Source organism: Alsobacter sp. R-9 (genome assembly GCF_054612375.1).
Window position 1 is genome coordinate 224,202 of record NZ_JBTSWJ010000002.1, and the last position, 54,582, is coordinate 278,783.

The 54,582-nt window shown below is 65.4% G+C and carries 59 protein-coding genes and 3 tRNA genes (1 of these 62 cut by a window edge); 33 read left to right on the plus strand and 29 right to left on the minus strand.

What is annotated here, in order from left to right; translation table 11 throughout:
- Together ACX9GQ_RS03735 and glpX are read left to right on the plus strand one after the other, a co-directional pair.
- Positions 1–421, plus strand: the 3' portion of a protein-coding gene (locus ACX9GQ_RS03735; protein WP_459628198.1) for a homoserine dehydrogenase. 905 nt of this gene lie to the left of the window's left edge; 421 of the gene's 1,326 nt are visible here — the last part of the coding sequence; its start codon lies beyond the left edge, outside the window; it ends in the stop codon at positions 419–421.
- Positions 422–438: 17 nt separating this feature from the next.
- Positions 439–1,446 carry a class II fructose-bisphosphatase gene (glpX, locus tag ACX9GQ_RS03740; RefSeq protein WP_459628199.1) on the plus strand — a complete coding sequence of 336 codons (1,008 nt, stop codon included), beginning with the start codon at positions 439–441 and terminating at the stop codon, positions 1,444–1,446.
- Between the two features lie 77 nt (positions 1,447–1,523).
- Here glpX and ACX9GQ_RS03745 read toward each other — a convergent pair whose 3' ends face one another.
- A complete protein-coding gene (locus tag ACX9GQ_RS03745; protein ID WP_459628200.1) occupies positions 1,524–2,045 on the minus strand; it encodes a hypothetical protein in 522 nt (173 codons plus the stop codon).
- A 250-nt stretch (positions 2,046–2,295) separates the two neighbouring features.
- Here ACX9GQ_RS03745 and recJ point away from each other — a divergent pair, with 250 nt between their 5' ends.
- Positions 2,296–4,098 (plus strand): single-stranded-DNA-specific exonuclease RecJ, encoded by a 1,803-nt coding sequence (recJ, locus tag ACX9GQ_RS03750; protein WP_459628201.1) that lies wholly within the window; start codon positions 2,296–2,298, stop codon positions 4,096–4,098.
- Here recJ and ACX9GQ_RS03755 read toward each other — a convergent pair.
- Positions 4,055–5,029 (minus strand): DMT family transporter, encoded by a 975-nt coding sequence (locus tag ACX9GQ_RS03755; RefSeq protein WP_459628202.1) that lies wholly within the window; start codon positions 5,027–5,029, stop codon positions 4,055–4,057. The two genes, recJ and ACX9GQ_RS03755, sit on opposite strands and share 44 nt — an antisense overlap.
- 196 nt (positions 5,030–5,225) lie before the next feature.
- On the opposite strand from ACX9GQ_RS03755, the gene ACX9GQ_RS03760 reads away from it, so the two are divergent.
- Positions 5,226–5,301 (plus strand) — tRNA-Glu (locus ACX9GQ_RS03760).
- 318 nt (positions 5,302–5,619) lie between these two features.
- Here ACX9GQ_RS03760 and ACX9GQ_RS03765 read toward each other — a convergent pair.
- From ACX9GQ_RS03765 to ACX9GQ_RS03775, 3 genes are all read right to left on the minus strand, one after another.
- Complete coding sequence (locus ACX9GQ_RS03765; RefSeq protein ID WP_459628203.1) at positions 5,620–5,886, minus strand: hypothetical protein; 267 nt, start codon at positions 5,884–5,886, stop codon at positions 5,620–5,622.
- A gap of 886 nt (positions 5,887–6,772) precedes the next feature.
- Positions 6,773–7,120 (minus strand): nucleotidyltransferase domain-containing protein, encoded by a 348-nt coding sequence (locus ACX9GQ_RS03770; RefSeq protein ID WP_459628204.1) that lies wholly within the window; start codon positions 7,118–7,120, stop codon positions 6,773–6,775.
- Complete coding sequence (locus tag ACX9GQ_RS03775; RefSeq protein WP_459628205.1) at positions 7,117–7,284, minus strand: hypothetical protein; 168 nt, start codon at positions 7,282–7,284, stop codon at positions 7,117–7,119. The genes ACX9GQ_RS03770 and ACX9GQ_RS03775 overlap by 4 nt, the downstream gene beginning before the upstream one ends.
- 215 nt (positions 7,285–7,499) lie before the next feature.
- On the opposite strand from ACX9GQ_RS03775, the gene ACX9GQ_RS03780 reads away from it, so the two are divergent.
- A complete protein-coding gene (locus tag ACX9GQ_RS03780) occupies positions 7,500–7,847 on the plus strand; it encodes a hypothetical protein (protein ID WP_459628206.1) in 348 nt (115 codons plus the stop codon).
- 267 nt (positions 7,848–8,114) lie between these two features.
- Here the strand turns inward: ACX9GQ_RS03780 and ACX9GQ_RS03785 are convergent, their stop codons facing one another.
- The 17 genes from ACX9GQ_RS03785 to ACX9GQ_RS03865 form a co-directional block, all read right to left on the minus strand.
- A complete protein-coding gene (locus ACX9GQ_RS03785; RefSeq protein ID WP_459628207.1) occupies positions 8,115–8,408 on the minus strand; it encodes a hypothetical protein in 294 nt (97 codons plus the stop codon).
- Positions 8,398–8,610, minus strand: coding sequence for a hypothetical protein (locus ACX9GQ_RS03790; RefSeq protein WP_459628208.1), 213 nt, complete (start codon positions 8,608–8,610; stop codon positions 8,398–8,400). The genes ACX9GQ_RS03785 and ACX9GQ_RS03790 overlap by 11 nt, the downstream gene beginning before the upstream one ends.
- Positions 8,607–8,828, minus strand: a complete 222-nt coding sequence (locus ACX9GQ_RS03795; RefSeq protein ID WP_459628209.1) for a hypothetical protein — start codon at positions 8,826–8,828, stop codon at positions 8,607–8,609. Before ACX9GQ_RS03795 ends, ACX9GQ_RS03790 begins: the two co-directional genes overlap by 4 nt.
- On the minus strand, positions 8,825–9,055 hold the full coding sequence (locus ACX9GQ_RS03800) for a cold-shock protein (protein ID WP_459628210.1): 231 nt from the start codon (positions 9,053–9,055) through the stop codon (positions 8,825–8,827). Before ACX9GQ_RS03800 ends, ACX9GQ_RS03795 begins: the two co-directional genes overlap by 4 nt.
- Complete coding sequence (locus tag ACX9GQ_RS03805) at positions 9,046–9,351, minus strand: hypothetical protein (protein WP_459628211.1); 306 nt, start codon at positions 9,349–9,351, stop codon at positions 9,046–9,048. The genes ACX9GQ_RS03800 and ACX9GQ_RS03805 overlap by 10 nt, the downstream gene beginning before the upstream one ends.
- Before the next feature lie 4 nt (positions 9,352–9,355).
- Positions 9,356–10,417 carry a hypothetical protein gene (locus tag ACX9GQ_RS03810; RefSeq protein ID WP_459628212.1) on the minus strand — a complete coding sequence of 354 codons (1,062 nt, stop codon included), beginning with the start codon at positions 10,415–10,417 and terminating at the stop codon, positions 9,356–9,358.
- 40 nt (positions 10,418–10,457) lie between these two features.
- Positions 10,458–10,982, minus strand: coding sequence for a hypothetical protein (locus ACX9GQ_RS03815; protein WP_459628213.1), 525 nt, complete (start codon positions 10,980–10,982; stop codon positions 10,458–10,460).
- The gene (locus ACX9GQ_RS03820) at positions 10,979–11,479 is read right to left on the minus strand and encodes a hypothetical protein (RefSeq protein ID WP_459628214.1); all 501 of its coding nucleotides are present in this window, start codon (positions 11,477–11,479) and stop codon (positions 10,979–10,981) included. The genes ACX9GQ_RS03815 and ACX9GQ_RS03820 overlap by 4 nt, the downstream gene beginning before the upstream one ends.
- A gap of 198 nt (positions 11,480–11,677) precedes the next feature.
- Positions 11,678–11,971, minus strand: a complete 294-nt coding sequence (locus ACX9GQ_RS03825) for a hypothetical protein (protein WP_459628215.1) — start codon at positions 11,969–11,971, stop codon at positions 11,678–11,680.
- Positions 11,972–12,324: 353 nt separating this feature from the next.
- The gene (locus tag ACX9GQ_RS03830; protein ID WP_459628216.1) at positions 12,325–13,623 is read right to left on the minus strand and encodes an AAA family ATPase; all 1,299 of its coding nucleotides are present in this window, start codon (positions 13,621–13,623) and stop codon (positions 12,325–12,327) included.
- Positions 13,620–14,570, minus strand: coding sequence for a DUF7146 domain-containing protein (locus ACX9GQ_RS03835; RefSeq protein WP_459628217.1), 951 nt, complete (start codon positions 14,568–14,570; stop codon positions 13,620–13,622). Before ACX9GQ_RS03835 ends, ACX9GQ_RS03830 begins: the two co-directional genes overlap by 4 nt.
- Positions 14,567–15,013 carry a hypothetical protein gene (locus tag ACX9GQ_RS03840; RefSeq protein ID WP_459628218.1) on the minus strand — a complete coding sequence of 149 codons (447 nt, stop codon included), beginning with the start codon at positions 15,011–15,013 and terminating at the stop codon, positions 14,567–14,569. The genes ACX9GQ_RS03835 and ACX9GQ_RS03840 overlap by 4 nt, the downstream gene beginning before the upstream one ends.
- Before the next feature lie 158 nt (positions 15,014–15,171).
- A complete protein-coding gene (locus tag ACX9GQ_RS03845; RefSeq protein ID WP_459628219.1) occupies positions 15,172–15,438 on the minus strand; it encodes a hypothetical protein in 267 nt (88 codons plus the stop codon).
- Complete coding sequence (locus ACX9GQ_RS03850) at positions 15,435–16,025, minus strand: hypothetical protein (RefSeq protein WP_459628220.1); 591 nt, start codon at positions 16,023–16,025, stop codon at positions 15,435–15,437. Before ACX9GQ_RS03850 ends, ACX9GQ_RS03845 begins: the two co-directional genes overlap by 4 nt.
- Positions 15,997–16,200, minus strand: a complete 204-nt coding sequence (locus ACX9GQ_RS03855; protein ID WP_459628221.1) for a helix-turn-helix domain-containing protein — start codon at positions 16,198–16,200, stop codon at positions 15,997–15,999. Before ACX9GQ_RS03855 ends, ACX9GQ_RS03850 begins: the two co-directional genes overlap by 29 nt.
- Positions 16,201–16,343: 143 nt before the next feature.
- A complete protein-coding gene (locus tag ACX9GQ_RS03860; RefSeq protein WP_459628222.1) occupies positions 16,344–16,892 on the minus strand; it encodes a hypothetical protein in 549 nt (182 codons plus the stop codon).
- Positions 16,889–18,217: a tyrosine-type recombinase/integrase gene (locus ACX9GQ_RS03865; RefSeq protein ID WP_459628223.1), complete on the minus strand. Its 1,329-nt coding sequence runs from the start codon at positions 18,215–18,217 to the stop codon at positions 16,889–16,891. The genes ACX9GQ_RS03860 and ACX9GQ_RS03865 overlap by 4 nt, the downstream gene beginning before the upstream one ends.
- A 294-nt stretch (positions 18,218–18,511) precedes the next feature.
- Here ACX9GQ_RS03865 and ACX9GQ_RS03870 point away from each other — a divergent pair, with 294 nt between their 5' ends.
- The 6 genes from ACX9GQ_RS03870 to ACX9GQ_RS03895 all read left to right on the plus strand — a co-directional run bounded on the left by ACX9GQ_RS03870 (position 18,512) and on the right by ACX9GQ_RS03895 (position 24,028).
- Positions 18,512–18,679 (plus strand): hypothetical protein, encoded by a 168-nt coding sequence (locus ACX9GQ_RS03870; RefSeq protein ID WP_459628224.1) that lies wholly within the window; start codon positions 18,512–18,514, stop codon positions 18,677–18,679.
- 160 nt (positions 18,680–18,839) lie between these two features.
- Positions 18,840–20,291: a vWA domain-containing protein gene (locus tag ACX9GQ_RS03875; RefSeq protein ID WP_459628225.1), complete on the plus strand. Its 1,452-nt coding sequence runs from the start codon at positions 18,840–18,842 to the stop codon at positions 20,289–20,291.
- 89 nt (positions 20,292–20,380) lie between these two features.
- A complete protein-coding gene (locus tag ACX9GQ_RS03880) occupies positions 20,381–21,397 on the plus strand; it encodes a glycosyltransferase family 2 protein (RefSeq protein WP_459628530.1) in 1,017 nt (338 codons plus the stop codon).
- Complete coding sequence (locus ACX9GQ_RS03885) at positions 21,394–21,801, plus strand: GtrA family protein (RefSeq protein ID WP_459628226.1); 408 nt, start codon at positions 21,394–21,396, stop codon at positions 21,799–21,801. Before ACX9GQ_RS03880 ends, ACX9GQ_RS03885 begins: the two co-directional genes overlap by 4 nt.
- Positions 21,798–23,033, plus strand: coding sequence for a hypothetical protein (locus ACX9GQ_RS03890; protein ID WP_459628227.1), 1,236 nt, complete (start codon positions 21,798–21,800; stop codon positions 23,031–23,033). The genes ACX9GQ_RS03885 and ACX9GQ_RS03890 overlap by 4 nt, the downstream gene beginning before the upstream one ends.
- 221 nt (positions 23,034–23,254) lie before the next feature.
- Positions 23,255–24,028, plus strand: coding sequence for an IclR family transcriptional regulator domain-containing protein (locus ACX9GQ_RS03895; RefSeq protein ID WP_459628228.1), 774 nt, complete (start codon positions 23,255–23,257; stop codon positions 24,026–24,028).
- Positions 24,029–24,031: 3 nt separating this feature from the next.
- On the opposite strand, the gene ACX9GQ_RS03900 is transcribed toward ACX9GQ_RS03895, so the two are convergent.
- Both ACX9GQ_RS03900 and ACX9GQ_RS03905 read right to left on the minus strand, forming a co-directional pair.
- On the minus strand, positions 24,032–25,057 hold the full coding sequence (locus tag ACX9GQ_RS03900; protein WP_459628229.1) for an acyltransferase family protein: 1,026 nt from the start codon (positions 25,055–25,057) through the stop codon (positions 24,032–24,034).
- Positions 25,058–25,318: 261 nt separating this feature from the next.
- Entirely contained in the window at positions 25,319–25,642 is a 324-nt protein-coding gene (locus ACX9GQ_RS03905) for a hypothetical protein (protein WP_459628230.1), read from the minus strand.
- A gap of 264 nt (positions 25,643–25,906) precedes the next feature.
- Between ACX9GQ_RS03905 and ACX9GQ_RS03910 the strand changes: the two genes are divergently transcribed.
- The 3 genes from ACX9GQ_RS03910 (at position 25,907) to ACX9GQ_RS03920 (ending at position 29,414) form a co-directional block, all read left to right on the plus strand.
- A complete protein-coding gene (locus tag ACX9GQ_RS03910; RefSeq protein ID WP_459628231.1) occupies positions 25,907–27,376 on the plus strand; it encodes an MDR family MFS transporter in 1,470 nt (489 codons plus the stop codon).
- A gap of 171 nt (positions 27,377–27,547) precedes the next feature.
- Positions 27,548–28,648 (plus strand): glycosyltransferase, encoded by a 1,101-nt coding sequence (locus tag ACX9GQ_RS03915; protein ID WP_459628232.1) that lies wholly within the window; start codon positions 27,548–27,550, stop codon positions 28,646–28,648.
- Between the two features lie 25 nt (positions 28,649–28,673).
- A complete protein-coding gene (locus ACX9GQ_RS03920; protein ID WP_459628233.1) occupies positions 28,674–29,414 on the plus strand; it encodes a 4'-phosphopantetheinyl transferase family protein in 741 nt (246 codons plus the stop codon).
- On the opposite strand, the gene ACX9GQ_RS03925 is transcribed toward ACX9GQ_RS03920, so the two are convergent.
- The gene (locus ACX9GQ_RS03925; protein ID WP_459628234.1) at positions 29,395–30,480 is read right to left on the minus strand and encodes a hypothetical protein; all 1,086 of its coding nucleotides are present in this window, start codon (positions 30,478–30,480) and stop codon (positions 29,395–29,397) included. The two genes, ACX9GQ_RS03920 and ACX9GQ_RS03925, sit on opposite strands and share 20 nt — an antisense overlap.
- Before the next feature lie 166 nt (positions 30,481–30,646).
- Between ACX9GQ_RS03925 and ACX9GQ_RS03930 the strand changes: the two genes are divergently transcribed.
- Positions 30,647–31,699, plus strand: coding sequence for a glycosyltransferase (locus ACX9GQ_RS03930; protein WP_459628531.1), 1,053 nt, complete (start codon positions 30,647–30,649; stop codon positions 31,697–31,699).
- 15 nt (positions 31,700–31,714) lie between these two features.
- Here the strand turns inward: ACX9GQ_RS03930 and ACX9GQ_RS03935 are convergent, their stop codons facing one another.
- From ACX9GQ_RS03935 to ACX9GQ_RS03945, 3 genes are read right to left on the minus strand one after another with little or no spacing between them, the layout of a single operon-like run.
- Positions 31,715–33,289, minus strand: coding sequence for a DHA2 family efflux MFS transporter permease subunit (locus ACX9GQ_RS03935; protein WP_459628235.1), 1,575 nt, complete (start codon positions 33,287–33,289; stop codon positions 31,715–31,717).
- Positions 33,290–33,315: 26 nt separating this feature from the next.
- Complete coding sequence (locus ACX9GQ_RS03940; protein ID WP_459628236.1) at positions 33,316–34,488, minus strand: HlyD family secretion protein; 1,173 nt, start codon at positions 34,486–34,488, stop codon at positions 33,316–33,318.
- Positions 34,485–34,967, minus strand: coding sequence for a MarR family winged helix-turn-helix transcriptional regulator (locus ACX9GQ_RS03945; protein WP_459628237.1), 483 nt, complete (start codon positions 34,965–34,967; stop codon positions 34,485–34,487). The genes ACX9GQ_RS03940 and ACX9GQ_RS03945 overlap by 4 nt, the downstream gene beginning before the upstream one ends.
- Before the next feature lie 283 nt (positions 34,968–35,250).
- On the opposite strand from ACX9GQ_RS03945, the gene ACX9GQ_RS03950 reads away from it, so the two are divergent.
- The 7 genes from ACX9GQ_RS03950 to ACX9GQ_RS03980 all read left to right on the plus strand — a co-directional run bounded on the left by ACX9GQ_RS03950 (position 35,251) and on the right by ACX9GQ_RS03980 (position 39,447).
- Positions 35,251–35,979 (plus strand): SIR2 family NAD-dependent protein deacylase, encoded by a 729-nt coding sequence (locus ACX9GQ_RS03950; RefSeq protein ID WP_459628532.1) that lies wholly within the window; start codon positions 35,251–35,253, stop codon positions 35,977–35,979.
- A gap of 95 nt (positions 35,980–36,074) precedes the next feature.
- The gene (locus ACX9GQ_RS03955; protein WP_459628238.1) at positions 36,075–36,716 is read left to right on the plus strand and encodes a cold-shock protein; all 642 of its coding nucleotides are present in this window, start codon (positions 36,075–36,077) and stop codon (positions 36,714–36,716) included.
- A 118-nt stretch (positions 36,717–36,834) separates the two neighbouring features.
- Complete coding sequence (locus ACX9GQ_RS03960; protein ID WP_459628239.1) at positions 36,835–37,311, plus strand: DUF192 domain-containing protein; 477 nt, start codon at positions 36,835–36,837, stop codon at positions 37,309–37,311.
- A gap of 77 nt (positions 37,312–37,388) precedes the next feature.
- Positions 37,389–37,465: transfer RNA gene (locus ACX9GQ_RS03965), tRNA-Pro, on the plus strand.
- Between the two features lie 67 nt (positions 37,466–37,532).
- Positions 37,533–37,835 (plus strand): ETC complex I subunit, encoded by a 303-nt coding sequence (locus ACX9GQ_RS03970; protein ID WP_459628240.1) that lies wholly within the window; start codon positions 37,533–37,535, stop codon positions 37,833–37,835.
- Between the two features lie 100 nt (positions 37,836–37,935).
- Complete coding sequence (locus tag ACX9GQ_RS03975) at positions 37,936–39,333, plus strand: hypothetical protein (protein WP_459628241.1); 1,398 nt, start codon at positions 37,936–37,938, stop codon at positions 39,331–39,333.
- A 37-nt stretch (positions 39,334–39,370) separates the two neighbouring features.
- Positions 39,371–39,447, plus strand: a tRNA-Arg gene (locus tag ACX9GQ_RS03980).
- A 4-nt stretch (positions 39,448–39,451) separates the two neighbouring features.
- Here ACX9GQ_RS03980 and ACX9GQ_RS03985 read toward each other — a convergent pair.
- Positions 39,452–40,210 carry a polysaccharide deacetylase family protein gene (locus ACX9GQ_RS03985; RefSeq protein ID WP_459628242.1) on the minus strand — a complete coding sequence of 253 codons (759 nt, stop codon included), beginning with the start codon at positions 40,208–40,210 and terminating at the stop codon, positions 39,452–39,454.
- A gap of 179 nt (positions 40,211–40,389) precedes the next feature.
- On the opposite strand from ACX9GQ_RS03985, the gene ACX9GQ_RS03990 reads away from it, so the two are divergent.
- The 11 genes from ACX9GQ_RS03990 (at position 40,390) to ACX9GQ_RS04040 (ending at position 54,476) form a co-directional block, all read left to right on the plus strand.
- A complete protein-coding gene (locus ACX9GQ_RS03990; RefSeq protein WP_459628243.1) occupies positions 40,390–41,331 on the plus strand; it encodes a DUF6492 family protein in 942 nt (313 codons plus the stop codon).
- A gap of 23 nt (positions 41,332–41,354) precedes the next feature.
- Positions 41,355–42,500 (plus strand): PQQ-dependent sugar dehydrogenase, encoded by a 1,146-nt coding sequence (locus ACX9GQ_RS03995; RefSeq protein WP_459628244.1) that lies wholly within the window; start codon positions 41,355–41,357, stop codon positions 42,498–42,500.
- A gap of 250 nt (positions 42,501–42,750) precedes the next feature.
- On the plus strand, positions 42,751–44,028 hold the full coding sequence (locus ACX9GQ_RS04000) for a polysaccharide biosynthesis/export family protein (RefSeq protein WP_459628245.1): 1,278 nt from the start codon (positions 42,751–42,753) through the stop codon (positions 44,026–44,028).
- A 118-nt stretch (positions 44,029–44,146) separates the two neighbouring features.
- Positions 44,147–46,405: a polysaccharide biosynthesis tyrosine autokinase gene (locus ACX9GQ_RS04005; RefSeq protein WP_459628246.1), complete on the plus strand. Its 2,259-nt coding sequence runs from the start codon at positions 44,147–44,149 to the stop codon at positions 46,403–46,405.
- 2 nt (positions 46,406–46,407) lie between these two features.
- Positions 46,408–47,073: a N5-glutamine methyltransferase family protein gene (locus ACX9GQ_RS04010; protein ID WP_459628247.1), complete on the plus strand. Its 666-nt coding sequence runs from the start codon at positions 46,408–46,410 to the stop codon at positions 47,071–47,073.
- A gap of 96 nt (positions 47,074–47,169) precedes the next feature.
- Positions 47,170–49,134 carry an asparagine synthase (glutamine-hydrolyzing) gene (gene asnB, locus ACX9GQ_RS04015; protein ID WP_459628248.1) on the plus strand — a complete coding sequence of 655 codons (1,965 nt, stop codon included), beginning with the start codon at positions 47,170–47,172 and terminating at the stop codon, positions 49,132–49,134.
- 10 nt (positions 49,135–49,144) lie between these two features.
- Positions 49,145–49,408, plus strand: coding sequence for an acyl carrier protein (locus tag ACX9GQ_RS04020; RefSeq protein ID WP_459628249.1), 264 nt, complete (start codon positions 49,145–49,147; stop codon positions 49,406–49,408).
- 13 nt (positions 49,409–49,421) lie between these two features.
- A complete protein-coding gene (locus tag ACX9GQ_RS04025; protein WP_459628250.1) occupies positions 49,422–50,963 on the plus strand; it encodes a class I adenylate-forming enzyme family protein in 1,542 nt (513 codons plus the stop codon).
- Positions 50,960–51,961, plus strand: coding sequence for an NAD(+) synthase (gene nadE, locus ACX9GQ_RS04030; RefSeq protein ID WP_459628251.1), 1,002 nt, complete (start codon positions 50,960–50,962; stop codon positions 51,959–51,961). Before ACX9GQ_RS04025 ends, nadE begins: the two co-directional genes overlap by 4 nt.
- A gap of 36 nt (positions 51,962–51,997) precedes the next feature.
- Positions 51,998–53,467 (plus strand): lipopolysaccharide biosynthesis protein, encoded by a 1,470-nt coding sequence (locus ACX9GQ_RS04035; RefSeq protein WP_459628252.1) that lies wholly within the window; start codon positions 51,998–52,000, stop codon positions 53,465–53,467.
- A 100-nt stretch (positions 53,468–53,567) separates the two neighbouring features.
- Positions 53,568–54,476 (plus strand): glycosyltransferase family 2 protein, encoded by a 909-nt coding sequence (locus ACX9GQ_RS04040; RefSeq protein WP_459628253.1) that lies wholly within the window; start codon positions 53,568–53,570, stop codon positions 54,474–54,476.
- Positions 54,477–54,582 lie beyond the last annotated feature (106 nt).

The following is a 54,582-nucleotide window of genomic DNA, read 5'->3' on the forward strand; positions in this document are numbered from 1 at the left end:
CGCCGGCGGTGCCGCGACCGCCTCCTCCGTGATCTCCGACATCGCCGACGTGGCGCGCGGCGTGCGGATCGCGCCGTTCGGGCGTCCCGCTGCGTCGCTCGAGGCGGCGCCCCGCCTGCCGATGCAGCACCACGAGGGCGGCTACTACATCCGCCTCTCCGTGCTCGACCGGCCGGGTTCCGCGGCGGCCATCGCGACGCGGATGGCGGAACGGCAGATTTCGCTGGAAAGCATCGTGCAGCGGCGCGTTCCCGGTGTGGCAGGCGACCGGTCGGGACGCTCGGGCGCTCCGGTACCGGTCGTGCTGATCACCTACGCGACGAGCGAGGACGCCGTGCGCGGCGCGCTCGCCGCGGTCCTGGCGGACGGACACGTCGCCGAGCCCCCGCAGGTGATCCGGATCGAGCGCGGAACAGAGTAAGGACAGGGAGACGGCTTATGAGCGGCAGCAGCAACGAGATCCACGTCAAGCCGAAGGACGTCATCGAGCGCATCCTCTCGATGGAGCTCGTGCGCGTCACCGAGCGCGCCGCCGTCTCCGCCGCCCGCCTTCGCGGCCACGGCAACGAGAAGGCGGCCGACCAGGCAGCGGTGGACGCGATGCGCCGCGAGCTCAACAAGCTGCCGATCGACGGGACCATCGTGATCGGCGAGGGCGAGCGCGACGAGGCGCCCATGCTGTTCATCGGCGAGAAGGTCGGCAACGGCGGCGGCCCGAAGGTCGACATCGCCGTCGATCCGCTGGAGGGCACCACGCTGTGCGCCAAGGACATGCCCGGCGCGATCGCCGTCATGGCCATGGCCCAGGCCGGCTCGCTGCTCTACGCGCCCGACGTCTACATGGACAAGATCGCCATCGGCCCTGGCTACCCCGAGGGCGTGGTCGACCTCGACGCGGCGCCGGTGGACAACATCAATGCCCTCGCGAAGGCCAAGGGCGTGAAGCCGCACGAGCTCAACGTGCTGATCATGGACCGGCCGCGCCACGCCGACCTGATCGCCGCCGTGCGCAAGACGGGTGCCTCCATCCGCCTCATCACCGACGGCGACGTCGCCGGCGTGATCTTCACCACCATGCACGAGAAGACGGGCATCGACCTCTATCTCGGGATCGGCGGTGCCCCCGAGGGCGTGCTGGCGGCTGCGGCGCTGCGCTGCGTCGGCGGGCAGATGCAGGGCCGGCTCATCCTCGACACGCCCGAGAAGGTCGAGCGCGCCCGCGGCATGGGCGTGAAGGACCCGAAGAAGAAGTACGGCATGTCCGAGCTCGCCTCGGGCGACGTGATCGTCTCGGCGACCGGCGTGACCGACGGGGCGCTGCTGTCGGGCGTGCGCTTCGGGAAGGACGTGATCGAGACGGAGACGATCGTCTATCGCTCCATCACCGGCACGGTCCGCAAGATCCACGGCGAGCACCGCGAGTTCGAGAAGTTCCGCCTCGACTGACGGCCTTCGGCGCTCGTCAACGCAAACGGCCTCCGTTCCGCCGGGACGGAGGCCGATTTCGTTTCAGGCGCAGCCGCTCAGCCGTGGTTCGGGGCGTCGTCCCTGCCGTGGCCACCGCGACCGCGGTCGTCGGCCTTGGCGCCGTCATCGGCGCCGTTCTTGGCGACGACGGTCTTGCCGGAGAGCGAGGTGTGGTTGGCCCCGTCGTCCTTGCCGTGGCCGCCGCGACCGCGGTCGTCGGCCTTGGCGCCGTCATCGGCGCCGTTCTTGGCGACGACGGTCTTGCCGGAGAGCGAGGTGTGGTTGGCCCCGTCGTCCTTGCCGTGGCCGCCGCGGCCGCGATCGTCGGCCTTGGCGCCGTCGTCGGCGCCGTTCTTGGCGACGACGGTCTTGCCGGAGAGCGAGGTGTGGTTGGCCCCGTCGTCCTTGCCATGGCCGCCGCGACCGCGATCGTCGGCCTTGGCCCCGTCGTCCGCGCCGTTCTTGCTGAGGACCATGACCGGGCCCTCGGCGGCCGAGCGATCGTTGATGAGGGCGGCTGCGCCGAGCGCGGTGGTGCCGGCCACGAGCGCGGCGATGGCGATCATCTTGTCGAACATTGGGTCACATCCCTTGAGCTGGCCGTCTCTTGGTCGCGGCCGTGCAAGACCGAAGATGGCAAATCGCGCCCGGCGCGCGGCTGACGCGCCTCGTCAGGCGAGCGTCAGCGGAGCGTCAGCCATCCGTCACCGGGGCGTCAGCGCTGCGTCAGGGAAGCGTCAGCGTCCCGTCAGCGGGGACGCACGGAAAGGCGTGCACAGCCCGTGCCCCGGGCATGGCCGCGAACGGGAATCACGCGTAATCAGGGGCATGGCCCGTCCATTCCTCGGCGTCGAACGCTCCCTGACCGGTCGCCTCTGGCGCGACCGGCTGGACGACGCCGCGCGCGCACAGGCACTGGCCATGGTCCAGGCGCACGGCCTCGACGACGTCGTGGCCCGTGTCCTGGCGGCCCGGGGCGTCCCCGCCGACGCGGCGGAAGCCTTCCTCGACCCGCGCCTGCGCTCCCTGCTGCCCGAACCCTTCTCGCTCGTCACGATGGAGGCCGCCGTCGCCCGTCTGGCCGACGCAGTGGAGCGGCGGGAGACGGTCGCCGTGTTCGGCGACTACGACGTCGACGGGGCCTGTTCCGCCGCGCTGCTCGCCGGCTACCTCGACCGCTGCGGCGTGCCGCGCCTTCTTCACATCCCGGATCGTCTCGTCGAGGGCTACGGCCCCACCGTCGATGCCGTGCGGGCACTCGCCGTGCGAGGCGCGACCCTGCTCGTGACCGTGGACTGCGGCACCAGCAGCCACGAGCCCTTCGCCGAGGCGGCGCGGCTCGGCCTCGACGTCGTCGTGCTCGATCACCACCAGGCGCCGGAGCACCTGCCTGCGCACGTCGTCGCGCTGGTGAACCCCAACCGGCAGGACGACCTGTCCGGCCTCACCGCGCTGTGCGCGGCGGGCGTCGTCTTCGTGACGCTGGTTGCGCTCAATCGCGAGTTGCGGAAGCGCGGCTTCTGGAGCGGCCGGGAGGAGCCGGACCTCCTCGGCGAGCTGGACCTCGTGGCGCTGGCGACCGTTGCCGACGTGGTGCCTCTGGTCGGCCTGAACCGCGCCTTCGTGCGGCAGGGCCTCGCCGTCATGCGACGGCGGGGGAGGGTGGGACTGCGTGCCCTCGCCGACGTCGCCCGCCTCGACGGACCGCCGCGCCCCTACGACCTCGGCTTTCTTCTCGGCCCGCGCATCAACGCGGGCGGTCGGATCGGCGACGCGGCCCTCGGGGCCCGGTTGCTGCTGACGCAGGACGAGGTGGAGGCCGGCCGCATCGCGGTGGAGCTCGACCGGCTCAATGGCGAGCGGCAGGCGGCCGAGCAGGCCATGGTCGCTGAGGGCGAGGCGCTGGCGCTCGCCCAGCTCGGCCTCGACGAGGAGGGCGGGGCGGTCGCCGTGGTCGGATCGCGGGACTGGCATCCGGGCATCGTCGGCCTCGTCGCCTCGCGCCTCAAGGAGCGGTTCCAGCGACCTGTGTTCGCCCTCGCCCTGGGAGCGGACGGCCTCGCCACCGGCTCGGCGCGCTCGGTGCCCGGAGCCGACGTGGGCCGTGCCGTGGCGGCGGCTGTGGCGGGCGGGCTGGCGGTGAAGGGTGGCGGTCACGCGATGGCGGCCGGCGTCACGCTGGAAGCCCTCGGCATCGACCGCTTCCGTGCATTCATGGAGGACCGACTTTCGCAGGCCGTCACGGCCTATCGCGCCGACCGCGGCCTTGCGATCGACGCCGCCGTCACCGCCGCGGGCGCCAGGCGGGAGCTTCTCGAACGCATCGAGCAGGCGGGACCCTATGGCTCCGGGCACCCCGAACCGGTCTTCGTGATGGCCGCACACCGCCTTGTCGACGCCACCGAGGTCGGGCGGGGCCATGTGCGCGCCCGCCTGAAGGCCGGCGACGGGCAGGTGGTCGAGGGCATCGCCTTCCGCTGCGCCGACCAGCCGCTCGGCCGGGCCCTGCTCGAGTCGCGCGGCGAAACCATCCATGCCGCCGGCTCGCTCGCCATCAACCGTTGGAACGGCGGCGAGCGGGTGCAGCTCAGGATTCTGGACGTGGCGCGCCCGGACGCGTCCGGGCGCTGAGACGCTGGGCCTTCTGTTCCATCATGAAGATGGAGAAGCCGGCGCCGATGATGACCGCGGAACCGATGATGAGCCCCGGGCCCGGCACGTCGCGGAAGAAGAGCCAGCCGAGCAGCACGGCCCAGGCGATCTGCGTGTACTGGTAGGGCACGACGACCGCGGCGGGCGCAAGCTTCAGCGAACGGTTCACGCACATGTGGCCCAGCGCGGCGACGACGCCCAGCATGCCGAGCAGGACGAAGTCCATCGGTGTCGGCGTGATCCAGCCGAACGGCGCCACGACGGCGCCTGCGAGCAGGGCTGCCACCGTCTGCCACGTCACGAGCGTGGTGTCCGGGGTGCCGCGGAGCTTGCGGGTCGTGATCATCAGCAGGGCAAAGAAGAAGCTGCCCGCGACCGCCACCAGCGAGGGCAGCCCGAGCGTGGCCCCGGTAGGTCGCATGGCGATGATCACCCCCGCGAAGCCGAACAGGACGGCCGCCCACCGGCGCGCGTCGACCTTCTCGCCCAGCAGAGGGCCCGAAAGCGCGGTCACCCAGATCGGCCCCGCCAGATAGAACGTGACGACGTCCGCCAGCGGTAGGTACGCGACGGCCCAGTAGAAGGCGGCCACCTCCACGGTGGAGAACACGACACGCAGGAGTTGCAATCCCGGCCGCGGCGGCCGCGCCACCGTGGTGACACCCTGCCGCCAGATCATCGGCGCCAGCATCACCATGGCGAACAGCGAGCGGATGAGCAGCACCTGGCCGACGGTGTAGGTGGCGACCAGCCACTTCCCCATGACGTCGTTGACGACGAACAGGAAGATGCCCAGCAGCATCATGCCGATGCCCGCGAGCGCACCGCCCGTGAGCCCCCCCGTCGACACGGACGCCGGCGAGGCGTCCGTCGCGGAGGCAGGGCGGGCACTGTCGTCGGCGGCGCTCATGAGGGATCTTCGGCGTCGGAACTCGCGCCCACTCGCGGGCGCCATGCGGCGCCGGTCTCATAGACGGATTCCGGACCCGGCGCGAGTGGCGAAGGGGGCCTTCGCGCCTGGGAAGCCGCCCCGGGAAGGTTCGTACCGTTCCGCCACGATCGGCCCTTGTCGCCCCCGTTGAAGCCTCGTATAAGCCGCTCGCGCTGCGCCCTTCGTCTAGCGGTCCAGGACGTCGCCCTTTCACGGCGAAAACACGGGTTCGAGTCCCGTAGGGCGCGCCAGCAACTCACTGAAATTTCTGCGCTTTTCAGAAACACCCCGAAAACTCGTCCACTATTCGTCTATTATCCGCTGTTCCGGAAACGGCCGGGCGAGAGGGCGCGATTCCTTTCTCCGCATCGTCATGGGTGGCGGTGCCAGCGGGGAAATCCCCACCGGTAAAGCGGACCTACGTCGCCGAGCGTTCCGAAATTCCTTTTCGGAACGCGGTCCGCCGATGCCCGTTAGGGGGCCGGCTTCCGGAGCCTGACTCCCGCTCCGCGCCATTCTCGGGGAGGAACTCGATCCGGCAGCCTGGAGCCGGCGGCGACACGGGCGCCTCAGTTCTTCGCTGCCTGTTGGGCTTCGCGTTCGATCGCAGCGATGAGTTCGGCAATAAGAGTTTCTTCAAAGCTCCGGAGAAATCGCTTTGTGAGGTCTGGCCGTGCCTCCGGAGGCAGCGCAGCGATGAACCGAGCCGCGACGACCGCCAAAGCGTCGACCGTCTCGCCCACATCAACCTGCAGAGTGCTCGAGCTCTGAGCGTCGTTCCGAGTGACGAAATGGGTGACCACTGCGTCAACAAGATCGTCGGGAAGCGTCTGCATCGCACCGTCCCACCGAAAGGCCGCCGCTTGGTAGCACCCTGCGACAAGTTGGCATAGTTCAGACACAACCCGGCCGTTGTGCGAAGGGTGCAGCGGGACGGTGCTGGCCGTATTCACGCAAGCCTGTAGAGATCGGCCGGCCTTAGGGCGTGTGGTCGAGTATCCCCCCAGCCGCGCCATTGAAATTAATCGGGGGAACGGAACTCCGCACGCGGGAGACGCGTTTTTTCGGTGCTCTTGCGAACGTATGCCTCCTCTGCCCGGCCATGCTGTGTGCCATCAGCGGCCGGGTTTTTTTTGCCCGACGCGGCCAGGTGATCCGATGCAAGGCGGCTCTGGGGCCGTTTTTAGATTAGATCGTCAGAACGAACCGGCCTAGAGTCGCAAGCGCTAGAGCTCCGACCATAAGCCTCAGACTCCAGGCAAGAACGCTCGGTTCCTCGAGCACGACCATGCCCTCCGACGGATGCAACGAGGCCACCTTAGGCGGCCAACGTTGCGAAAGAGTCAGCAAGCCAAAGCTAGGCCATTCGGGAGAGCGGTGGCCGGTGGCGCGCCATAACCGGCCGGGTGCTCGACGTTCCTAGGACGATGGGCCGCGTAATCGACGCCGAACATGCTCAAGGATTGGGCATTCCGGTTTATGAATTATGAATAAGAGCGACATTGGTATTTGTGCGTACGCCACGCGCCTCGGTCGTCCACTAGGTCAAGCCTTAAACGCCAGCAAAAAAGAAGGCTAACGCCGCAATCCAGACGGCGACGGTCACCAACCTGATAGCCCACGTAAGCGCGTCCGCTTCTTGCCTCACCGTAAGTTCTCTGTCTTGTGGCCGCGATGTTTGCTCTTACGCCTGACCGCGTTTCAATTGCGTTAGACCCGAGGCTATGAAGTCGGCTTGCGCGGCGTCCGCACGCACACGCACCGGCCGACCCTCAAGACCTCGTCGCCGGCGGCGATCAAAGGGTCGACGACGTTGTCGGGGTCGCGGATTAGGTGGAGAGGTCCCGGCAACCTCGCCTCAAGGTCGGCATACCGGATCTCGTTCACGCGCTCCCACCAATCGGCCGTCGCGTCGTCGCCGCCCCATCGTTCGACGAAAAGCCGAATGTCGACGTCGCTATCGGGACGGTGATCCCCGCGGACCCGGCTCCCGAACAGATAGACCCCATCTACGCCGGGCGCCGGCGCGATCCAATCGTCGAGGATCCTGGCGAGCTCGAGGAGCGTCACGGGGCGCCGCCGGGCTTCCGGAGCCGCACGCCGACACCTTCGCCGTTCTCCGGTAGGAAGATGACGCCGGCAGCCTCGAGGGCGGCGGCGATGGCCGCTCGCGCCTTTCGGCTCGCGCCAACCTCGTGCTCGCGCTCGACGCGGCGGAGGGTGATGACGGACACGGCGGCGCGCTCCGCCAGATCCTCCGGCGAAAGGTCTAGCAAATGCCTGGCGGCTCTCAGTTGAGCCGCCGTCGGGAGAAACCGACTTGCCTCGCCGTCACTTTCCTGCATTGATCGAAAACGTTCAAAGACGGCCGAAGGCCGCACCGCATCAACGAAATTCCCGAGCAACCATGCGCGGATTCGACCGTCCGCGCCATCGGCGGAGCTTTGCCATGAACACGAAGACTCTCGACGACCTCGCCGGGCAACACGAACGGCGCGTCGACGCCGCCGTCGCCGAACTCCTCCCCAGAATCCCCGGCCTCCCGCCCCGCACGGTCCGTCGGCTGGTCGCGCGGGCGATCGCCGCCGCCGACCGGGCCGAGGCGCCCCTCGAGGTTCGGACCCGCTTGGCCGCGCTCGAGCGCGAGCGGGAGGTCGTCGTCGAGCACGCCGAGGCTCGGAGCGGCCGGAGCGGCCTGACGCTGTTCGGCGCCGTCGCCGAAATAGTAGCGCATCCGATCTTCCCGTTCTCCGCGGGCAGTGAGCGAGAGCTCCTCTTTTGCCAGTCAGAACCTTGATGCTTGAAGGGATCAGAGGGCTAAGATACTGTTAACGCCAGAAAATTTCCGATTAAGTCATCGTGATCGGGATAACGCCTCGCCCTCGGGATAGTCCGCCGATGTTGTCTCGCCTACGCCAGACGAACCGAGCGCGGGTCGAGTTCGCCCACCCCCACGTGACGCGCACGGTTGCTGCCCGGTCATCGGCGACCACCGGGAAACGATCAGACCGAGCGCCCCGCCAACGATGCCGGAGGCCGCTCGCCTTGGTCGGTCAGGAACGTGCTAGGCCGGTGTCGCGACCGCCGTGATGTGCGGCGCAAGCACCGAGGCGAGGGCGAGGTACGCTGTCCGCGCCCGTGCGACTTGCTCCGCGGTCGGCCCGTCGAAACCGAACTCCCGTCGGAGTTGCGCCGCGGCGACGAGCGCCTTGAGGCGTGCGATCGCCGCCTCCTCGGTTTCGGAATGCTCGGCCGCCAGCGCCACGAGGGCGGCCGCGATGACGTCGGGCGTGGCGCGGGACACGCCGGCGGCGACCGACGCCAGGGCGAGGCGTTCGAGCGTCGCGTCATCGGCCATGACGGGCCTCCTCGTGTGGCGCCAGGATCGCCCGTGCCAAAGTGGTGGCCGTTGCGATCAAGAGATCGTCGGCGTCGGTCGGCGGCGTCTCTCCGCACGCCAGCACGAAGTCCAGGGCGGCGGCCTTCGCGGCGACAGAGTCGCCTCGGGACAACGCGTCGTTGATCTTCTCCTCGACCTCGGGCGGGAGTCGGTCGTTCATCTTTTCACCTCGAACGTGATGCGGGACACGATGGCGCGGTCGGCCTCGCCGCTGATGACGTTGACCGTGCAGGGCTCGCCGACGGTGAGGTCGTCGATCGTGCGCCCCGCGCGCTCGATCGCCGCTAACGGCACCGAGAGACCCCAGGCCGAGCCGACGTCGACGAACACGCGGCCGTTCACCTGGTCGACGATGGAGAGCTTGCCGCGGCGCTTCATTTGCGCCCCGCGGGCCAGGCGCGCAGCACGGCGAGCAAGCCGTCGCGGCCGTCGCCGATCTCGCAATAGAGCTCCTCGCCTTCCTTGAGCTCCTCGAAGGTGATCCCCTCGAGCTTCGACGAGTGCAGGAACACGCCGCGCCGGTGTTCGTCGTTCGTTACGAACGCGAAACCTCGGTTGCGCTGGATCCTGGCCACGCGTGCCAACGTGCGCTCGGTCACGGGCATGGCTTCACCCTCGGCAGAGCGCGGACAAGGTCGCGGACGGCGTCGAGGAGCCGGAGGCCGGCGGGGGACACCTCGAGCGGCGGATCGCCGCCTTGCGTGGCGCGGAGGGCGCCTAGCCGGAGGAACACGCGCTCGAGATGCGCCATGGCCTCGTGGCGGGTGCAGCCGGTCCGGCGCTGGTGATCGCGGATGCTCTTGGCGATGAGGAACTCGTTTATCGGCCAGTGCTGCCGGGCGAGGTCGACGAGGTGCGCAAGATCGAGCGGCGGAGGATTGTCGGGGAAACGGCTCGTCATGACGTCACTCCGCCACTGCCGGCCCGTCGGCGTGCAAGAGAGCGCGGACGTCCAGATGTTCGGGAAAGGCGACCCACTGGCCGCCGGCCTTGAGCGAGTCAACGATGGCAACGGCCTTCCGCTCCGCCGCGAGCGTCGCCTCGGCGATCGCGGCCAATTTCTTCGCCCGCGTCTGTTCGTCGAGGGCGGCGCCGTCGTCGGCCAGGTCCTCGATTTCGCGATCAAGCCGGGCGACGAGATCGTCGCGATAAAGCCAGGCGACGAGAGCGGTCGCGTCGGGGAGACGGCCGTAGGTCACGGCGCCGGAGCCGTTCGAGATTTCGCACCTCTCCTCGGGCCAGGTGATTTCGCCGTCGGGGATGTCGATCAACCGTCCGACGTCAGGGCGGCCGGCGTTGGCGAGCGCGTCGACCTCGGCCCGCATCCGCGCCTTGGCGTAAGACGACGGGACGGGCGCGCTCCGGATCTCGTGCCGATCGGCGCCGAGCTTCGCGATCTCCTCGAGGACCTTCGCGAGCGCGTCCGGCGTCGCCTTCGCGATCGTCACCGGCGCCGCGGCCGTCACACGGTCGGCGTGCGCCCGGATGTACCGCATCGCCTGCACCTCGGCCCGCATCGCGGCCTGATACCGTTCGTGCGCTTCCTCGGTCCTGGCGTTCAACCGGGCAAACTCTGCCTTCGCCGTCTCGACGCGCTTCTCTGCCGCGGCGAGGCGTTCCTCGTGCGAGACACCGGGTGACCACGACAAAGATCCGTCGGACTGCCGGACGGACTCCTTTCGGCCGCTGGCCTCCCGCAAGATCGTGAGGTCGCGCTCCGCGTCGCGGACTCGGACGCGCTGCGCTTCGCTCGCATCGCGGCGGACTTCCCAAATGCCTCGAGCCTCGTCGCGCTCGTCGAGCAAGACGCGGTAACGGTCTGCCACGGACACCGGCAACGCGCCCAGGGGATCCCCGACGTTGAAGATGCTGCGCCTCGGGGCGGACTCGACCCCGCCGCCGGCGTCGTCGCGGCTCGGCAAGGGAAAGCCCCACGCGTTCTTGAGGGAGGAGGTGATCCGCTTCATGCCGTTCTCCTGGTACTCGCGCCACCGGCCGCGGCGGAGGTCAAACCGAAACGGCCGGCGGCGCTTGCGGGCTTGCTCCCGAAACGCCGAGAGAGTCGCCCGACTCGCTGGCCACGAATACGGGGGGTTTCGTGGCCAACACGGCCCGCACCCGCCGCGCGCTGAGATCGGCGTCATGGGCGCGCAGTATCCGCCAAAAGATCCCCGCCGGCGTCCCAGCGCGCTCCGGCGGGGCCGCGTCGAGGTGGTGCTCCCGCCGCCATGCGGTCGACCGATACCGCGCCAAGCCGGCCGCGATCTGACGGGCCGCCTCGCTCAACGGGAGATCGGAGTAGTGACGATGGCGGACGACCCTCAAGAGCGCGTCACGGCCTGCAAGCGCGGCCCGCGTGGCCTGCCTCCGCCGCCCCGGCCCCGTCTGAACCCCGAACGCCGCGTCGAGCGTCGCAGCCCGGCCGGTACGCCAGGCATGGAGCGCCTCGGCGATCGCTTCCGCGTCGCCGGGCGCCAGCGGCTCCCCGACGGCGAGGGCGGTCTCGAGGCGGCGGAGGAGCTCGACGGTCACGAGGGCTTGCGCCTCGCCTTCGCGGCCGCGATCCCGGCCGCGTGTTTGTCAGCCTGCCGTTGCGCCTCGTCGGCGATTTCATTGCTCAGCCGACGGCATTCGTCCTCGACCCGCGCCCGCAACGCGAAATCGTGCCGCGCGATCCGAGCCGGGAGCGCGCCGAGACCTTCCACGAGTTTGCCGGCGATCGCGTCGACCGCGCCGAATGCCTCCTCGACGTCACAAACCCGGCCCTCGGCCTTCGCGACCCGCAACTCGATCTCCCTCGCTCGAGCGTCGGCCACGCGCGACGCGGCCGCCGTTTTCGTCACCTCTCGCGCCTCGCGCCGTAGGTGCTCGACGAACGCCGTCACACTGGCGGCCGTGTCGTACTGATTGCGGCTCACGGGCGGCGGGAGAACCCCGTCCGCCGCGAGCTTCTGGATGTAGCGCGGCGTCACGCCGAGGAGCTTCGCCAGGTCGCCAGACCCGAGCGTTTCCGCAATCTTGATCGCCATGCATCGTCTCCCTTTTGACAGACTTCTTTGCAAAATTGCGAAGCGAACAGGGAATCTGAATCCCCGAAATATGCTGATAGGCCGGGCCGTTAGGCTCCCCGCATTCTATTTGAACGCCAGGGTCCCTTGCGGCCCACGAGTTAGCCGGGGCGACGGCGTCGGCCAATCTTGCGTTTTTGCAAGACGCGCGGGCGCCGGTCATAGTCCGCCCTCGAGCCAACGAACCCGCGGCAGGGTGACGGCGCGGGTCGGGCGGGGCTTGTCGCCCCGATCGGGGTTCCGGACCCGTGCGCCCTTGTGGCAGAGGCCGGCGCGCCGGCGTGCCTGCCACGCCATGCTCACCACGGCGTCGGCGTCGCCGTCCGGCAGACGACGGCGGGCGATCCGCTTCATGCGACCCCACGCCTCCCGGTTCGTGAGGTTCGCCGTCTCCGCGACGAGCTCCGCCGCGAGGGCGGCGCGGAAGTCGTGAGCCGTGTCGATCGTCGTCATCGCGGGGACTCCTGTTTCGGTTCGTTCGGACAAAACCGGAGTCTGTCCCCGGTGGTGGTACTGGCCTGTCGAGCGCCGGACCGGAGGCGGCCAGATCGGAGCACGTTCCTAAGGCGGGGCCTATCGAGGGAGGTGACGAGGCGCCCGGCGGCGGCGGCGCGTGCGTCATCAAGACGGCGCCGACCGCCTCAAGCGGGAAAGGGAAATGGTCGGGGCGCGCCATCAACGCGCCATCGAGCGATTGATGGTGCGCCATCGCCATTACCCTTTAGGCGTCGGCTTGATGATGGCGCGCCTTTTTGCGCCATCGTGCGCCATCAATGCGCCATCAAAAATGAGGTGATGGCGCGGGGTCATGACGAGGTCCCCGGCCGCCTGTCGTTGTTCACGAACAGGCCCTTTCGCTCCTTCCGGCCTCCGTCCTTGTAAGGTCGGCTGACGAGGACCTCGTTCTTAATCCACTCGTCGACGATGCGCTTTGCCTGGGGCTCCTCGATCCCGAGCACCTCGGCCACGATCGTCGAGGCGCGACGGTTCGGGAGGGTCCTCGCCTCCATTGCGAAGCGCCAGCCGGTCGGGTTGCCGTCGTCGTCGATCTCGCCCCGCTCGATCGCGTCAAGCGCCCGGTTCAAGTCGCCGTAGCTATGGGCCGCGAACACGGTCGGCGGGGTCCACGGCACGAGGGCGCCGACCTCGTCGCCGGGGATTCCATCGCGGCCGTTCGGCAGGCTTATGGAGACCCGCCGGAGCCATCGGGCCTTGCCTGTGGTGAGAAACAGGTTCGCCTTTGCATCGTCGAACCGGACGAGGCGGGACCGGTCGTCCTCGTCGACTCCGAGCTTGCCGGCCTCCTCCCTTGTCATCGGAAACAGGGTGCAGACGACGCGCCCGACACCGATGAGCGAGCCGCCGCCGCGCATGGCGTCGGGATCGCCGGCCATGTCGCCGGCATATTTCCTCGTGTGGTGCACGAGGATGATCCCGGCGTTCGTCCGCTTGGCTACCTGGTCGCGCCAGGTCGTCCCGACCCATTTGACCTCGGAGTTCGAGTTCTCGTCGCCCTCGAAGGTCTCGGCGAAGGGGTCGACGACGAGAGCGTCGATCCGGTTAGCCTCGATCGTTTGGACCAGGGACTCGACGAGCGGAGTCCGCGTGATCGTCTTGGACTTCGGGTCGGCCTTCGCGATGACGATCCCGCCCTCGGTGAGCTCCGCCTGGTCGGGGAGCAACAACCATCCGACGAGGTCCGCTTGATCGACTCCCATGACCTCGCACGCCGCGGCCAGGCGCCGGCGTTGCTCGTCGAGGTCGTCCTCGGTGTTGATGACCAATACCCGATAGCGGCGCCGGGGAGTCCAGCCGCCCCACGGGATCCCGAGCGCCATCGCGATCGACCATTGCAGGGTCAAGAGCGACTTGCCCGCGCCAGGCGGCGCGGCGAAGAACGTCACGAGGCCGTGCAGGACGAGGCCGGGGACGATCCACGGCCGGACGGGGATCTCGGCGGGGTCGAAGGGGAACGCCGAGACGGTCCGGAACGGCGGGCGCGGCGTGGCCGCCGGCGCTTCCGCTCCGAACGGCGGCACGGGTTCCCACCGCTCAAGGAGTCCAGCTTGCTCGAGCGTCGCATCGAGGTCGGCGCCGGTGCTCATGCTAGGACCTCGTCATTCCAATCTGCCCCAGGACGGCGAGGCATCCGGACGGCCGCCTCTCGTCCGGCCTCGGCCCATCGGCGCGCGCATGTGCGTGCGGCCTTGAGGCCGGCCTCGTCGTGGTCGGCGAACAACGTCAGCGACTCGAGGCCGGGGAGGACGGGGAGGTTGGCGATCGCGCCGGCCGAGGTCGCGGCCCACACGGGGCGCCAGCCGATCTTCCGAACGGCGAGGGCGGTCTCGATCCCCTCGGCGACGCCGAGCCCCATCGTGACGGCCTCGTCGGGGTCGAGCTTCACCACGGCCCCGCCGGCGGCGCCGCGCATCCGCTTGCCGATCTTCCGGCCGTCCGGCGTCAACGCGGTGACGTGCACGGCCCGAGGCTCGTCGGTGAGGGCGTCCCGCATCAGGCCGACCATGGCCGGAACACGGACGACCTCGCCGGCGTCGTCGCGCCAGGGGACGCCAGGATGAAAGCGGAGCACCCCACGGGCGACGGCGGGGTCGAGCTCGAGGCGCCGGCCGGCGAGGTAGGCCTCAACGAGCGTCCCGGTCGGGGAGACGGCGGAGTCCCATAGCCGGAGAGCCTTCCGGATCCGCTCGGGCTCGTCCTCGTCCGCGGGCGCCGGCGCGGGGCGCGCTGGGCCGGGCGGGAGCCTGGCGGGGTCGCCGAGGAACTCCCGCGCCCAGGCGATCGCGCCCCGCGTATCTAGACCGAGCTCGAGCCGGATTAGGTCGAGGGCGTCGCCGTGTTCGCCGCCCTCGAAGTTGTGCCAGCGCCCGGCGTGCCGGCCGGTCAGGCCGACAACGAACGAGCCGCGCGATCCCCATGCAAGCCGCGAGCGGTCCGATGCTCCGCGGTTCGGCTCGCCGCGGAAGTGCCGGGCGAGCTCGGGGAGCCGCGCGGCCAGGCGTGGCGCCAGGTCGTCGATCGGGGACGGTCTCAATGGACACCTCCCGCCGACGGGAGCGAGACGAGCACGCGCGGAATGTCGGACGGCGACGGCACGTGCATTTCGAGGAAGGTGAACCACTCCGCCTGATGCTCGATCAGGGTGTCGACGATCAGGACGTTAGCGGCCCGGCCGGTGCCGGCGTTCGTCGCCGCTATGCCATAGGCCGCGCCGTAAACGTCGGTGTCGAGCCCGACCATGAGGAACACGCCGCTAGTGCAATGCAGGACCCGGCGGACGCTCGGCGCGTCGAAAGCGGCGGGACCTCGAGACCGGTCGCAGTCGTCGTGCAGTGTGACGATCGCCGATTTGCCGGCCGGAGCGCGGAAGCGACCTTGGCCGGGATAGACCTGGACGATCGCGCAACCGGCCCTTAAGGCGGCCAGCGCATAGGCAATGATTTGCGCGTCGGTGAACGGGTTGCCTTGGGACGTCATGACGCTCGACTCTCCGCAACGGCTCGGGCCGCGGCCCGGCTGGGGACTAGGGCGAGAACGAGGCCGTGCTCGTCCACGACGAGCACGCGCGGAGGCGGGGGTGGCGGTGCGGGCGGGGCCGGCCGCGGCAGGGGGAGAGGGACCGCGGCCGGCATGGCTTAGGCCTCGGCCTTGGCGCGGGCGTTGGCGGCCGCCTCGAGCGTGATGCCGACGCGGCACCACTGTTCGAGCGGGGAGCCACCGACCGGTTGGCCGGCTATGTTAGCCGCGAGGGTCGACGCCCAATCCCGGAGCGCCGTGAAATGCGAGTCGGGGATCTGGACTCCCGCCTCGTCATAGGCGTGCTGCATGAGGTCGTCGATTGCGTCGAGGAGGGCCTCGAGGTGCGCGCCGACGCGGACCGCGGCGAGGACGGACTCCCTCATGCCGGCCTCCCTTCGGGCGCCACGTGGTCCTGCCAGATCGCGGGGAGCGGCTTGGCCGGCCCCTGCGGGAGCGCGACGTTGGGCGGGAGCGGGAGAGAGTCCGGCGCGGGAGGCGGCGGGGAGGGTGCAATAAAGCCCCGCGCCCTAAGTTCAGCGAGCCGACGCCGGTTCGCGGTGAGGAGCGTCATGGCCTTCACGACGGCGTGCCTATCGCCGCGGCCGAAATCAAAAACCAGGTCCTCGAGCCGCGACCTCAAGACGTCTAGCGGCCCGCCCTCGCCGCGAAACGCTTCGTCGTCCCTTTCCCGCCGCTTGCGGGGGACTCGGGCGTAGTGGCCGATGAACTTGATTTCCCCAAAGGCATCGTCCAGCCGCTCGATCATCCGCGCAGCATGAAGGAATGCTTTTTCAAGGTCGGTTTGGTGGCGTTGTTTTGCGTTCATTGGATAGTCCTCGTTGCTGGTTGCACTTGCACCGGGCGCGCCGGCGCGGTAATCGAGGACCGCTTTCCACACGAGTCCTCGACGCGCCGCCCTCACGGGCGGCGTGTTTGCTTGATCAGGTGCTTTCGCGATGCCGGGCGACATAGTCGGCCAGGTCCGCCGGCGCGAGGCGGCGCGACCGGCCAAATCGAACCGAGCGGAGCTTGCCCGCGCGCATTTCAAGGTAGAGCTTGGCGCGCGAGATCCGGAGAAGTTGGCTCGCCTCGTCGATGGTATAGGCGAGCGGCTGCAACTGGCGGCCGGGGTCAATGGTGTCCATCAATCCTCCTTTGGCGGAGGCGTGGACGGCCGGCGGGGTTGCCTATGTCCACGCCGACGCCGCTAAGCGGTGGTCGGTGGACACTCATAATTCACACTAGAAATGGACTTGCATCAACGAAGTTGGGGTACCCCAGTTTCGGGTCAGTCGGGCTCGGCTTCGGCGTCGCCCCTGACGATCCGGAGTGTGCGCTCGTAGGCGGCGCGGAAACTACGGCCGCGCACTCCTAACAATGCTGTGGTCATCCTCGCAGCCGTCATCGCGTCCGCCCCTGCCGCGGTGTAGCGATCGAACTCCATGCGCAAGATGCCGTAAGCCTTTTCGGCCATGGCGTCGCTCGGCCGCTCCGGCCTCCGTCTCCACACCTCGTTGTCGTCAACCAAATCATGTTCCCAAATCGCGTTCCTGGCTTGGCCAAACCGATCATCATTTGTCATCATTTGAAGCATTAGCAATTCCGAGCTCAGTTCTTCATACGAAACCATGTGACGAACTTCTGCCAAAAGATCAGCGGCAAACACACCGCAAAAAAAACTCAAGATCATTACATGATCACGCGGCAGAAAATCGCCCGGAAGAGGTCCCGCCCATTCGGGAATAATAAGGTCGTTAAACGTATCCAGGCGCAGCGTCTTGTTGTGGTTCCAGACTGCCTCCGTCTCCTCAACGGTCGGCCACTTCTGCCCGTTCATTTTGCCACCCGCAGCGGCGCGACCGGCGCCGACGTCACGGGGATGACGGCCCGGGCCGCGAGCTCGTCGAGCGCGTCGACGATGAACGCCGCATAGTGCCTTTCGATCATCGCGGAGGAGGTGTCGTGCAGCGCGGCGACGAGGCGGACCGGGAGTTGCTCCCGTAGGCCTCGCACGATCGAGGAATGTCGCAGCGCGTAGGCCGTGACGTCGGCCGAGAACCCGGCCTCGGCGACGACCTCGGCGAAGGGGCGGAGGAGGTGCGAGGCCGCGGGGTGCCAAGGTCCGCGGCCGGTGATCTCCCACTTGAGCGGGCCGGCAGGTTTCTTGTGGATGCGCTCGAGGAGGACGTCGGTCCCGCGCCGCCGCGCCATGGCGGGGCGCAGGGCCTCGATGACGTCCGGCCCGACGGGGAAGGGAACGTGCGTCGTGCGCTTCGTGCCGCGGCCCTTGTGGGACGTCGGAACCATGATGCGGGAAGATGCTGTCTGGACGTCGGCGACGGTGAGCCGGCGGACTTGCGAGAACCGGGCGCCGGTCGCGGCCAGCACTATGATCAGGCGGGCGAGGTCGCCGTTCCATCCGTCCCGCTCGTCGACGCTCCATGCGGCCTCGACGAGCCGCCGAACCTCGGCATCCGACAAGACGATCTTGCGGGCCGGCGCGGCGATCGCCTCCTCGCTGTGGAACCCGTACCGGACGACGTTCCCGAAATCGCCGGGAAGGCGAGTCCGGTAGGTCCGCGCCGCCGCGTTAAGCGCGGCCTTGAGGTCACCGATGACGCGCCGGACGGTGGTCGGCGCCATGGTCGCCGGCAGGGCCGCGCGCCATGCCTCGATGGCGGCCTCGTCGAGCTTGGAGAGGGTGACGTCGGCGAGCGGGGCGGAGAGGACGTGCTTCTTGAGGCGGGACCGCGTGTCGCGCTTCAATGGGGCGCCCGGCTCGGCGCGCTGCCGCTCGCGAGCCTCGCGGCTGGCGACGTAGGTCTCGATGACGGACCGGACCGTCACCGGCGGGCCGGCCTTGCGGTCGGCCGCGTCCTTCCGGTTCGTCGCGACGATGACGCGCGCCTTGCGCTCGGCCTGGCGGAAGTCGAGGACGCCGTCGCCGTCGGCGGGGAGGTGGTCGTCGGCCGTGCCGACGGTCTCCTGGCGATAGACGCTGCCCTCGCGCCACCGGACGACCCACCGACCGCCGCGAGGCGCCGAGCGGTATCCGAGGTGAACGTCGGGGTCGATGCCGCGCCAATATGGCTTCGCGCGACGGGGGAGGGCGGCGCGAGCCGGGCGGGTCGTGATCGGCGCTTCGGATAGGATTCTTGCCATGCCTTCGCCCGCCAAACTTGTCCACTATTTGTCTATTATACCGGGGTGTACGGCCCTAGACAATCAAAGACGGGCATGGATCGCATCCAATAAAATCAACACGTTAGTGGATTGCCATAGACGGAGGTTATGGCAAATCGGGACACTTTCACGGCGAAAACACGGGTTCGAGTCCCGTAGGGCGCGCCAGCGGCTCCATCATTCCGTCTTGATCGCTCTTTCGCATCGGCCCGCTCTGGTCATCCGCACGGGGTCCGTTAACTATGACATTCAGATATGTCGTGGGTCCGGACCATGTCTCGTGGAACAGCCGTCTTCCGCATCGGGCTTGGCATCGTCGCGGGCCTCGTGTTCTGGGCTGTTGCCCTCGGTGCCACGCGACTGCTTGGCGGCATGGGGGCCCCGTTTCCCGTGTGGGCTGCCGCGGTCATAGGCCTCGGAACGGCGGCCCTCGTCCAGTAGGCCGAGATCTCCGATGCGCCAGATGACCCGCGTGCCGCTGTATTGTCGGGATTGAAGTGACGATACGATAACGTAAACGCGGATTTACGAGCTTTTCCGTTGCAATAGACGCAGATTTAAAAGTTGCGGCTTAGTGTTCTCGGCAACCTTAGGTGTTGCCATGACCTTGTTCCAGCGTTTCCGCGACGACGTTTCCGGCGCCCTCGCCATCATCTTCGCCCTGCTGCTCGTGCCGGTGCTGATGGTGGTCGGGCTTGCCGTCGACTATGGACGTGTCGTCTACGCCCGCACGGCGCTGCAGGCGGTGGTCGACTCGACGACGCTCGCGGTGACGACGCCCAAGTACACAACGAGCGCCGAGGTGCAGGCGGCCGCCGAGCGCATCTTCGAGGCGCAGTTGCGCGACAAGTACGGCCTGACGCTGCCGACCAAGCTCCAGGTGGCCCTGCAGCCCGACGGCAAGACCGTCAACGTCGAAGCGGTGTCGTCGGTGAAGAACACGGTGCTGGCGGCTGTCGGCATGCCGGCGATGGAGATCGCGGCGAAGGCGCGCGGCATCCGCGGGCTCGACAACTCCGTCGAGGTCGCGCTCGTGCTCGACACGACCTATTCGATGAGCGCCAACAACAAGATGCCAACCCTCAAGTCCGCAGCCAACCTGATGGTGGACACGCTCACGGCCGACTCGGCGCAGAAGGTGAAGTTCGCGATCGTGCCGTTCGCCAACTACGTCAACGTGGGTCTCACCAACCGCAACCAGCCGTGGATGTCGGGGGCGAACGACTACACGACCACGACGACGACCTGCACGCAGCCCAACACGACCTGCCAGACCTGGACGACGCAGCCCAAGCAGACCTGCGTGAACGTGAACTGCGTGCCGAAGACCACCTGCACGACAACCGACGGCGTCCAGAACTGCACCACCACGCAGTCCTGCCAGCAGCAGTGCACCACCACGGGGACGCAGCAGGTCTGCTCCGTGTGGAACAAGGGTCCGCAGCAATGCACGACCAAGACGAACACGTTCAAGTGGTCGGGCTGCGTCCTGTCGCGCGCCTCGCCCAACACCTTGACGGACGCCAACCCCGCGGTGCCGTACGGCGCGCTGATGAACAAGACCTGCACCACGCCGATCACCCCGCTGACGAGCGACAAGACGATCGTTAAGGCGGCGATCAACGCGCTGACGCCCGCCAACAGCACCTATGTGCCTGCAGGCCTGATGTGGGGCTGGAACGTCCTGTCGCCGCTGGCGCCGTTCGCCGAGGGTGCCGCCTATGACAGCAACAACCGCAAGCCGCGCAAGACGATGGTGCTGATGACCGACGGCGAGAACACGCTGTCCTACCGCACCACCCAGAACGACCACGAGGGCACCTCGCGGACGGCGGCGGACGCCGCCACCGCCACGCTGTGCACCAACATCAAGACGGCCGGCATCGAGGTCTGGACGATCGCCTTCCAGGTGACGGACGTGAACGTGCAGAACATGCTGCGCACCTGTGCCTCGAGCGCCGACAACTTCTTCAACGCGTCCGACAACGCATCGCTCGAAGCCGCCTTCAAGAAAATCGCGGCCTCACTGCAGACGCCCTACTTGGGGCAGTGACAAGCAGGTTAAGGAAATCTCAACGCTTATCTTGAGCGTTGATGCAAAATCATGTTGCAATGCACTTCTCGCGTGTAGGGGGCGTGAACATGATTGTCGGGGACAGCAGCGTCGTGAGCAGGGCAGCGCCTCGAATTGCGGTGCTTGTTCCCTGTTACAATGAAGCGGTGACGATTGGCGCCGTGGTGCGGGATTTTTCGGCCGCTCTGCCCGGGGCCGACATTTATGTCTATGACAACAACTCGTCCGACGGGACGAGTGAGCGGGCCCGGGAAGCCGGCGCCATTGTCCGAGCCGAGCCTTTGCAGGGCAAGGGCAACGTCGTCCGCCGCATGTTCAGCGATATCGAGGCGGACATCTACATTCTCGTCGACGGTGACGCGACCTATGATGCGGCATCGGCGCCAGCGATGATCGATGCCCTGATCGTTCACCAGTGCGACTGCGTCACCGCAACCCGCATCGAGCAGGAACAGGCTGCCTATCGAGCTGGGCATCGGTTCGGCAACCGCGTCATCACCGGGATGGTCACGCTGTTGTTCGGCCGAGGCACCAGGGACATGCTCAGCGGCTATCGCGTGTTCTCCCGCCGGTTCGTGAAGTCCTTCCCCGCGATGGCGTCGGGCTTCGAAATCGAGACAGAGTTCACGGTGCATGCGCTTGAGCAGCGCATGATCATGGTCGACCTCGAGACGCCGTACTTTGGTCGCCCGGAAGGATCGGCCAGCAAGCTCAACACTTACAAGGACGGAATTCGGATCGTTAGAACGATCGCAAACCTCGTGAAGGAGGAGAAGCCACTGGCGTTCTTCGGTGGGGTTGCCTTCTCTCTGGCGCTAGCCGCCATGGTCGCGTTCATCCCCATCTACATCGAATATCTCGAGACCGGGCTCGTCCGGCGGTTTCCTACGGCCATTCTTTCTGCAGCGCTGATGCTTGCGGCCGGGCTCTCGTTCACGTGCGGACTCGTGCTGGACACCGTTACTCTAGGCCGCCGGGAGATGAAGCGGCTGGCTTACATGCGCCAACCCGGTCCGCCGTCCGGACCTTGGCGCATGACCGACGCGACAGAACGCGAGGCTTCCATTCGATCCGTCGTTTCATGAGGGCGTTCGTCACCTTCGCGCTGGTCGGTGCAATCGCGTTCTTCGTTGACGTCGGTGTCCTTCTCCTCGTGATCGCCGTCGGCGTTCCGCCCTTGGCTGCACGCGCTCCCTCCTTTCTAGTCGCCGTTGCGTTTACGTGGCTCCTCAATCGTCGCTACACGTTCTCGGTTGAGAGGCGGCCCACGCTGGGCGAGTTCGGGGCATACATCGCTTCGCAAGCGTCAGGAGCGCTGACGAACCTCAGCGTCTATGCCGTCCTGGTCTGGCTTTCGCCCTTTGCTTCGCGTCATCCCGCTGTTGCCGTAGCGGTGGGTTCAATATCCGGTCTTGTCGTCAACTTCTTTGCGGCGCGGCTCGCACTGGAGACATCGTCGCCGGCCGTGACGCGGGAGCAGCGCGAGTGAAACTGGGCGGGCAGACTGATCGGCGGGTCCGCCTCCAGTGGATCTTCGCAGCGTTCGGCGCCACCGCAGTGCTGATGGCATTCCCCATCGCGAACGGATTTCCGTTCATGTTCGCCGACACCGGGACGTACATCACCGCGTTCAGGACATTCCGGGTTCCGTGGGATCGGCCCGTCTTCTACAGCATATTCGTTGCGGTCTCGTCGCTGGGCCTCAGCCTTTGGCTTACGGTCTTGGTCCAGGCCGTCATGTCGGCCGTGATCAGTCTCCTCTTTGTGAACAAGGTCCTCCGTATTTCGTCCCCGACCGCGGCGGGCATCGGCGTCGCGCTCACGTTCGCGATCACGCCGGCTCCTTGGATTGCAGCTCAGCTGATGCCAGACATATTCACCGGGCTCATGATCCTGGGAATTCTCTCGCTTCTGCTCGCGTCGCGAAGAATGGATCGCTGGGAGATCGCTGCCTGCGCCCTGGTGATCGTCATGGCGACGGCTTTCCATCTCGGCAATTGGGTCATTGCGCTGGGAACCACGCTTTCTGTTGCGCTGGTCAACCGTGTCGCCGGTCGTTCCGCTCCGCTCGGATCCTACCGGGTCGTCACTGCTTGTATTGCTGCCGGGCTGGTCGCCGTCTTGGCCTCGAATGTGGCTGCACGCGGGCAGATCAGCTTGTCCCCCGGATCCAATGTTTTCCTTTTTTCGAAACTTCTGGACGACGGTCCCGGCTTTGATGTCCTGAACAAGGTCTGTCCCGGTGATTACAAGGTCTGCGCCGAGCGTGACGGTCTCCTGAAGTACGCGGCGCAGACCGGCAGTCGCCCAAGCGTTTCCGATCACTTCCTCTGGGAAGGCCCACTCGAGCGGCTCGGCTGGGTCCCGGGTTTTCGGGAAGAGGCCAATCAACTTGTTCGCCTCGCTTTTCGTGACATCGAATGGACCCGTCAGGTCGTACGTTCGGCCGGTCATGCATTCCATCAGTTTTTCAGGTTCGACATCAACGACTTGGCGGATCCGCTCCCAGCGGAGTGGGGGGCGCGTAAGGCTGTGGAGACCTTTTACGGATTGGGGGCGGCGCAGCAGGCATCTACCAGCGCCCAGATCACGGGGAGGGCGCCATTTCGGTTGGCCAGTCAGTTCTACGCGGTCGTTGTCGCAACCAGTCTCGTCCTGATGGCCGGGATGTGGGTCAGGTCGCGAGGCGCATACCCCCGGTCGACATCTTCGTCTGCGTGATGCTGGCTCTTCTGGCCAATTCGGCGGTGACCGGCGTCCTGTCTACCGTTCACGATCGCTATCAAAGCCGGGTCGTCTGGATCATCGTCCTTTATGTCGTTGCTTCAGCCATGGCTCGAAAGCCGTTATCGATGTTTCCGAAGGCGGTGTAAGCCGTACCGCCCCTTGTAGGTGTTCGATCTCGGAACTAATGTTCGCTAGGCGAACAATTTGAGGGCTCCGTGAGCGAGACTGGGAGACGCGCGTCGGATCGCGATCTGGTTGGCGGACTTCAGAACGGCCTTGCCGTCATCGAGGCTTACGACGCGCAGAACCCGCGTCTGAGTATTACCGATGTCGCCAAGCGAACGGGCCTTACGCGGGCGGCGTCGCGTCGCTACCTCCTGACGCTGGTGCGTCTCGGCTACGCGGAGCATGACGGAAAGTTCTTCGCTCTTACGCCGAAGGTTCTCCGCCTCGGTTACGCATATCTGTCTTCAGGGAGTCTGCCGTCCCGGGTCCAATCGTGGCTTGAACGGATCGCCGAGACCATCCAGGAATCATGCTCGGCAGCCGTTCTTGATGGCAACGACGTCGTCTACATCGCGCGGGCATCGACGCGTCGGATCATGTCCATCGGATTGGGAGTGGGCAGCCGTCTGCCGGCCTACTGCACCTCACTCGGACGGGTTCTGATCGCCGGGCAGCCGGACGCTTGGTTGGATCATTACCTGGCGACCGAGCAGCGAACGGCATTCACGGCCAAGACGCTGACGACCGAGGCCGAGATCCGTGCGGCCGTCGCAAAGGCTCGTGAAGACGGTTTTGCCGTCGTGGACGAAGAATTGGAGGTCGGGCTTCGGTCGGCCGCGGTGCCGGTTCTGGACCGAGGCGGCCGTGTTCGATGCGCGATAAACGTCGGCGTTCAAACGCAGCGTGTATCGCTCGAGCATCTGAAATCCAATATCCTTCCTCGACTTCTGGCTGCATCCGACGAGTTATCTCGCCTGCTGTAAGCATCACAGGGACGCATTTTGCTGACTGAGGGCGGTTCTGAGTCTCTTCAGCTGTCGCCTGGCCGGTTTTTCCACAAACGCCACCGTTCCGGCCGCCGCGAGCATCACAGCGGCGATGGCCACCCATGACTGCAATTCGCCTTGAAGGGCAAAAAGTGCAATGAAAACAGGAAGATGAACGAGATAAAGCGGGTAGGACAGATCGCCCAGGTAAGTGAGAGCCTTCGACTGAGCGCCCTTCCACGACCTCGCGACCCATATGGTCAGCAAAGTCACGACGATTGTCAGCGGGCCAAGCGGCTCTGTCGAGGCGTCCATCTCCGGAGATATCAGGAAGAGAACGACAGACAGAGCTGCGAAGATGATGAATTTCATTGCTGAGAAATCACGGTACAGTATGAAACCAACAATAAATGGCCACATATATTTCGGCGGTTTGAATTTCGTCGCCAAGTAATATAATTTGCCATCAATCAGATCGTTGGGCAGTATGAACATTATCATGGAGGCAACGGCAATGAAAATGAGCCATCGTGTATTCATCCGAATCAGTACGACAATGGCGGCGATGTAGAATGAAAACTCGATTGATAGCGACCAAACCGACAGATTGAAGTCGACGGCCTTGCAGGCGAACATCTGCAACATGAGGGCGTTGCAAAAGAAAACGAGATTGCTGTCCTCATTGAACACGTGAAGCGGTGCTTCGATCTCACCGGTGAACTGCTGAAGAGCGAAGGCCGAGGCGATCGCCAGGATGTAGGCCGGGTAGATGCGGACGAACCGACGCCAAAGGAAGCCCGCGGGTTCACGCAGAAGAGAATTGTGGATCGAAAAGCCTGAGATAATCAGAAACCCCACCACGGCAGCCTTTCCGCCTAGTCGCGAGATGGCTGCAAGCAGCGGTTCTGCTCCAAAGAAGATCGTCATGTGGAAACACAGCACGATGAACGCAAGGAGGAACCGCGCCAAGGCCAGAAGATCCCACGCAACTTCGTCAGAGGGGTGGCTGTTGGGCAGTGTCTGCATTTCGTTCGCATCCGGATCGGGAAACGTTCATCGGCTTTTGATGGACGATAGCTGTATGGAACCGAGGATTTGGTTTATCCGGCGGCGTCATCGCCGAACCATGACGAAAGAGGCGCCGCGGGTGGCCGCGGCGCCTCTTTCGTGTGCTTCCAGGTTCGGCAGGTTTCGGGCCCGGCCGCGGTCTCGTCCCTGGCCTTGGTCGGGAGGCGGTGGAGGTGGGCCGCCTCGCCGGCAGGGCAGGGGTAACGCTTCGCTGCTCGATCAGTTGCAGACGCGGACGCGGCGGGTGCCGGCGTAGTCGCCCCAGGCGTCGTACACGGGCTGGCGCTCGGTCCAGCAGGCGCGGCGGTAATAGGGGCGGGGGGCCGGGTCGTAGTAGTAGGCGGGAGCGCCATAGGCGGGCTGGCTCAGGGCGCCAGCGGCGATGGCACCCAGCGCGAGGCCACCCACCGCACCGGCGGCGAAGGCTGCGTTGCGGCCGTTGGCGGCCTGGGCCGGGGAGGCGGCGACCGCCGCCGCGATGCTCAGCGCGGCGAAGGCCGCGACCGCGGTACGCTTCAGGCTGGTGCTCGTGACGATCGACATGATGGTCTCCTTCGGGTCGTCGTTGGCTTCATCTCGTGGCCGGCGTTTCCGTTCCGGCGATGAATTGACCCTAGATCCGGACATCTCCGGCCGATGTGCGTCGACGCACATGGCGGCGGAGCGACGCCGGGCTGCCTCGCCGGCGATGCAGCGCAGACCGGCTGCGCCCGCGCTGGACAACGCGGGCCTCACCTGTCACCTCTCGCTGTCATTGCCCGTGCCTGACGCCGCGCCCCGGGCCTTCACCGCCCTCGACCCCGCGCCATGACCTCGCCAGCACCCTCCGCAGCGCCGCTCTCACACGCCGAGATCCGCCTCATCATCTTCGGCGTCGTCACCGCCATGTTCCTGGCCGCCCTCGACCAGACGATCGTGGCGACAGCCCTTCCGACCATCGGGCGCGACCTCGGCAACCCCGAGCTGCTGCCCTGGATCGTGACGTCCTATCTCGTGACGTCGACCGCCGTGACGCCGTTGTACGGCAAGTTCAGCGACACGCACGGCCGCCGCCCGACCCTTCTCTTCGGCATCTCGGTGTTCGTCGTGGGCTCCATCGCCTGCGCGATGGCTCCGAACATGATCACCCTGATCCTTGCGCGCGCGCTCCAGGGCCTTGGAGGCGGCGGGTTGATCTCGCTGAGCCAGACGATCATCGCCGACGTGGTCGCGCCCAAGGAGCGTGGGCGCTACCAGGTCTACATCGCCAGCGTCTTTGTCAGCACCAGCCTGCTCGGCCCAGTCCTGGGCGGTTTCTTCGCCGAGCACGCGCACTGGTCCTGGATCTTCTGGATCAATCTTCCCATCGGCGCGCTGTCGCTGGCGCTCTCCTATACGCTGCTGAAGCGGCTTCCCCGCCATGACCGGCGCCATTCGCTGGACGTCCTCGGCGCGGTTCTGCTGGTCGCCGCGACCTGCGTCCTCATGCTGGCGCTCAACTGGGGCGGCGTGAGGCACCCGTGGCTGTCGGCCCCGATCCTCGGTCTCGTGGGCCTCTCGGCAGTGCTGTGGCTGTTGTTCGGGCTTCGGCTCGGGCGGGCCGACGAGCCGCTGATCCCCTTGTCGCTCTTCGCCAACCAGGTGGTCCGCACCGGCACGCTGGCGGCGTTGTTCAGCATGGGCGTCTTCATCGGCCTGACGATCTACGTCCCCGCGTTCTTCGAGATCGTCCTGGGTCTTTCGGCCGCCGACAGCGGGCTGGCGCTCATTCCGCTGATGGTGGGGACGGTCGCCGGGGCGACCGTTGCGGGGCGCGCGCTGACCAAGATGACGCATTACAAGCGCATCCCGATGGTCGGCCTCAGCGTGGCCGCCCTGATGACCGCCGTCCTTGCCTTCCAGGCCAACCACGTCTCGTTCGTGCTGCTCCAGGTGATGCTGTCACTGACGAGCATCGGTATCGGGACTGTCTTCCCGGTGACGACCGTCGCGATCCAGAACGCGGTCAGCCTGCACCAGCTCGGGACGGCGACGGGCGCGATGAACTTCTCGCGCAGCCTCGGCGGCGCGCTGATCGTGGCGCTGTTCGGGGCGATCCTGCTCGGCGGCGGCGTGGCCGGGGGGCTCCACGGCGCCCACGGCGCGGTCGCGGCCACGCCGGAGGTGGCAAACGCGTTCGGATGGATGTTCGCGACTGCGGCCGTGGGCTTCCTGTGTGCGCTGGCGGCGATCGTGGCCATGGAGGAACGGCCGATGCGCGGAAGCAGACCCACTGCAGAGGCCACGGTGGCGGAGTGATCCGCGACGGCGACGGAGTTGTTCGCGAGCGCCGCCCAGTCCATCGGGTGCCTTAATGATGAACTCAATCCAAGGGATCCGGTGGATTGCCTCAAGCGTTCGTCTCATGAATGGTGAGAGCGGCCAGAGATCCACATGTCGCTTCACCAGTCCCCGAAAACGACGCCCCACATGACGTTGCCGCCGGTCGGTGCACCGGAGCTTGCCGTCATCATCCCGACCTTCAATGAGGTGGGAAACGTGCGCCGCCTCGTTTCCAGCCTGGAGGCAGCCCTTGCCGGCATTCACTGGGAGGCGATCTTCGTCGACGACGACTCGAACGACGGGACGCCGGACGAGCTCGAGGCGCTGGCACGGGAAGACCACCGCGTGCGCTGCATCAGACGCATCGGCCGGCGTGGCCTGAGCACGGCCGTCGTCGAGGGCATGCTGTCGACCGTCGCAAGCTACGTGGCCGTGATCGACGCAGACCACCAGCACGACGAGACGAAGCTGGTTGACATGCTCGCCATCCTCAGGGCGGACGAAGCCGACATCGTCGTGGGCTCGCGCTACGTCGGGGACGGGAGCATCGGCGCCTGGGATGCCGGCCGCGCTCGGGTCAGTCGCGTTGCGACGACGATATCCCGCCTCTTCCTGCCGTTGCAGCTGTCCGACCCGATGAGCGGGTTCTTCATGATGCCGCGCGCGCTGGTGTTCGACGCGGTGCGCAACCTCTCCGGGCAGGGGTACAAGATCCTCCTCGACATCATCATGTCGTTGCCGATCGTCCCGCGCGTAAAGGAGGTGGCCTACACGTTCCGCACGCGCACGCATGGCGAAAGCAAGCTCGATTCGGCTGTCGCGCTCGAGTACCTGCTGATGCTGGTCGACAAGAAGATCGGCCACGTCGTGCCCACCCGCTTCGTGCTCTTCGGCCTCGTCGGCGGTTCCGGCGTGCTGGTGCACATGGCGACGCTCGCCGCGGTCTTCGGCTCCTTCGGTTCGTTCCGCGTCGCGCAGGCCGTCGCAACGCTCGTGGCGATGACTTTCAACTTCTTCGTCAATAACGTTCTCACCTATCGGGACAAGCGCCTGCGCGGCGTCGGCCCGGTCGTGAAGGGCCTGCTGTCGTTCTGGCTGGTCTGCTCGATCGGAGCCGTCTCCAACGTCGGCGTGGCGTCCGTCCTGTTCGAGCGGGACTACGCATGGTGGCTCTCGGCCCTTGCGGGCATCGCCGTCGGAGTCGTGTGGAACTACGCCATGACGGCCACGTTCACGTGGCGCAAATGATCGGGCCCGCGCCGGAACGGTTGCCGTGACGGCGACAGAACAGCCGGAAGGCTTGTCGGATGGCCGACCCGATGTCCTGGTCGTCATATGCCGGCGCAATGAGTCGACGGTGCCGGACCAGTCGATAGCCACCGCCGACGTGGCCCTGGCGGGCGGCATCAGCCATGTGGGGGCGCGATCGAAGTTCCTCGGTGGTCGCAGGCTTCTTCGGGCGGTGCTCCACGGCGTTCTCGGCTGGGAGGCCAGTCAGGCCGTTCTCGAGATCGAACCAGGCGGCCGCCCGCGGCTTCCCGCAGTCCTGGCGGCGGGACTTCAGTTCAGCATCAGCCACTCGAGGCAGTTTGACTCTGTCGCCGTGTCGTTCCGTGGTGCCGTTGGCCTCGATATAGAGGAGGACGTTCCGCCAAACATCCCAGAGACTGCAGACATCCTGTTGTCGGCTGATCAGGCAATCCGACTTCGGGAGTTGCCCTTGGCCGAGCGGGGATCGGCGTTCCTGCGTGCCTGGACCCGCAAGGAAGCAGTCCTCAAGGCGGTCGGCGTTGGCTTTGCGATCGATCCGGCAAAACTCTTCGTCCCTTTCGACGAATCCTCGACACCAATCCGCGTCGACTGGCCTGGCGACGGGCCCGGCACTTTGTGGGTCCGTGACATCCGCGTGCATGGCCTCACGGGCGCGGTCTGCCTCGCGACGGCTGACGCGTCGCAATTTGACGTTCAAGTCGCCGTGCTTCCTGCGCCTCCGGTCACTGACCTCTCGGCTTGAGGGGGGGAGGCGGTGGAGCGACCCGCTCGCCGGGACCGCCTGGGGACTGAGGCGTATTGTTCACGACCATCCTCAGATTGTCCTGGATCACGTCCATGTCGACGAACAGGTTGTCGACCATCTTCTTGTCGCAGCCATCCTCGACCATCGCGAGTTTCGAGGTGTTCGTGGCCGTATCGACGATGTAGCCGCCGAACTCCTGAAATGCGCGCGCAAGGGCCATGCCTTCGGGTGTCTTGATGCCAATCTTCGTCAGATCGACCGTCGACGGGATGCCGAAGAGCGCACCCATGGGAACGGACCCGGAATAATTGTTCTTCCCGCTTCCGTCCGTGTGCGTAGCCGGCCAGACCTTCTGATCGTTCATGGTCGCACCCTTCTTGAGCTGGTGCTGGCTCGCCATCATCGAAAGCGCGTGCTGGATATGCTTACGCTCCAGCTCGTAGCAACGAATGAGACCACCGAACATGCTCATCCCGGCTGCGCGGATCCCTTCGCTGATGCCGTCGCGCTGTGCAATGCCGGGGCCGTACAGATTGGTTCGAACGACGTAGCCTACAGTGTATTCGCGTGTTTTCTTGTCGAAGCGGGCCAGCCACATTTCGTAGGCGAATTCGCCGTCGTCAGACACAATCACCATGTGCCCGTCGCCTTCGTCATAGGTGGGAATCTCGGCCGGCATTCGGAGGAAGAACTCGTTCTTGGTACTCACGAACGGCCACGGGAGCGTCCCAGCGCGATGTTGATACGTCCATCGAACGACGGGATCGGTCGGCTTTCCCTTGAAAACCGGATACTCGGGGAAGCCAATGATCCGCACCGCGCCGTTGATCTGCCCGGCGTTGCGATTCAAGTACGTGCTCGTTTCCAGTGCCTTTCCGTCCTGGAAGATCGCACCTCGTCCCAAAGGCGTGTTCCAGACGCTTTGTGCGGAGAAGGGTTGAAGCCAAGGCTCCCGGTACTCTCCGCCCGTGGGCCGACCGATCGACGGGCCTGCCATCTGCGCCAGACACGGGGACGTCGCCGCCAATGAAGCCGTGAGAGCCAACACTGCGCGCAGCTTCATGGAACACTCCACATGGATCGGAAGATTAACTGCATTCACATTATGCAGCCTCGGTGCGATCTGATTCAAGTTGAGTTCAATCATTTCTATTCGTTAAGCTAAAAACTGGATTTCGATCGAGTGGTGCAAGTCTTGGACAGCGCCCGCGGCGGAGGCAACGGTGCAGATGGATGAAGGCGATCGGACCGGGCTTCCATCGTGGTCGCTCGTCGTAGCGACTTACGAGCGGCCGGCCATCCTCCATCGATGCCTTACGTGGGCGGCCTCGCAAACCGTTCGACCACTCGATGTTGTCGTCGTCGACGCCAGCAAGGACTACGACACTAACGCCAGTTCTGCGAACAAAGCATTTCTCGGCCAACTTCCTTTGAACTACGTGAAGGCAGAAAAGCCGTCGCTTACGGTTCAGAGGAACCAGGGAGTAAGAATCTCCAAAGGAGAGATTGTCTTTCTGATCGATGACGACTCGTTGATGTTCCAGGATTGTGCGGAACGCATACTAGAAGTTTATGCCCTCGATCGGCATCACAAAATCGCAGGGATCATGGCTGAGCCTTGCGAAAGCATACCGGGCGAGCCGTCGTCGACCGCTTCAACGGACGCAAGGGGAGAAAGCGCGCTACGGAGTTTCGCCAAGAAATTGCTCGATACCGAAAGCACTTATTTTTTGCCGTACGACGCCCATCCCGTACGTCACGCTGTGCCGCCTGAATGTTTAAAATGCCATCTCACATCCATTGACGTCATGGCTGGGTACGCCATGACGTTCCGCCGGAAGGTTTTTGACAGCCTCGCGTTTTCTCCGATGCTGATGCGCTACAGCGCGGGGGAAGATCAGGACTTCAGCTACCGGGCGTCACGCTTGGGTGCTCTCGTCGTCGCCCACGGCGCACGTCTCCATCATCTCGAGGTGCCTGGCGGGCGCTTGTCCCGCGTCGCGACCACGGCCCTTGCTGACCTCAACCCCGCGGCCTTGCAGGTCCTCCATGCGGACGACCTGGGCACCATCTCGCGGCGCTGGACGGCAATCGTCCGCAAGCGCCTGCTCATCCGGTTCCTCAAGGATCTCTCCGAAAGGGAGTTCCGGTTCCGGCGTACACGCGGAACACTGATCTCGCTTGCCCATCTGGCGCAGCTCTATCGCTGCGATCCGGCCCGGATCGCGGACGTCCACGGCGCCCTTCAAGCTTCGATTATCGATCGGTACGGCAACGCCTGACCGGGGGCGCGCCGCTCACTCCATCGCCGCGGCCGCGGATCCGTGCGAGCCGCTGCCACGCCGCGCGCCGGGCTTCTTCAGCAAGAGCAGCAGCGGGAAGGCGGCGAGGCTGATCCAGGTCATCAGCTGGAAGTCGTTGGCGTAGGCGATGATGGCGGCCTCGCGGCTGACCATCTGCTCGAGCAGCGCGCGGCCGGTCTCCGTGGCCGGGTCGATCCAGCGGCTCCAGTCCGGGTGGCGCAGGGCATCGCTGAACGGCGTCACCTGCTCGGCGAGCTGGCTGTGAAAGGTCGCGGTCTTGTTGGTCAAGGTGGCGATGACGATCGAGATGCCGATGGAACTGCCGATGCTGCGGATCAGCGTCCAGAGTGCCGTGCCGTCCGTGCGCAGGTGGGCGGGGAGGGTGGCGAAGGCGATCGTGTTCAGCGGGACGAAGACAAAGCCCAGCCCGAAGCCCTGCAGGATCGAGACGAACTCGATGTGACGGGCGGATGTGTCCGGCGTGAAGCCGACCGACATCCACAGCGACCATGTCGACAGCGACAGCCCGATGAAGACGAGGATCCGCCCGTCGACGACGCGCAGGAGGCGGCCGACGATCATCATCGCGATCAGCGTGCCGATGCCGCGCACGCCGAGCAGCATGCCGGCGTCCAGGACGGGGTAGCCCATCAGGTTCTGGATGAACGGCGTGAGCAGCGCGATGCTCGCCAGCAGGATGATCCCGATGATGAACATGAAGACCACGCCGACCGTGAAATTGCGGTCGCGGAAGATCTGGATCGGGATGAAGGGGCGCGGATGCGTCAGGGCGTGGGCGAGGAACACGTAGAAGCCCAGCACGGCGAGCCCGGCCTCGATCACGATCTCGGTGGAGTCGAACCAGCCGGCCTGCTCGCCGCGGTCCAGCATCAGCTGCAGGGAACCGATGCCGAGGCTGAGCGCGAGGAAGCCCGTCCAGTCGAAGGTGAGCTTCTGGTTGACCGGCGTCTCCTTCATGAAGGCCGCGAGGCCCAGCACGGTGAGAATGCCGAAGGGCAGGTTCACGAAGAACACCCACCGCCACGAGTAGTACTCGGTGAGCCAGCCGCCGAGGGTGGGGCCCATGATGGGGCCCAGCATCACGCCCATGCCCCAGATCGCCATCGCCTGCCCGCGCTGCTCGATGGGGTAGGCGTCGAGCATGACGGACTGCGAGAGCGGAACCAGCGCGGCGCCGAAGACCCCCTGCAGGAGCCGGAAGAGCACCATCTGCTCGATGCTCTGGGCCGCGCCGCAGAGCATCGACGCGACGGTGAAACCTGCGGTGCAGACGATGAAGAGACGCTTGCGCCCGTAGCGGGCAGACATCCACCCCAGCGGCGACGTCATGATCGCGGCCGCGACGATGTAGGAGGTGAGCACCCAGCTTGCCTGGTCCACCGTCGTGCCCAGGCTGCCCTGCATGTAGGGCAGGGCGACGTTGGCGATGGTCGTGTCCAGCGCCTGCATGATCGTCGCCATCATCACGCAGATGGTGATGAGGCCCCGGCGCAGGCCGGGCGCTTCGCCGGCGAGCGCTGCGGGGGAGGGGGAGGCTGCGGCGGACATGGGGGCGCTCGTCCGGCGGGGATCCGTCAGTGGTCGCCGTGCGCCGTCGCGGGCAGGCCGAGAAGGCCGGCAAGGGTCCGCTCGCGCTTCGTGTCGATGTCGACCACCGTGCTCATGCCGGCCCGAAGCGCCGAGACGTCCTCTCCGGCGTCGAACTCGATCCGCACGGGCACGCGCTGCACCACCTTGACCCAGTTCCCGCTGGCGTTCTGCGGCGGCAGGATCGCGAACTGCGCGCCGGTGCCCGGGCTGATCGCGGCCACTCGCCCGTGCCAGACCCGGCCGGGGAAGGTATCGACGGAGACGGTGGCCTCCTGGCCGCGCTTCACGTGGGTGAGGTCGGTCTCCTTCAGGTTGGCGTCGACCCAGGGGCGGGCGTCGTCGACGATGCTGAAGATGGCCGTTCCGGCTGACAGGTACCGTCCCATCTGGATGCTCGACACCTGCGTGGCGACGCCGGCGATGGGCGCACGCAACGTGGCGCGCTCGAGATCGAGGTCCGCGCGGGCGAGGGCCGACTGGGCCTCCATGTAGGGCGGGTAGGCTTCGATCGGCAGATCGGGCTGCCCGCGCAACTGGTTGAGCACCGCCGTGCGCTGCTGCTCCAGCGTCTCGAGCTGCGTGCGGGCGGCGGCGACGCCGATCTCGGCCGTCTCGGCCTCGGCCTTGGATCCCGTCCGGTTGGTCAGCAACTCGGCCTTGCGCTGCAGGTCGGACTGCCGCAGCGCAACCGTCTGGCGCGCCGTGTCGATCTGGCGCTCGAGGCTGGCGAGGCTCGCCTTCAGGTTGGCGAACTCGGTCTCCAGCCCGGCGAGCCTGGCCTGCGCCTGCTGGCGGGCGATCCTGTAGGGCTCGGGGTCGATGCGCAGCAACTCGTCGCCCACGGCGACGTGCTGCCCCTCCTTGACCGCGATGCCGACGACCTTGCCGGACACCTCCGGGGTCACCAGCACCTTCTGCGCGGCGACGTAGGCGTTGTCGGTGCCGACGAAGCGGCCGCCGTTCAGCCACATCCAGCCCGCGCCGCCGATGGCGGCCAGCGGGATCAGGACGAGCAGGACGAGGCGCAGGCCGCGCCGCCGCCTCGGACGGACCGGCGGAAGCGTGTCCTGCTGCAGCGGCGCGACGGCACCCGACGAAGCCGGTGCGGACGCGGGAGCAGTCTGGGGGCGATCGGAGGTGGACGTGTTCGAGGTCATGATGCCTTCCTCTCTCCGGCCGCCTGCGAGAGCTGGCGCCGAAGATTGGTCTTGATGGTGTCGAGGTGTTCGACGAGGGCGTCGAGCGCTGGCTCGTCGAGGCCGTCCAGGGCGTCGGCCATCAGGGTGCGGCCGATGCCGGCGAGCTGTTCGAGGACGGGATAGGCCGCATCGCGAAGATGCAGGCGGCGGATGCGGCGGTCGGCCGGATCGGGCCGGCGCTCGACGAGCCCTTCCTCGCACAGGCGGTCGACGAGGCGGCCCAGCGTGATGGGCTGGACGTCGAGCAGGTGCGCAAGCTCGTTCTGGCTCAGCCCGGGGTGCCGTTCAATCCGTACCAGCACAGCCCAGCGGGCCCGCGTGGTACCGGCTGCGCCGGCGCGCTGGTCTGTCACGGTGCGCATGAGACGCGCCACGTCGGCGATGAGAAAGGCCAGTTCGCGGGGCTTGGTGGTGCCACCGCTGAAGCGATCGGGCATGGAAAGGGTGTCCGTCCGGTGCGGATGGGGCTCACCCTGGGAGGGAGATGCCACATCCGGCTGATCATATGGAAGCTTAATATAAGGTCGATCTGACGATTTCAAGCGCAAGGTCGAGACAGGGCTTGGCCGATACAGGGCTTGGCCGAGACTGGGCCTTGCATTGAAAACCGGCCTCTCCGCCCCGCTTTCCGATCGCGGGTTGGAACGCCATCTTGGGGGAATGGTTCAGATCGATTCCACGACCTCCGCGGGGGCCGATGCCATCGCCGCGCTCCGGCCAATGCTGGGCGAGGCCCGGCGCATCGTGGCCTTCACCGGCGCCGGCATCTCGACCGAGTCGGGGGTGCCCGACTTCCGCTCGCCGGGGAGCCCCTGGACGGCGAACCGTCCGATTCCCTTCGACCAGTACCTGGCCAGCGCGGCCGCTCGTGCCGAGGCCTGGCGGCGCAAGTTCACGATGGACGATCTCTATCGCGGCGCACGCCCGAACCGGGGGCACATGGCGCTTGTCGATCTCCACCGGCAGGGGCGTCTCCGGACCGTCATCACCCAGAACATCGACAATCTGCATCAGGAGTCTGGCCTGCCGGGCGACGCGATCGTCGAGCTCCATGGCAACGGCACCTATGCAACCTGCCTGTCGTGCGACCTCCGCCACGAGTTGCCCTGGGTGCGGGAGACGTTCGAGCGCAGCGGCGTCCCGCCGGCGTGCTCACACTGCGGCGGGATCGTGAAGTCGGCGACGATCTCCTTCGGGCAGGCGATGCCCGAGGAGGCCATGCGGCGCGCCTTCGAAGCCGTCGACGCGTGCGACCTCTTCCTCGTGCTGGGCTCGTCGCTGGTCGTCCAGCCCGCAGCGCGCCTGCCAGCCCTCGCGAAGGCTCGCGGAGCCGTGCTGGTCATCGTCAACCGCGATCCGACGCCGCTGGACCATCATGCCGACCTGGTGGTGAGGGGCGGAATCGGGGACGCGCTCGCGGGCCTGGGCGCGTCGGCTTCCGGTGGATGATCCGGAGCCTGCCGCGCCTCCGCCATAATCTGTGAGAAATTTCCACGCGGACTCACCTTTGTGGTGAGAATCGGAACGCGTATGGTTAACGTTGCATGGACGAAACCTGCGTTCCGGTCCTCGCAATGTCCAACCACGCCTCGATTAAGCCCACCCTGGATCCACATTTCGAGGTGGAAGAGGGCTTCCGGGCGGAGAGTTCGGCAGACGGCTCGGCCAGCGTCGAACTCATCGAGATTTCGGGCACCATCAAGTGGTTCGATGCCTCGAAGGGCTATGGCTTCATCGTGCCGGACAACGGCATGCCCGATGTGCTCCTTCACGCCACATGCCTGCGCCGAGACGGGTTCCAGACCGCCTACGAGGGTACGCGGGTCGTGTGCGAGGCGCAGCGGAGGGCGCGAGGGTTCCAGGCATTCCGCATCCTGTCGATGGACACGTCGAACGCCCTGCACCCCTCGCAGCTTCCCCCCGCGCGCACCCATGTCACGGTCACGCCGACGAGCGGCCTCGAGCGCGTCGAGGTGAAGTGGTTCAACCGGCTGCGCGGATTCGGTTTCCTGTCGCGCGGGGAGGGGACGCCGGACATCTTCGTCCACATGGAGACCCTGCGCCGTTACGGCATCGCCGAGTTGAAGCCCGGGCAGTTCGTGCTGGCGCGTTTCGGCGATGGTCCGAAGGGGCTGATGGCGGCCGAGGTTCGCCTGATGGAAGGCGGCGCGCCGCACGCGCACTGAGGTCTTCATTCAGGCCGCGCAACTACCGGTAGAAGGCCGTCTGGCGTCGCTTTCCTGTGCATTGACGCGGGATCACGGCGCTGACAGGGTTCGCGCACCGTCCAGCGTCCGGTGTTCCATGCCCATGCGCCGTCTTCTTCCGCTGCTTTTTGTTCTGACCCTCCTCGGCTTTGCCGTACCCCTGCCGCAGGCACACGCCCAGGCGGCTCTGGAGCGTCTCGTGATCCAGACCACCGCAGGCCCCAAGACCTTCGAGGTCGAGGTCATGCGCACCGACGAGGAGCGGGCGAAAGGCCTGATGAACCGCCGCTATCTTCCGGCCGACCGCGGCATGCTCTTCGATTTCAAGTCCGAGCAGCCGGTCGCGATGTGGATGATGAACACCTACATTCCGCTCGACATGCTGTTCATCCGCAAGGACGGCACGATCGCCCGCATCGCCGAAATGACGGAACCGTTGTCGACCCGCACGATCGCTTCGGGCGAGAACGTGCTGGGCGTGCTGGAGATCAACGGCGGTGTTTCGGCAAAGCTCGGAATCAGGCCGGGCGACAAGGTGCTTCATGCACTGTTCGGCACTGCGCCAAAGAGTTGAGAGCCGTTGCGACGTCGACGCGGTGGCGGCCCTTGACCATCGCCGGGGCAGACCGTAATCCCGGTTGGCTCTCTCGGCGGGGTATGGCGCAGCCTGGTAGCGCGGTAGTTTTGGGTACTACAGGTCGCAGGTTCGAATCCTGCTGCCCCGACCAGCGAGCCGGGCGCCGCGACAGAGGCGCTGTGGGACAGTGGATTGGAAGCAAGCGGCGAGGGAACGACATGAAGGCTCGGATTTATCGTCCCGCCAAGAATGCCATGCAGTCCGGGACCGCCAAGACGCGCTGGCTTCTTGAGTACGAGCCTGCAACGGCCCGGGAGGTCGATCCGCTCATGGGCTGGACGTCGTCTTCCGACACTCGCCAGCAGGTGAAGCTGTGGTTCGACACCCGGGAAGACGCGGTCGCCTACGCCCAGCGAAGCGGCATTGCGGCGACCGTCGAGGAGCCGAATGCTGCGCGCAGGCGTTCGATCGCCTATTCCGACAATTTCAAGTTCAATCGGGTCGGCCCCTGGACGCATTGATCGGGCGCTGATCCTGCGGGGCCCCGTGAAGTCCCCAATTGCGCCCCCGGGCTGGGTTTCCCGACTTTGCCTCGCCGGCACCGTGGCCGTCGTTTGGGCCATGCTCGTCCCGCTGATGGTTCCATCAACGGGAGGCGACCGCGGGATTTTCGTATCCGTCGCCCAGCGTTTACTGGCGGGTGATCGGCTTTACATCGATGTCTATGACAATAAGGAGCCCTTGTTCTATTATTTCGTGGCTACACAAAGGATTGGTGGCGGAGTTTCAGAGTTCATCACCGAGTTGATTTTGTTTGTCACTTGCAGCTTCATTGTGAACGACATGATGAAGCAGGCCGGATTAGGCAGTTTCCGGATTATTGTTGCTTTCGCCGGCGTGCCGGTCGTTCTGGCGGGGGCGTACTACATTCCAGGCGGCGGCTATCTGCCCGGCGTCGTTCTGGCGCTTGCCGCGGCCAGCCTTGCACTGCGGGGGAGGGCAATGGCCGCGGGTTGCCTGATCGGGGTGCTGGCGTTCGTCAAGATCCTGTACGCACCCGTGGCTGCTGCCGTGGTTCTGGTATTCGTGCACGGGTCTGGCGCCGGCGTGACGCGAGTCATCGCGGGCGTGATGATCGCCACCATCGCGGCCTGTCTCCTGCTTGCAGTGAGAGGCGAACTCATTCCCTTCATCGATGTGATCGTCGGCAATGTCCGATATTCCGGAAACGAAACGATCCTTCAGGCCACGGGGTTCCTCAAGTCGACCTTCGCCCATCTGACCCGTGTCGATTCCGTTTCTTTGCTGATGTTGGTCGGCATGGCGGTTTCCTGCGCCTGGCTCGGGCTGATCTGGGGACGTCGTCCTGGAGAATCCGCGCAGGCCGGGCCGGCCGTGATCGCTCTCGGAGCGCTGTCGGCCATCACGGCGGGTCTCGGCGTTCTTGCCGTGACGGCCATGTGGAATTTCCATTTCCAGCTTCTATACTTCGGGGGAGTGCTTGCCCTCGTGGCCGCTTCGTGGCCGCTCGGATTGCTCTGGGAACGGTATTCGTGGGCGGCTACCTTTGTGCTGCTCTACTGTGCCTTCGTGTTGGCCGCGGGCTACAAGCCGGTTCACGTCGTCAAGAGGATGGCGGAGTTTCCGGCGCAGTTGCGGGCGCTCCGAACAACGTCGCCGGAGGCCGACGCCCTGAACAGCCTGGGTCCGCCAGGTCGTTATGCGCGACTGGGGGGGACGGACGACGGTCGTCATGCGTGGCAGACGGAGCGCTGGATCCTTCAGTGTCCTCGTTTCCATCAGTACTACTTTGAGCCGGCGGCCATTCTGGAGCGGGTCTTTGATTGCGCCAGCGGAGCCGACCATCTCCTCATCGGCAAGACATTGGTCAAGAAGGACGATGAACCGGAGGCTTGGCAAAGGTTCGTCGACCGGGTGGAAGACCTTGTTCGCCGCAACTATGACTGCACGGTCGTACAGGGCGTCCGGGCTTGTCGTCGCAAGACGCTTGCGTCATAGAGCGTGGACCGTTGGGCGGTGGTTCGGCCGTCCAAGTGGCCCCGTAGCTCAGCTGGATAGAGCAGCCGCCTTCTAAGCGGCAGGTCGCAGGTTCGAGCCCTGCCGGGGTCGCCATCGGCTAAAAATAGCTCTCTACGAGCATGCGCAACACGTAGCGTCCGAACCTCGGACCCGCGTGGGGCCGCAGGATCTCCATGCGCGGAACGGCGAAGAGATCCATCGTCGGAAAGGCGGCGCCGGGCTGGCAGTGAAAAGCCACCTCAATCCCGCTTCTTTCGACCGCCTTCCGGATCCGCTCGTCATGGTCGCCGTGCGGATAGGCGAAGAACCTCGGGCGCCCGACGCCCATCGCGGACAATTCCTCGAAAGCCGTTTTCGTCTCGTCCACCAACCGCTGGTCGTCGACAGCCGTCATGTGGGGATGGGTTCGCGAATGCACCCCAAACTCAACGCCTTCGGCATGCGCAGCGCGCATCTCGACCGCGCTCATCAGCGCCATGGGCGGGACGCCCAGGTCCGCGTCCCATTCATTCGTTCGTCCCACCAACCCACTCACCGCGAACACGATCGACGGGATGTCCAGTGAGCCAAGTATCTTCAGGCCTGGCATGATGTTGGCGTAAGCGTCGTCGAACGTGATCAGTGCGCTGCGCCTGTCCAGCTTCGCCTCGCCCTTGAGGTATGCGATGACCGCGTCGGGAGATGGGAAATCAAAGCCCCAACGTCGAAGTGCATAGATCTGTTGCTCGAAATCCTGCAGAGGCATGCCATAGCCGGCGATCGGACCCATTGCCGACGTGTCCGCAAGCGCGTGGTAGCACAGAACGAGCAGTCGGCTGTCCCAGGGCTTGGCCTTTCGGGTGGTCATCTCGTTCATCCCTGTCGACCGCGTCCGAAGCGATGTCCCTGCCTTTAGGACCGGCATGCTAACCAGCCATGGCGTGGCCGCAAGGCCCACAACGGGCTCATGGCTTGCGCCGAAGAACCTGCCTTGCTTGCCAGCCTTCTGCCGACCCGGTAAGCGTCAACCCTCGTCGCTTGCCAAGGATTCCAGCATTGCCAGGCTCCGCCGCGTTGCTCTCCTTTTCCTTCCGCGGCGACTTCGAACTCTGCTGCCTGATGTGCGAGACGGTCGATCGGTTCGTCTCTCCCGAAATTCCGCACATCTTGCTGGTTCCACGCTCAGATCGAGATCTCTTCGCGCCTCTCGCTAACGGTCGGCGCCGGATCGAGCATCAGGAGGACCTGTTGCCTCCCTGGCTCTTCCGTCTGCCAATGCCGCCGGCGAACTGGCGGGCCCGCCTCGGCTTGCCGCGTCGAAACGTCTACGTCTCGCTGCGCGGCGGTCTCGTCCGGGGTTGGATCGTGCAGCAGATCATGAAGATCGCTGCGGCGGCGCGCAGCCGAGAGGACGCCGTCGTCCATGTCGACAGCGACGTGGCGTTCATTCGGCCGCTTATGCCTGCCGATCTTTTCAAGAGTGACGGCGTTCGCTTCAAGCAGGTACCGGGCGCGGCTAACGACCCCAGTCATCATCCATGGCATCTGGCGGCGTCGAGTCTTCTTGGACTTCCGCCCTCCGCCTATCATGGTGCCGACTACATCGACACCGTGGTGACGTGGCGTCCTGCCGTGGCCCGCCTCATGACATCCCACATCGAGGGCGCCTGCGGCCGGGACTGGATTTCCGCGCTGGCCCGTGCGGACCACCTCTCGGAATACACACTCTATGGTGTATTCTGCGAGAAAGTCCTCGGAATGACGACGGCAGGCCATTCACCCACGAGCGTCAGTCTGTGCGAGACGCTCTGGGACGAGAACCTGACCGAGAGCGAAGCCGTTGCGACATTGGAGCGGGACCTTCGCCCCGCTTATGCCGCAATCGGCATTCAATCGACAATTAAGCTCAACATTGATGCGAGACGACGTATCGTCGACCATTCCATCGCTTTCGCTGCGGCACAGGACCGGGACTCCTCGGTCCGGCAGACCCGTTGAGCCCAGGCGGGGTTCTCAGGATCATGACTGCCAAGTTCGGAAGGTTCATTGCGGGTGGCGTTCTGGCTGCGGTGCTGGCGTGCGCCGCGCTGATTGCTGGACGAGGCTGGATGGCCGTCCATGGGCAATCAATCGGGCTGAAGCCCGAGACCGTCGCTTCGGGGCTCGAGTACCCGTGGGCGGTGGCCTTTCTTCCCGACGGGTCCTACCTCGTGACGGAAAAGGCGGGTCGACTCCGCCGTGTCCTCAAGGACGGGACCGTTTCTCCCCCGATTCAGGGTGTTCCGAGCGTCGAGACCACTGAACAAGCAGGCCTGCTCGACGTGGCCGTTTCGCCCGACTTCGGGCGGGACAAGCGCATCTACTTCACCTTCACGGAGCCGCGCGACGGATCCAACGGCACGTCCGTGGCTTCGGCTCGGCTTTCTTCGGATCTGCGCCGCCTCGAAGACTACCGCGTCATCTTCCGTCAGTTGCCGGCCATCAACAGTGCCGGCCATTTTGGTTCGCGGATTGTGTTTCGGCCGGACGGAACCTTGTTCGTCGTTCTCGGGGACCGGCAAATCGTGCGCGACAAGGCTCAGGACCTGTCGACGCACCTGGGGAAGATTGTGCGGATCACGCCTGAGGGCACGGCTCCCGCGGACAATCCTTTCATTGGCAAGGAGGGGATCAAGCCGGAGATCTGGTCGTACGGTCATCGCAACATCCAGGGAGCCGCTCTCAACCCTCAGACCGGGGAACTGTGGACCGCGGAGCACGGCGCGAAGGGCGGCGACGAGATCAATATTCCGCGGGCGGGCAAGAATTACGGTTGGCCCGTGATTACCTATGGCGTCGACTACAACGGCTCGAAGATCGGCGAAGGCACGAGCAAGCCCGGCATGGAGCAACCGATCCGGTACTGGGACCCATCCGTGGCTCCTTCGGGTTTCACGTTCGTGACGTCGGACCGGTATCCGGCCTGGAAGGGCAGTGCTCTCATGGGCACGCTTGCGTCAAAGGAACTCATCCGGCTCATGATCGATGGCGACCAGATCACGGGCGAAGAACGGATGTTCAAGGGGCAGTTCGGGCGAATCAGGGACGTCCGCCAGGGTCCCGACGGCTTTATCTACATCCTGACGGACGAGCGGAACGGACGACTCATCAGGCTCGCCCCGACCTAGGCCGCGAAGGCGTCTCTCCTGGGATCCAAGATGCGGCGAGATCGTTAAGCAAGTTCGCTGATTGGCGCATGCCACGTTTCTCGGCCGAACAGAGTAAGCTCCTGTGAAATCCTTTGTTTTCATTGTTAAGTTTGATGTGAGGTTTAGTGTGGCGGCATTGAGGTGGTTGGGCGTCAATGCTAGAGAACTCGTACTCAGGCCGTTCGGAATCCGACGCGATCTCGCGTCCTGCAAAGGGTGATGGGTCTGCATGATGGTCGCGATCGACATCGTCCGCGTTTCCCGAGCTGCGCCGTTCCTGCGCGGGCTGCAATGGCTCGTTGCTGCCATGGTGATGGTGTCGGTGCTGGTACCAGGTGCAGCCCGCGCTCAATACCTCCTCGGGCCTGGTGATCGGTTCGATGTCACCGTATACGGTGCGCCGGATCTGGGGCGCCGGATGACGGTCAATGCCGACGGAATGATCTCGTTTCCGTTGATTGGTGCTGTTCCGGCGGCAGGGATGACCATTATCCAGCTCAAGGAGCGTCTGCAGCAACTGTTGACCCAGCGCCAGATCGTCAACAACGCTGACGTTTCCATCGAGATCGTGGAACATCGTCCGTTCTTCATCAGCGGCGATATCGCCCGTCCAGGCTCCTACCAGTGGCAACCCGGGTCGACTGTCCGCCACGCAGTCGCGCTTTCTGGTGGGTACGATCTGGTGCGGTATCGCTTCGGGGTGAACCCCTTCGTCCAGGCGGCCGACCTGCGCAGCGACTATGAAACGTTGCGTGCAGAACTATTTCGGGACGAAACCCGGCTGAAGCGCCTTCTGGCGGAGCTCGACGGCAAGGATGACATCGATTGGGGTGACGCGCCGACGATGGCCGTGCCGCCGAAGCTGTTCCAGCAGATCACCGACGTGGAACGGAAATTGCTCAAGGAGCGCATGTCAAACTACGCGAGGGAGCGCGCATCCCTGCGCAAGTCATACGAGTTCTCACGGGAGCAATCGGAGACGCTCGAGGAGCAGGTCAAGACGGAGGAAGAGGCATACAAGCAGCAGATGGAGGATTTCCAGCGAACGAAATCTCTCAACGAGAAAGGCGTGGTTCCGGTCACGCGCGTGCTCGACGAGCAGCGCACCCTGGCCATGGGGCGCAGCCGTACGCTCGTGACTGCGGGGCAGTCTGCGACCGCCAAGCGGGCGATGGAAGAAAGCCGACGTGCCCTCGACCGCTTCGAGGAATCCCGCAAGACAGAACTGCTTGCTCTGATCACCGATGCCAGGTTGTCGATCGACCGGACCAATTCGCGCCTGCAGGCGACAGCCGAGAAATACTCGGTCGTTGGAGCTGCCCGCTCGACGATCGTGTCCGGCATCAATGACGTGACGATCAAGATCCACCGTCGGGTCAACGGCAAGGCGGGCACCATCGAGGCGACCGAGGATACGGCCTTGATGCCGGACGATCTGGTCGAGGTGACGCTGAACCAGGCCAGGATTGCCGGCGCGGCCGTCAACATTCGGGAGCCGGAGCGTTGATCCCCCCAAGGCTTCCAAGGACTAACGAAGCGGGTCGCAAGGCGGCGTTTGCCGTGACCCTCATTTGCGGCAGGTTCGCAGGCACGATCGACATCGGGACCATGGGGATGACTGCGTGATGCTGAATGTCGATCGCAAGCCAGTCGGCTATGCCCCGGTTCTATCGCAGCTTGCGGCGGGAGAGGCGCAGGTCCGCGAAGTTCTTCGGATCCTGCGGCGTCGCATGTGGCTCATCGTCGCCTCGACCGTCGTCTTCGCGACCCTGGGCGCACTTTACGTGGCGGTGGCTCCGCGGCTCTATTCCGCTACTGCAACCTTGCTCGTTGCGTCGCCCCGCGTGCAGGTCAACACGGAGAACCTGATCAACGCGATGCCGACGGAGACGTTTCTGGAGAGCCAGGTCCAGATCCTCCAGTCGGAAGCCATCGCACATCGCGTGGCCACGAAACTGAAGCTCAGCGAGGATCCCGAGTTCAACGGCACCAAGCCACGCCGCTCGGTTGCGCTCATCAACGGAGTCCTGGACAGCGTGTCCGGCTGGCTCCCGCGCTCGCTCAGCCTGTCTCGATTCAAGATCGCGACAGACGCTCCTCAACCCGTTGAGCCTGGGAGCGGCGGTATCGAGCGCGCCATCACGATGCGCCTGCTCGGCAACCTGAAGGTGAACAGGTCGGTCCGCACCTACCTGATCGGTCTGACCTATACCAGTCCGGATCCTGAAAAGGCGGCCAAGATTGCCGACGCGTTCGCGGAGGCTTACCTCGTCGATCAGCTGGAAATTCAGTACGAGCAGACGCGGCGCGCTGCGGAGTGGCTCAGCGAGCGTCTTGAGGAGATGCGACTGAAGGTCGAGTACTCGGAGCGGCAGGTCGAGGCCTTCCGGTCGCAGAGCGGGCTCACCGATGCGGACGGCCGACTGATCGCCGATCAGCAGCTTCGTGAACTCGACAGCCAGTTGACGCTGGTGCGGACGCGTCTGGCGGAACTGGCGGCCAAACTCTTCCAAATCAACGAGATCCGCGAGAAGGGCGGAGATCCATCCGCGATGCCCGACATCGTGGCATCCGAAAGCATGCTGCGCCTCAAGACCCAGTATCAGGATCTCGTCCGGAACCTGAACGACCTGACCAACCGCTATGGGGCACAGCACCCGCAGGTGGTTTCGGCCCAGCAGCAGGTCAAGGCCGCCCGGGCGCTCATCGACAACGAGGTCCTGAGGATCGGCGAGAGTATCCGCAACGACTTCGAAGTTGCGAAGTCGCGCGAGACCTCTTTGCGGCAGAGCTTCCAGGAGATGACCGAGAAGACGGCCGCTCTCAGGCAGTCGCAAGTCCGTCTGCGCGAACTCGAGCGCGAAGCATCGTCGAACAGGACGGTCTACGAACGCTTTCTCAATCGCTACAAGGAAATCAACGCAAACGAGAACGTTCCGACAACTGATGCCCGGGTGCTCGCTGCGGCGTCCGTCCCGACCGGACCGAGCGAGCCGAAGTCTTTCGTGATCATGGCACTGGCTACGGCGATCGGTGGAATGCTGGGGCTCGTGGGGGCGTTCGCCATCGAACATCTTCATGCGGGCGTTCGGAGCCGTCGCGACGTGGAGGAAAAGCTCGGCTTCCCGCTGCTGGCGCAGGTGCCTCGCGTCCGCGGCCGCCAAGCTGCGCTTTCGAGCTACGCGGTCGACTACCCGCTGTCGGGCTTTGCGGAGGCCATCCGGAGTATCAGGATGGGGATCCGGCACGCGCAGGGTTACAGCCAGGAAAACAAGGTCGTCCTGCTCACGTCGGCCCTGCCCGGAGAAGGCAAGTCGACGACGTCGCTCAACGTCGCCCGCAACGCTGCCCACAGCGGGTCAAAGGTCCTGCTGATCGATGCCGACCTGCGACGGCCGACGCTGACGAAGCTCTTGTCGCCGGATACGCCCGTCGGCCTTGCACAGGTTCTGGCAGGCGAGATCGGCATGGACGCCGCTCTCATTCCCGATCCGCTCACCGGCCTGTCCTTCTTGCCCACGTCGCGGCAAGCCCGGATCGTTCACTCGGCAGAATTGCTGAGCTCGCCGGCCATGGCCAAGCTCATCGAAGATGCCCGCAACTCCTACGACCTCGTCATCATCGATGCGTCGCCGCTTCTCCCTGTCGTCGATACACGGGCGATCCTCGGCGTCACCGACAAGGTCGTGCTCGTCGTGGAGTGGAACAGGACGTCGCGCTACGCGATCGGGGAGGCGCTCGACATCATCGGTGCCTGGAAGGACCAGATCATCGGGATCGTGCTCAACAAGCTGGACACGAAGAGGGCGCACTACTACGGCGAATACAACATGAAGGCCTATGCGTCCCGCCATCCCGAGTACTATGGCGGGAAGAACGGTTGACCATGACCGATGCCGCCCATACGGCGCTGGTTGCCACCTGCCGGTTCATGGGTCTGGAACTCGAGACCGCCCCGGGAGCACTCGTGCCTCGATCCGAGACAGAGCTCCTGGGGCGGACCGCGGTGTCCTTGATCGCTGACGTTTCCGAGCCCGTCGTCATCGACATGTGCTGCGGCGCGGGAAACCTTGCGTGCGCGATCGCGGCAGCAAGGCCCGACGCCCGCGTCTTCGGGTCCGACCTTACCGATGAAACTGTCGCACTGGCCCGGCGCAATGTCGGCAGATTGGCGCTTGGCAACGTTGAGATCGTGCAGGCGGATCTGTTCTCGGCGCTCGACAACCGAGGCATACATGGCCGTGTGGACCTCATCGTCTGCAACCCTCCGTACATTTCCACCGGACGCCTCGCAGCCGATCGCGCCCACTTGTTGGAGAAAGAGCCTCGGGAGGCGTTCGACGGCGGACCCTATGGCATCTCGATCCACCAGCGCGTCATCAGGGATGCCCTGCCATTCCTGAAGGCGGGAGGTTGGCTCGCCATGGAATTCGGCGAAGGCCAGGGCCGCCAACTCGAGCTGCTGCTGAAGCGGGCGAGTGGATACGCGACACCCGTTTTTGCACTTGAAGGGGACGTACCGCGGGTCGTGATGGCCCAGCGGGTCGGCTGAACCCCGTCAAATTTCTGTAATTAACTTAAAGTTGAGCGCGTCCTCAAATCGGATCGCTGATAGTCTATGGTCTGATCCGACTGGGGGGCGGTCGCGATGTGTGGAATTGCCGGATACTGGCGCAAGCCTGTCGACGAAGTGCTTGGACGTCGTCATCTGCAGGCGATGGTGGGCGCCATCTCACATCGCGGCCCCGATGGTAACGGGATCTGGCTCGAAGATGGCGTTGGGCTTGCCCACGCTCGGCTGAGCATCATCGACCTGGCGGGCGGCGCGCAACCTATGGCGGGTGACGCCGACGACAGCGTCATCACGTTCAACGGCGAGATCTTCAACTTCGTCGAACTGCGGGAGACTCTCCGCGCGGAAGGCCGCGTCTTCCGTACGACATCCGACACCGAAGTCATCCTGGCGCTCTATGAGCGTGACGGCCTCGATTTCGTCTCCTCGATGAACGGCGATTTCGCGCTCGGGATCTGGGACCGGCGGCGCCGTCGCCTCGTGCTGGCGCGTGATCGCATGGGGGTGAGGCCGCTGCACTTCGCGCGGTTGGGCGACGGCATCGTCTTCGCGTCCGAGGCGAAGGCCCTCCTCGCGACCGGCCTGATCGAGCCGCGCGTGGACGAACGGGCGCTCGACCAGATCTTCACCACGTGGGCTCCGCTGGCCGGCAGTACGGCATTCGCCGAGATCGCCGAGGTTCCGCCGGGCCACGTCATGGTCGTCGAAGGCGACCGGATCACGTCCCGGTCATACTGGCAACTGACATTTCCCGACGCGTCGGACGACCGGATCCCCACCGCAACGGAGGAGACCGAACTCGAGCAGGAGTTGCTGCACCTGCTGACCGACGCGACCCGCATCCGTCTTCGGGCGGACGTTCCCGTAGGGAGCTATCTCAGCGGCGGCTTCGACTCTTCTCTCGTGTCCGCTCTGGCGCGTAATGAAGTGGCTGACCGGCTTCGCACGTTTTCCGTCACGTTCGACGACGCCGAGTTCGACGAAAGCCCACAACAGCAGGCGATGGTCGCGGCCCTCGGAACGGACCATAGTGCGGTCCACTGCCGGACGTCCGACATCGCGGCCGTTTTTCCGGACGTCGTCCGGCATACGGAACGCCCCATCCTCCGCACGGCGCCCGCTCCGCTCTACCTGCTCGCCCGTGAGGTTCACCGTGCGGGGTACAAGGTCGTCCTGACCGGGGAGGGGGCCGACGAGGTTTTCGCCGGGTACGACATCTTCAAGGAAGCGAAGATCCGGGCGTTCTGCGCCCGGCAGCCGAACTCAGCTTTTCGCGGGGCCTTGCTTCGTAAGCTGTACCCCTACCTTCCTGCGTTCCGTGGGCAGCCCCAGCGGTATCTCGAAAGCTTCTTCGGGGTCGGTGAAGCCCATCTCGAGGGCCCTCTCGCATCGCATATGCCGCGCTTTCGTTCGACGAGCGGCGCCAAGGACTTCTTCAGCGCGGATCTGCGGCGCCGCCTGGCGGACTACGATGCGCTGGCCGATCTGCGCGAGCGCCTTCCGGCCGACTTCGTGCGGTGGCATCCGCTCAACCAGGCACAGTACCTGGAGACCGTGCACCTGCTTCCAAACTACATCCTCTGCTCGCAGGGAGACCGGATGGCGATGGCGCACGGGGTGGAGGGACGTTTTCCGTTCCTCGACCATCGCGTCGTCGAATTCGCCGCGAAGCTGCCGACGCGCCTGAAGCTGAAGGTGCTGCGTGAGAAGCACCTGTTGAGGCAGGCTGCGCGGACACTGCTGCCGCCGGAAATAGGCAACCGGACGAAGCAGCCTTACCGGGCGCCTGACAGCCAATCCTTCGTAGGGGAGGGCGCTCCCGCCTACGTCAATGACGTGTTGGCTCCGGCGAACGTCTCTTCGGACGGTCTGTTCGATCCGCACGCCGTCCGCTTGCTTCACCAGAAGTGCTCGACCGGGCGCTTCATCGGAAACCGCCAGAACATGGCATTTGTCGGCGTCTTGTCGACGTTGCTTTGGCGCCGCGACCTCTCTGCGCAGACGGGGGAGACGCGGGCGAGATTGTCTGCTTCAGCCTGAGGACGCCACCATGACCGCCAACATCGAAACGACCGTTCGCACCTTCATCGCCGAGAACCTCCTGTTCAAGGGCGACGCGTCATCCCTCGGCACCGATACCTCGTTGATCGAGGCCGGCATCATCGACTCGACCGCCGTGCTCGAGCTCGTCTCGTTCCTCGAGAGCGAGTTCGGAATTTCGGTGGCCGACGCCGACATCGTGCCTGAAAACCTGGACTCCATTGGCTCCATCGCGCGGTACGTCGCCTCGCGCATGGACGCCAAGGCCGCCTGACCGGACTTCTTCGATGCGGATCGAAACGTTCCTGCGCGCGAGCGCCGCGCAGTACCCCGAAAAGCTCGCGTTGATCGTCGGCGACGCGCGCCTGACGTATTCGGACGTGGATCGGCGCACCGATACCATGGCCGGAGCGCTGGCTTCCTGGGGCGTTCGGCGTGGCGACCGCGTCGTGGTCTTCATGGACAACAGCGTCGAGGCGGTGCTGTCGATCTTTGCGGTCCTGAAGGCGGGTGCCGTCTTCAGCCCGGTGAATCCGTCGACGAAGGCCGACAAGCTTGCCTACGTCGTCAACAATTGTCGGGCCGCCTGCGTCATGACGCAGGCCCGGCTCCTTCCGGTCGTGCGGGATGCTCTTGCCGACACGAGCACCGTCACGGTGCGTGTTGTGGCCGGCGCGACCGGGGACGCCGATGGATTCCACCGCTTTGAGGATGGACTCGCCGGAGGAGCGGCCCCGCCACCGACACCCGGGATCTCCATCGACCTCGCCATGCTCATCTACACGTCCGGCTCGACGGGTTTCCCCAAGGGCGTGATGATGACGCACGACAACATCGATGCGGCTTCCTGGTCCATCACGACGTATCTCGAGAACACGGCGGATGACATCATCCTCAGCGCGCTGCCGTTGTCTTTCGACTACGGGCTCTATCAGCTTCTGATGGCGTTCCGCATCGGTGGAACGCTGGTCCTGGAGAAGAACTTCACCTTCCCTCAGGCGGTGCTGAACAAGGTCGTTGCGGAGCGCGCCACAGGCCTTCCCCTCGTCCCGACCATGGCGGCGCTTCTTCTGCAGATGAAGGATTTCGACGGGGCCCGATACCCCAGTCTGCGATACATCACGAATACTGCGGCGGCTCTTCCTCCCGCGCATATCGCCCGACTGCGCACGCTCCTGCCGCACGTGACACTCTACTCGATGTACGGGCTGACGGAGTGCAAGCGCTGCACTTGGCTGCCGCCGGCCGAACTCGAGCGCCGTCCGGGATCGGTCGGTATCGCCATCCCCAACACGGAGGCCTATGTCGTCGACGATGATGGCAACCGCGTCGCTCCGGGCGTCGTCGGCGAACTTGTCATCCGCGGGCCGCACGTCATGAAGGGCTACTGGGAAGATCAGGCCGCGACGGACAGGGCGCTTCGGCCGGGGCCCCATGCCTGGGAAAAGGTGCTCTATACTGGCGATCTTTTCCGGACCGACGAGGAGGGCTTCCTCTATTTCGTCGGGCGCAAGGACGACATCATCAAGACTCGGGGCGAGAAAGTCAGTCCCAAGGAGGTCGAGAACGTCATCTACCTGATGGACGGCGTCAGGGAAGCGGTGGTTTTCGGAGTTGATGACCCCATTCTGGGCCAGGCCCTCAAGGCGGTCGTGGTCGCTGCCGAGGGGGTGGAACTTTCGGCGTTGGACGTCATCAGGCATTGCTCGGTGCGGCTCGAGGACTTCATGGTGCCGCGCCACGTGGAATTCAGGACAGAGTTGCCAAAGACCGACACCGGCAAGATCAGCCGTCGGCTGGCGATGGCGACGGATGGGGGAACGGCGTGACGGCAGTCTCTACACAGTTCTCTTCCGACGTACTTGATCTAGACAGGAGCGCCGAGATCGAGCGGATCGCAATTGCGCTGCGTGAGCAGGTCGGTGGTGTCCTGAGGCGCCGCGGCATCGTTCTCGGTCTGTCTGGCGGAATCGACAGCAGTGTCACGGCGGCGCTGGCTGTGAGGGCTCTCGGACGTGAGCGAGTCCTCGGCCTCCTGATGCCGGAAAAGGACTCCGATCCCGAAAGTCTGCAATTGGGCAGGCTTGTCGCCGAGAGCCTCGGAATCTCGTACGAAATCGAAGACATCGCCGACATCCTGAAGGCTTCGGGCTGCTACGAAAGACAGGCCGCCTTCATTCGCCGCATCGTTCCCGAGTTCACTCTTGCGTGGAAGTTCAAAGTCGTTCTGCCCGGATTGAACGATCGGCCGGGCTTCAACATTTCCTCTCTGGTCGTGCAGTCGCCATCGGGTGAGACCCGGACGATCCGCATGCCCGCCGACGTCTACTTCGGGCTGATCGCCGCCACGAACATGAAGCAGCGGACACGCAAGCAGATGGAGTACTTCCACGCCGACAGGCTGAACTACGCCGTCGCCGGCACGCCGAACCGCCTCGAATACGACCAAGGGTTCTTCGTGAAGGGTGGGGACGGGCTCGCGGACGTCAAGCCGATCGCCCATCTCTACAAGTCGCAGGTCTACGCGCTTGCCGAGACGCTCGGGCTGCCGGACGTAGTCCGCAAGCGTCCGCCGACCACGGACACGTTTTCGCTCAGCCAGACCCAGGAGGAGTTCTACTTCTCGGTCGACTACGCGACCATGGACCTGTGTCTCTACGCCCTCAACCACGGCGTCAGCGCAACCGATACGGCCGCGGCTTCCGGCCTGACGCCGGAACGTGTGGAGGCGGTCTTCAAGGACATCGTGGCGAAGCGGAGGGCGACGCGGTATCTTCATGCTCGGCCACTCCTTTGCAGCGAGGTTCGCGAGCTTGATGCATTCTGAACCTGCCGGCCGGACGGGTCGGCAGCGCTGCCCGTCGTGAGCGACGCCATCCTGGAGAACAGGGAAAAGGCTCGCCGGGGCCTCTTCCAGGTGCTGATCCTGAGGGCGGTCTTCGCGCTTGGGGGATTTGCGGCAATTGCCGTCTACGCCCGGCTGCTCGACGCCAAGCAGTTCGGATTGATGGCAATGGCGACTTCGGCCGTCATGCTCGCCGGGTTGCTTCGGGACTTCGGGTGGGCTGCGTCCGCGATCCAGCGCGAAACTCTCAGCAACGAGGAGCGGGACGAGCTCTTCTGGCTCAGCTTCGCCTCGAACGTGGTGTCGGTGATCGCCCTCCTGGCGACGGCGCCGCTGGTGGCCCACTTCTTCAACGAGCCGACGCTCGTCGCCGTGATTGCGGCAAGCTCGTTCTTTTTCTTCGTCTGGGGGCTCCAGGGCCAGCATTCGGCGCAACTGCGCCGGCATATGCGATTCAACGACGTCTTGAGGGCAGAGGCCGGCGGGATCGTCGCGGGAATCGTGGTGGGCGTGCCGCTGGCCTATCTGTGGCGCGACGTATGGGCGCTGGTTGCGTCCAACGTGGCCCAATGCTGCGTGACGGCCTCGCTCGTCTTCCTCGCCAATCCGTGGGTACCCAAGCGACCGACGCGCTTTCAGACATTGGCACGCTCGCTGACCTGGGGGCGTGACTACCTGACCCAGAACACGCTGACGTATCTCTCGAACAACTGGGGCCAGATCGTTGTCGGCAACCAGCTCGGTGCCGTCGATCTGGGTTTCTATAACCGGGCGCTTCAGCTGTTGCAGTTTCCGCAAGGCATGCTGCTCGGACCGCTGTCTGAGGTGTTTTCGCCACTCCTCAGCCGGGCTCAGCACGACGCCGATGAGACCCGCAAGCTGTATCTTGGTTTTCTCTCGTCCAGCGCGATCATCTTTTTTCCGCTCGCCGCCGTGCTTCCGGCGATTTCGCGCGACCTCGTGCTGTTCATCCTGGGGCCCAATTGGGCCGACTCCGCCTGGTTGCTGGCTTGTCTGTCGCCCGCTCTTGCGGCGCTCGGAGTGACGATTGCAGGACAGGTGATGCTGACGACGCAAGGGAGGGTGGATCGCCTTCGCAACTGGTCTCTCGCAGACTTCATCCTGCGTGCCGGAGGCGCGACGGCCGGGCTCTGGTTCGGCGCCACAGGGGTTGCCGCCATTCCTTCCATTCTATCCCTGCTGGTTGGTGCTCCGGCCATGGTGCTCGTTGTGGGGTGGAGCACGCGGGTGACCGCTCGCGAGCAGTTTTCGTGTCTTGTCGCGCCCGTCTTGATGGCCTTGGCCTGCGCAGGCGCGGCCAGCGCGGCGCACCATACGCTTTTGCCTGTCGCGGTTCCCGTCTTCATCCGGCTCGTGGTGGAGTCGGCAGCAGGCCTCGGAGCCGCCGCCATCGTTGGTTTGGTGCTGCCGCAGAGCCGCCGGGTGATCTTCGGGTCCGCTCAGATGCTTATCCGCCGGAAATCGTAACCCTCCGACGTGGCCGCAAGTTGTGGAGGACAGGTCCAGGACGAAAGAGGATCCGTGCCCACGGTCCGGATTGAAGGAAGTAGCTGGAGGCATCGACCGCATGCTGTCCGTCATAGTGCCCGTCTACAACAAGGCGCCGTTCGTCCGGCGGTGCGTGGCCTCGATCAAGGGCCAGACGATCCATGATTTCGAGGTTGTCGTGGTCGACGACGGGTCGACGGACGGTAGCGTCGAGGTGATCCGGGAGGCGATAGCGGACGATCCGCGATTTACCGTGATCGTTCAGCCGAACGGCGGTGTGTCCCGGGCGCGCAATACGGGTTGCAGCGCGGCGAAAGGCACTTGGTTCGTGTTGCTCGACGCGGACGACGAATGGCTCCCGGACCACCTCGAACGCATCCAGATCCTCGTCTCCGCTCATCCGCAGGCCGGCCTTGTTGCCACTGGCTACGAAATTGTGGGGCGCGACGAGGTGAGGTTTCAGACAACGGCCTTCGACTCTGGCCCCAATCCGTTCGATTATTGTGCAGCTTGGGAACGCATGGGGGAAACGCCGATCTCTGCGAGTTCCGTCGCGCTCCGGCGCGACGCGCTCGAGGCGGTAGGGGGCTTCCCGGATGGCGTAAGCCTCGGTGAGGACGTTCTGACGTGGCTGGAGGTGCTGAGGCGGAGCCCCGGCTACTTCGCCAACGAACTCACCGTCAGGGTTCACCACGACGACGTCCTTTCGTTGACCCGAAAGCCATCACCCGGGATGATCGCTGGGCACGAATGGTTCCTCGAGCAACTCGACCGCCTGCGAAAGGACGATGCGTGCTCGGACTACCTGATCAGGCGCTATGCACTGATCCATTGTTACCTCTTGATCAGGACTGAGCAGAGACGCGACTTGATGAAGTTCGTTCTGAAGCGTTTGGCTGATCTTGATCTGCGTAGCATCGCTGTTTCTCTGCTCGAGGTGGTCGGTCTGCGCCGAGGGCTCATGAAGCTCGCGGGCAAGGCCGGCTGAGGCGAGGGGCGGGGGAGCGGGCGATGACGAGAAGGTTGGAGCCAATTCGGCGGGAGGGCCGTGCCGCCATGATCTGGGGCGACTGCGCTCCGGCATCGGCAGGCTG

Coding starts and splice junctions, on each gene's coding strand:
- glpX (WP_459628199.1), top strand. CDS start 439: ATGAGCGGCAGCAGCAACGAGATCCACGTCAAGCCGAAGGACGTCATC.
- ACX9GQ_RS03745 (WP_459628200.1), bottom strand. CDS start 2,045: ATGTTCGACAAGATGATCGCCATCGCCGCGCTCGTGGCCGGCACCACC.
- recJ (WP_459628201.1), top strand. CDS start 2,296: ATGGCCCGTCCATTCCTCGGCGTCGAACGCTCCCTGACCGGTCGCCTC.
- ACX9GQ_RS03755 (WP_459628202.1), bottom strand. CDS start 5,029: ATGAGCGCCGCCGACGACAGTGCCCGCCCTGCCTCCGCGACGGACGCC.
- ACX9GQ_RS03765 (WP_459628203.1), bottom strand. CDS start 5,886: ATGCAGACGCTTCCCGACGATCTTGTTGACGCAGTGGTCACCCATTTC.
- ACX9GQ_RS03780 (WP_459628206.1), top strand. CDS start 7,500: ATGAACACGAAGACTCTCGACGACCTCGCCGGGCAACACGAACGGCGC.
- ACX9GQ_RS03785 (WP_459628207.1), bottom strand. CDS start 8,408: ATGGCCGATGACGCGACGCTCGAACGCCTCGCCCTGGCGTCGGTCGCC.
- ACX9GQ_RS03790 (WP_459628208.1), bottom strand. CDS start 8,610: ATGAACGACCGACTCCCGCCCGAGGTCGAGGAGAAGATCAACGACGCG.
- ACX9GQ_RS03795 (WP_459628209.1), bottom strand. CDS start 8,828: ATGAAGCGCCGCGGCAAGCTCTCCATCGTCGACCAGGTGAACGGCCGC.
- ACX9GQ_RS03800 (WP_459628210.1), bottom strand. CDS start 9,055: ATGCCCGTGACCGAGCGCACGTTGGCACGCGTGGCCAGGATCCAGCGC.
- ACX9GQ_RS03805 (WP_459628211.1), bottom strand. CDS start 9,351: ATGACGAGCCGTTTCCCCGACAATCCTCCGCCGCTCGATCTTGCGCAC.
- ACX9GQ_RS03810 (WP_459628212.1), bottom strand. CDS start 10,417: ATGAAGCGGATCACCTCCTCCCTCAAGAACGCGTGGGGCTTTCCCTTG.
- ACX9GQ_RS03820 (WP_459628214.1), bottom strand. CDS start 11,479: ATGGCGATCAAGATTGCGGAAACGCTCGGGTCTGGCGACCTGGCGAAG.
- ACX9GQ_RS03825 (WP_459628215.1), bottom strand. CDS start 11,971: ATGACGACGATCGACACGGCTCACGACTTCCGCGCCGCCCTCGCGGCG.
- ACX9GQ_RS03830 (WP_459628216.1), bottom strand. CDS start 13,623: ATGAGCACCGGCGCCGACCTCGATGCGACGCTCGAGCAAGCTGGACTC.
- ACX9GQ_RS03840 (WP_459628218.1), bottom strand. CDS start 15,013: ATGACGTCCCAAGGCAACCCGTTCACCGACGCGCAAATCATTGCCTAT.
- ACX9GQ_RS03845 (WP_459628219.1), bottom strand. CDS start 15,438: ATGAGGGAGTCCGTCCTCGCCGCGGTCCGCGTCGGCGCGCACCTCGAG.
- ACX9GQ_RS03850 (WP_459628220.1), bottom strand. CDS start 16,025: ATGTCGCCCGGCATCGCGAAAGCACCTGATCAAGCAAACACGCCGCCC.
- ACX9GQ_RS03855 (WP_459628221.1), bottom strand. CDS start 16,200: ATGGACACCATTGACCCCGGCCGCCAGTTGCAGCCGCTCGCCTATACC.
- ACX9GQ_RS03860 (WP_459628222.1), bottom strand. CDS start 16,892: ATGAACGGGCAGAAGTGGCCGACCGTTGAGGAGACGGAGGCAGTCTGG.
- ACX9GQ_RS03865 (WP_459628223.1), bottom strand. CDS start 18,217: ATGGCAAGAATCCTATCCGAAGCGCCGATCACGACCCGCCCGGCTCGC.
- ACX9GQ_RS03870 (WP_459628224.1), top strand. CDS start 18,512: ATGTCTCGTGGAACAGCCGTCTTCCGCATCGGGCTTGGCATCGTCGCG.
- ACX9GQ_RS03875 (WP_459628225.1), top strand. CDS start 18,840: ATGACCTTGTTCCAGCGTTTCCGCGACGACGTTTCCGGCGCCCTCGCC.
- ACX9GQ_RS03880 (WP_459628530.1), top strand. CDS start 20,381: ATGATTGTCGGGGACAGCAGCGTCGTGAGCAGGGCAGCGCCTCGAATT.
- ACX9GQ_RS03885 (WP_459628226.1), top strand. CDS start 21,394: ATGAGGGCGTTCGTCACCTTCGCGCTGGTCGGTGCAATCGCGTTCTTC.
- ACX9GQ_RS03900 (WP_459628229.1), bottom strand. CDS start 25,057: ATGCAGACACTGCCCAACAGCCACCCCTCTGACGAAGTTGCGTGGGAT.
- ACX9GQ_RS03905 (WP_459628230.1), bottom strand. CDS start 25,642: ATGTCGATCGTCACGAGCACCAGCCTGAAGCGTACCGCGGTCGCGGCC.
- ACX9GQ_RS03910 (WP_459628231.1), top strand. CDS start 25,907: ATGACCTCGCCAGCACCCTCCGCAGCGCCGCTCTCACACGCCGAGATC.
- ACX9GQ_RS03915 (WP_459628232.1), top strand. CDS start 27,548: ATGACGTTGCCGCCGGTCGGTGCACCGGAGCTTGCCGTCATCATCCCG.
- ACX9GQ_RS03925 (WP_459628234.1), bottom strand. CDS start 30,480: ATGAAGCTGCGCGCAGTGTTGGCTCTCACGGCTTCATTGGCGGCGACG.
- ACX9GQ_RS03930 (WP_459628531.1), top strand. CDS start 30,647: ATGGATGAAGGCGATCGGACCGGGCTTCCATCGTGGTCGCTCGTCGTA.
- ACX9GQ_RS03935 (WP_459628235.1), bottom strand. CDS start 33,289: ATGTCCGCCGCAGCCTCCCCCTCCCCCGCAGCGCTCGCCGGCGAAGCG.
- ACX9GQ_RS03940 (WP_459628236.1), bottom strand. CDS start 34,488: ATGACCTCGAACACGTCCACCTCCGATCGCCCCCAGACTGCTCCCGCG.
- ACX9GQ_RS03945 (WP_459628237.1), bottom strand. CDS start 34,967: ATGCCCGATCGCTTCAGCGGTGGCACCACCAAGCCCCGCGAACTGGCC.
- ACX9GQ_RS03950 (WP_459628532.1), top strand. CDS start 35,251: ATGCTGGGCGAGGCCCGGCGCATCGTGGCCTTCACCGGCGCCGGCATC.
- ACX9GQ_RS03955 (WP_459628238.1), top strand. CDS start 36,075: ATGGACGAAACCTGCGTTCCGGTCCTCGCAATGTCCAACCACGCCTCG.
- ACX9GQ_RS03960 (WP_459628239.1), top strand. CDS start 36,835: ATGCCCATGCGCCGTCTTCTTCCGCTGCTTTTTGTTCTGACCCTCCTC.
- ACX9GQ_RS03970 (WP_459628240.1), top strand. CDS start 37,533: ATGAAGGCTCGGATTTATCGTCCCGCCAAGAATGCCATGCAGTCCGGG.
- ACX9GQ_RS03975 (WP_459628241.1), top strand. CDS start 37,936: ATGCTCGTCCCGCTGATGGTTCCATCAACGGGAGGCGACCGCGGGATT.
- ACX9GQ_RS03985 (WP_459628242.1), bottom strand. CDS start 40,210: ATGAACGAGATGACCACCCGAAAGGCCAAGCCCTGGGACAGCCGACTG.
- ACX9GQ_RS03995 (WP_459628244.1), top strand. CDS start 41,355: ATGACTGCCAAGTTCGGAAGGTTCATTGCGGGTGGCGTTCTGGCTGCG.
- ACX9GQ_RS04000 (WP_459628245.1), top strand. CDS start 42,751: ATGATGGTCGCGATCGACATCGTCCGCGTTTCCCGAGCTGCGCCGTTC.
- ACX9GQ_RS04005 (WP_459628246.1), top strand. CDS start 44,147: ATGCTGAATGTCGATCGCAAGCCAGTCGGCTATGCCCCGGTTCTATCG.
- ACX9GQ_RS04010 (WP_459628247.1), top strand. CDS start 46,408: ATGACCGATGCCGCCCATACGGCGCTGGTTGCCACCTGCCGGTTCATG.
- asnB (WP_459628248.1), top strand. CDS start 47,170: ATGTGTGGAATTGCCGGATACTGGCGCAAGCCTGTCGACGAAGTGCTT.
- ACX9GQ_RS04020 (WP_459628249.1), top strand. CDS start 49,145: ATGACCGCCAACATCGAAACGACCGTTCGCACCTTCATCGCCGAGAAC.
- ACX9GQ_RS04025 (WP_459628250.1), top strand. CDS start 49,422: ATGCGGATCGAAACGTTCCTGCGCGCGAGCGCCGCGCAGTACCCCGAA.
- ACX9GQ_RS04040 (WP_459628253.1), top strand. CDS start 53,568: ATGCTGTCCGTCATAGTGCCCGTCTACAACAAGGCGCCGTTCGTCCGG.